The following is a 44,133-nucleotide window of genomic DNA, read 5'->3' on the forward strand; positions in this document are numbered from 1 at the left end:
CGGGTGCCGCCGGGGTCGGGGGGTGGGGGTGTACGGGGACCACTCCTCGGCGGTCGAAAGGGACGGTTTCCTCCCCCTCGGACCCCGGCCGGGGACGAAAAGTTCGCCCCCGGCCGGTGGTGCCTTCGTCCGGTCAGATACCGAACGGGGCGGCGTAGCGGATCGTGCCCGCGGGCGGGGTGTGCGACGGGTCCAGGGACAGGACCATGAGGGCCTCGTCGGGGACGTCGATGCTCAGCCCGATCCCGTAGGTGGAGGCGCGCTGGAAGCCGAACCTCGGGTAGTAGCCGGGGTGGCCCAGGACGGTGACGAAGCGTTCGCCCTTGGCGCGGGCGGCCTCCAGGACGGCGCGGATGGCGGCCGAGCCGGCGCCGGTGCGCTGGTACTCGGGCAGGACGGCGCACGGTGCCAGGCACAGGGCCTCGGCCCCGCCGATGTGGCAGCGGGTGATCAGGGCGTGCCCGACGACGGTGTCCTCGCCGGTGACGGTGACCATGGACAGGCCGTCGATCCAGGCCGGGTCGGTGCGCAGGGCGTCGACGAGGTCGGCCTCGGCCGGGGTGTCGAACGCGGCGGCGTTGAGGGCGTGGACGGCGGTGGTGTCGGCGTCGGTCTCGACGCGGGTGTTCCAGGTGGTGTTCACGGTGGACCTTTGCGTGAAGGGGGTCCGGCCCGGTTCCTCGCACGCCGTCGGCGGCGCGGTGCGCGCGGTCGGTGCCGCGGGCTCGGGACTGCTCAGGCGGGGACCCGGAAGGTGTGGACGTGGCGGGGACCGCGCATGGTGGCGGTGTGCACCCGGGTCATCAGCCCCACCTCCCTCGTCTGGTCGATACCGTCGCCTGGAACGCCGACCACGTTAACACGGGTCGCGGGGCGGTGGGCGATGGTGCGAGGGAGGTCACGGTGGTCGGAGGGGTCGGGCGGGGGGAGTTGCGGCCGGTGGACCTGGCCCGGGCGGTGGGGGTGTCGGCGCAGACGGTGCGCGACTGCGAGGCCTCGGGGGTGCTGCCGCCGGCGCGGCGGACCGGGTCGGGGCAGCGGCGGTTCACCTACCGCCACCTGGCGGCGCTGGTGGCCTACCGGGCGCTGGCCCCGGGCATGGGGGTGGCGGCCGCCGGGGAGGTGCTGCGCACCCTGCACGCCGCGGGGGCGGACGCGGCGCTGGAGCTGGTGGAGGCCGCTTTCGCCCGGGCGCACCGCGAACGGGGCGCCGTGCGCGAGGCCGCGCGGGCGCTGGCCGCGGTCGCCTCGGCCCCCGACGCGCGTGAGGTGCCCGCCGTGCTGGCCGGGGTGCGGGCGGCCGGCGGGGAGGGGCCGCTGCGGATCGGCCGGGTGGCACGCCTGGCGGGGGTGCGCGCCTCGGCGCTGCGGGTGTGGGAGCGGGCCGGCCTGGTGCGGCCGGTCCGTGATCCGCGCACGGGGTACCGGGTGTACGGGCCCGGGCAGGTGCGCGAGGTGCGGGTGGTGTCGGAGCTGCGGCGCGGCGGGTACGGGCTGGAGCAGATCGCCCCGGTGATGGAGGAGCTGCGCGCCTCCGGCGGCGGGGTCGCCCTGGAGGGGGCGCTGCGCCGCCGCGAGCAGGACCTGGCGGCGCGTACCCGCGCCCCGGCCGCGGGTGTGGCCCGTCTCCAGGACTACCTCGACCTGCTCGCGACCCCACAACCCTGACCGCTCCGAACGCCGCCCCCGGACCGGCCACGCGTGACGCCCTCGGCCGGATCGCCTGAGCCGATCGGGGCTTCCCACCGTGCGCGGCCGCCCCAGCGGTGACGTCCCCGGCCCAGCCCCGAACGAGGCGCGGCGGACCCGGAGTGGTCTCCTCTCCTGGTCGGCCGCCCGGGCGGCGACGGCGTTCCGCGGTGGGGCCGGGGTGGTCTCCTTTCTCGGTGGGGTGCGGCAGCGGTGAGGGCCGGGTGGGGTCAGGTGCGGGCGTCCAGGCGTTGCTCCAGGCGTTCGATGCGGGCGAGCAGGGGGGAGAGGCGGGCGTCGAGCGCGTCGGGTGGGGCGCCCGCCGCGGCTGGGGCGCTCTGCTGGTTGCGCAGGTGGACGTACCCGGCCAGGGAGGCGGTGACGGTGCGGCGGGCGAGCCGGGGCTCGGCGCCCAGGGAGCGCAGGGCGGCGCCGCCGGCGCCCTCCTCCTCGGCGACCAGGCCCAGCAGCAGGTGCTCGCAGCCCACGTAGTTGTGCCCCAGGGCGGTGGCCTCGCCCAGGGTGATCTCCAGGGCGCGGACGGCGGGGGCGCTGAACGCGGGCGGGGTGCTGGGCCCGGCCGCCTCGGCCGCCTCCTGTTCGGCCAGGGCGGCGGTGATGGCGGCGGGGGTGATCTCCATGGCGCCCAGTACCTGGAGGGCGAGGTTGCCGCCCTCCTGGACCAGGGCGGACACCAGGTCGGCGGTGGTGATGGGGGTGTCCGGCCCCGGGCGGGCGGCGGCCAGGCGCAGCACGGTGCGGGCGCGGGCGGTGAACTGGGGGAAGAGGGTGTCCAGGTCGTGTCCGGTGATGGGGCCGCGGACGGCCTCGCGGGCGGCGGCCAGGCGGCGCACCGCCTGTTCCAGGGCGCGCTGGCACACGGCGGAAACGGGGATGCCGCTCTCGCGGACCGCGTCGGCGAGGTCTTCGGGCAGGTAGACGTTGATCTTCGGCATCGAAGCGCCCTCCATGGGGGTATTCTGTAACCCCTTCCCTACCCCCACCGGGTCCGGTCCAACCCCCTTGCACCCCCGGTGGGGGTACTTTTTCCGCGGCGGGGCCGGGTTGTGGCAGATTGGCGGCCATGGACGACGAACTCGACCCGGTGCTGGCCGCGGTGGGCCCGCGGCTGCGCGATCTGCGCCGCGACCGCGGCATCACCCTGGCGCGCCTGTCGGAGACCACCGGGATCTCGGTGAGCACCCTGTCCCGTCTGGAGTCGGGGCGGCGCCGCCCCACCCTGGAGCTGCTGCTGCCGCTGGCCCGGGTGCACGGGGTGCCGCTGGACGAGCTGGTGGGCGCCGACACCGCCGACCCGCGGGTGCGGCTGCGGCCCTTCACCCGCGACGGGGTGGAGTACATGCCGCTCTCGCGCGTCCCCGGCGGCATCCAGGCCTTCCGCATCACCATCCCGCCGCCGCGCGGGCACGTCGAGGCCGACCAGCGCAGCCACGAGGGCCACGACTGGGTGTACGTGCTGGAGGGGCGGCTGCGGCTGCTGCTGGGGCCGCACGACATGGTCCTCAAGCAGGGGGAGGTCGCCGAGTTCGACACCCGTATCCCGCACGGGTTCTTCAACCCCGGGCCGGGGCCGGTGTCCTACCTGGGCCTGTTCGGGCCCCAGGGCGAGCGCGCCCATGTCCGGGTGCGCCCCACCGAGGGCCGCGGGGAAGGGGAGGGCGAACGGGAACCAGAGGGGCGGTGAGGGGCGTCTCATCCCTCAAGAGCCGTTCGCCGGAAGGAAATCCCGATGGATATCGTCGTCGTGGAGGCCGTCGTCCTGGGGGTGGTGGTCCTGTTGGCCGTCGCCGTCATCGCCTCCCGGGTCGTGGGATCGGTGCCCGAGCGCAAGCACTGCGAGCGGCTGGCCGCGTGGGCGCGCGAGCACGGGTGGAGCTATGACCGCGAGCGCCCGGAGCTGGTCGACCGGTTCGAGGGGTACCCCTTCGTGGAGCGCCGCTCCAACGCCCACACCCGCCATGTGCTGTGCGCCCGGCTGCGCGGGCGCCAGGTGATGGCTTATGAGTACTCCTACGCCACCTCCCACCACGACGGCCGCGACACCGCCACCACCGAGCACGTGCACACCGTCGTGGCGGTGGCGCTGCCCGGTCCGGTCCCGGTGCTGGAGGTGCGCGCCGAGGACACCGGCCACCTGCAGCTGGGGGTGGCGGGGGTGCGCGATGTGCGGGTGGGCGACGCCGCCTTCGACGGGACGTTCTATGTCGCCGCGGCCGATGAGGACTTCGCCCGCCGGGTGCTGGACGAGCGGGTGCGCGCCCACCTGCTGGAGGCCGGGCCTGGGGTGCCGGTGCCGTTCCGGTTCGCCGGGACGCACCTGCTGACCTGGCAGGACCGGGCGTTGGACCCCGACGTGGCGGCCGAGCGGGCCCAGGCCCTGGTGGAGGTGCTGGAGCGGGTGCCCCGGGCGGTCTGGGGCGAGCGCCACGACACCGTCGGCTGAACCCGTCGGCCGGGCCCGCCCCGCCCATGACCGGCCGGCACGGGGAGGAGCCCGGGTTGGACTCGCGGGCCGGGTATCCGCTGTCGCGGCCCGGGCACGCGGAGGAGGCGGCCGAGGCGGTGGCGTTCCTGGCCGGGCCGGGGGCGTCCTATGTGACGGGGGCGTCGCTGTTCGTGGACGGCGGACTGTCCCTGATGGGCCCGCAGGCCGCGGGTGCGCTGGAGGACGCCACCTGGCGGGCGGGCTGAGGCCGTCCCGGGCCCTGGGGTGTGTGAGGGATCGGGCCGGGCGGGTAGGCGGTCACCACGGTGCCGCGCGCAGTGGCCCGGTCCGAGGATCGAAGGGGGAGAGAACGATGGCGGATGTGCTCACCGGGCGACGGGTGGCGTTCCTGGCCGCGGACGGTGTCGAGCAGGTGGAGCTGGTGCGGCCCCGCAAGGCCCTGGAGGAGGCGGGGGCCCGGACCGAGCTGCTCTCGCTCAAGGACGGTCGGATCCAGGCGATGAACGGGGACATCGAGCCGGCCGACCGGTTCGGTGTGGACCGGCGGGTGGCCGAGGCGTCGGTGGAGGACTACGACGGCCTGGTGCTGCCCGGCGGCACCGTCAACCCCGACAACCTGCGCGCCGACGCCGACGCGGTGCGGTTCGTGCGCGAGTTCGCCGCGACGGGCAGGCCGATCGCGGCGATCTGCCACGGTCCGTGGATGCTGGTGGAGGCCGACCTGGTGCGCGGGCGCACGCTCACCTCCTACCCGAGCATCCGCACCGATGTGCGCAACGCCGGGGGGAACGTGGTGGAGGAGGAGGTGGTCACCGACGCGGGGATCACCACCAGCCGCAACCCGGACGACCTGCCCGCGTTCTGCGAGCGGATCGTGCGGGAGCTGTCCCGGGCCTGACGGTTCGGGTCAGGGCAGGGATGCGGCGACCTGGTCGGTGAGGAGGTCGCGGGCCCGGGCGGCGGTGACCTCGTCGATGAGCAGGGCGTCGCCCAGGTGCTCGGCCAGGCCCAGCAGGGTGCGGGCCCGCAGCGGCGCACGGTCGGGGTCGGCGCCGGCGTGGACGAGCAGGTCGGCGATGAGGGTGTGCAGCCCGGTGATGCCCTGGCGGTACTGGTCGCGCAGTTCAGGGATGCCGAGGGCGACGGTGAACAGGGCCTTGCCCGCCAGGGCGTCCACGCGGGCCTGTTCGGTGGCGGGCAGTGTCGCGTGCAGCAGCAGGGTGAGGGTCCGGCGGGGGTCCCCGGTGGGCGGGTCGGGGAGCAGGCGGGCGGTGACCCGGTCGCGCAGGCGGCGGCCGGTGTGCAGGAGCAGCTGTTCCTTGGAGCCGAAGTAGTGCTGGATGCGTCCGCGGGAGACGCCGGCCTCGGTGGCGACCTCGGTCATGGTGACCTCGCCCAGGCCGCGGTGGGCGGCGATGCGCAGGACGGCGTCGGTGATCTGGGCGCGGCGCTGGTCGTGGTCGACCTGTCGGGGCATGGGCGGGGTTCCCTGTTCTTCGCGGTGGCCTCGGCGGCCCGGAACCGTTACGGTATGAACGTACCGTAAAAGCGTGCCGAAGGGGTGGGTCCCGTGTCCGTCGAGTTCGCCGAACCCCGCATCGGCCGGGAGTGGAACGCCCGCGGCATCGGCTCCTTCCGCGACCGGGCCGGGTTCGAGGCGTTCGCCGCCGCCTACCGCGAGGCCATGGCCGAGATGGGTGGGCCCGACTGGTCGGGCACCGTGGAGACCGCCTTCGGGCGGGTGCGGGTGTACCGGTTCGACGGCGGCCCCGGAGAGCCCCTGCTGCTCCCGGGCCGCAACGCCTCCGCTCCCATGTGGGCCGCGAACCTGCCCCCGCTGCGGCGCGGCCGCACCGTCTACGCCCTCGACGGCCTGGGCGAGCCCGGGTGCAGCGCCCAGTCCGCGCCCATCGCCTCGGCGGCCGACCAGGCCGCCTGGCTCGACCAGACCCTGGAGGGCCTGGGCCTGGACGCGGTCCACCTGCTGGGGGTGTCCATCGGCGGCTGGCTGGGCGTGCAGATGCTCCTCCACCGCCCCCAACGCGTGCTGTCGCTGATGGCCCTGGATCCGGCGCGCACCTTCGGGGAGCTCACCCCGGCGGTGGTCCTGGTCTCGCTCGGCGCGGTGCTGCCCATGCCCGACCGGTGGCGGGGGAGGCTGGTGGGCCTGATCTCGGGCGGCATCGACCACTCCCAGGAGCTGGCGGTGGGCAGGCTGGTCGCGGCCGGGATGAAGCACTTCGACGTCCGCCTCCCGCCCCCGGTGATGCCCACCGGCGCCGAGCTGGCCGCGATCAGCACCCCGGTGCTGGTGGTCATCGCCGGGCGCAGCGTCATCCACCGCCCCGGGCGGGCCGCCGCACGCGCCCGCGCCCACCTGGGCGAGGAGGCCGTGGAGCTGTGGCCGGACGCCTCGCACGCGATCAGCGGCGAGTACCCGCGGGAGATCGCCGACCGCCTCGACCGGTTCGTCGCCGGGGCCGGTCGGCCCGGGGCATGAAAAAAAGGGGGGCGGGGCCCGGTGCGGGCCCCGCCCCCCCTTCTCGCGGGTCACTCCTCGTCGGGGACCTCGGGGTGGCGGCGCAGGTGGACGATGGCGGCGATCAGACCGCCCCACAACAGCGCCATGGAGATGACCATCATGGTGATCGCACTGGCCGACATCAGTGGCCCTCCCCCTTCTCCTGGACCTGCTCGGTCCCCTCGATGTGTTCGCGGTCGTGGGCGGCCATCTGGTCGGCGCGCTTCCAGGGCACCAGGGCGATGATGACGCCGATGACGATGGCGCCGATCGCCACGCCCCACCCGGCCGAGAGCAGGAACCCGGTCGGGTACCCGCCGTAGTTCTCCGCCAGCTCGCTGCGCAGACCGTCCCACATCATGAAGCCGAGCAGGACAGGGGTGACCACGGTCAGGGTGATCCGCCACCACAGGCCCAGGTGGATGGAGGAGACGCTGTTGGCGTGCTTCTGGAAGACCGGCAGGCGGCGCAGGACCCACCCGAACACGATGAGCACCACCAGGGCGGCCAGCGCGATGCCGTACTGGTTGATGAAGTGGTCGAACACGTCCAGGTAGTGCAGGCCCTGGTGGGTGGGGAAGATCAGGATCGACACCAGGGCGACGAGCCCGCCGACCATCAGGACCGCCTGGAGGCGGCCCAGGCCGATCCGGTCCTGGACCGCGGAGATGACGACCTCGACGATGCTGATCAGCGAGGTGAGACCGGCGATCACCAGCGACGCGAAGAACAGCACGCCGAACAGCGCCCCGCCGAACGGCAGGGTGGAGATGATCTGCGGGAACGCGATGAAGGCCAGACCGATGCCGGAGGTGGCGACCTCGTCCACGGCGGTGCCCGCGGCGGTGGCCATGAAGCCCAGGGCGGCGAACACGCCGACGCCTGCCAGCAGCTCGAAGGAGCTGTTGGCGAAGCCCGCCACCATGGCCGAGCCCGTCAGGTCGGCCTTGCGCTTGAGGTAGGAGGCGTAGGTGACCATGATGCCGAAGCCGATGGACAGGGAGAAGAAGATCTGCCCGTAAGCCGCCACCCACACGCTGCCGTTGGCCATGGCACTCCAGTCGGGAGTGAACAGCGCGTCCAGGCCCAGGGTGGCCCCGTCCAGGGTGAGCGCCTGCACGACCAGGATGAGGAACAGCACGACCAGCAGCGGGATGAAGATCTTGTTGGCCTTCTCGATGCCGTTGCGGATGCCCAGGGCCAGGATGGCCAGCACCACGACCCACACGGCGATGAGCGGCCAGGCCACGGCGGGCACGTAGCCGGTGATCCCGCCGGGGGTCTCGCTCACCTGGAGGTAGTCGCCGAAGAAGAACCCGTTGGGGTCCTCGCCCCAGGCCTCGGTGACGGAGAAGCCGACGTAGGAGATGCTCCAGGCGATGATCGCGCCGTAGTACACCGCGATGACGAAGCAGATCGCCACCTGCCACCAGCCGATGGCCTCGGCGGGCCGGGAGATCCGCCGGTAGGACAGCGGGGCCGAGGACCGGTACCTGTGGCCGATCGAGTACTCCAGGATCAGCAGCGGGATGCCCGCGGTGAGCAGGGCGACCAGGTAGGGCACCATGAACGCCCCGCCGCCGTTCTCGTAGGCGATGTAGGGGAATCGCCAGATGTTCCCGAGCCCGATGGCGGAACCGATCGCCGCCATCAGGAAGCCCGCGCGCGATCCCCATTGTTCGCGAGTCTGTTGGGCCATGTGCAGGTCTCCTCACCGTGCCTGTCGTTGCGCGTCCCGCACGCTAGCAGGATTTGGACGAAACGGCATGTTCCAGAACCCGTTGTCGGCTGTTCGTCTTGCCCGATGGAGGGTTGGCCGCTCAAACGTCCATACTTGGTTCGCCCGTGCCGTAAGAGATGAGTGCGCCTTACGGCCGGTGTTCAGTGGCACTCACGGAACAGCCCCGGTGGGGGCCGTCCCGCCCGGGTCAGGAGGGGCGGTGGCGCGGGCGGGGCCGCAGCCGGGCGTTGGGCAGCTCGGGGGCGGGCAGCGCCGCCCCGCCATCGCCCGCGACCTCGCCGAAGCGGGCCCGGTCGGGTCCGGTGCGCCCGGCCTCCCAGGCGTCGCGGGCGGCGACGATCTCGTCGTGGTCGCGGCCCACGAAGTTCCACCACATGAGGAGGTCCTCGGTGAACGGCTCCCCGCCCAGGAGCAGCAGGTGGGCGGGGGCGCCGGTATCGGGGACCGACAGCTCCACGCCGTCGCGGCCCCGGCCCAGGTAGAGCAGGGACCCGGCCTCCACCCGGTGGCCGAGCAGGGACACCGGCGCGTCCAGGGGCAGCACCCCGTGCTCGAAGCCCGCCTCCAGGGGCAGGCGCACCCGCGCCCCGGGGTCGATGACCACCTCGGCGCCGACCAGCGGGGTGTGGGCGGTGGCGGGGGAGCGGTGCCCGGCCACCTCGCCGACGATCACGGTGAGGCGGGCACCGGGCAGGTCGAGGGCGGGCAGGTCCGCGTGGTGCTCGAACGCGGGCTCCCCGTCCCGGGCGTCTTCGGGCAGGGCCACCCACAGCTGGGCGCCGTGCAGCAGGGCGGGCGCGCCTGCGGGGGTGCGCTCGGAGTGGGAGATGCCGTGCCCGGCGCTCATGAGGTTGAGCCGGCCGGGGCGTACCAGCCGGTCCGAGCCCAGGCTGTCGCGGTGGTGGACCGCGCCCTGGACCAGCCAGCTCACCGTCTGCAGGCCGATGTGCGGGTGCGGGGGCACCTGCATGCCCTCGCCCGCGGAGACGTCCTGGGGCCCGTAGACGTCGGCGAAGCACCAGGCGCCGACCATGCGCCGGTGCTTGCCGGGCAGGGCGCGCAGCACCGGCATGGCGCGGGGTCCGCCCAGGGGCACTTCGCGGGGCTCCAGGAGTTCGGTGTCGGGGTCGGGTGCGGCGGGTGGGGCCTCACCGCCGCAGACGCTCTCTTCGACGGGGTGGGTTTCGAGGTTGCTCACACCGCCGACGGTAGCCGGGCCGGCGGCGGTGCGCCCGGTGCCGCGGGGCGTGTCACCAGCGCATGTGGACGTGTTCGGCGAAGCCGGTGAGGCCGTCCACGGAGATCTCGGTGCCCTCGTCGGTGCGGACGGTGCCGGTGTAGTGGCCGAAGCACTGGCGGGTGTCGTTGACCAGCACCCCGGCGTCGATGCGGTCCAGGCGGCGGTGGAAGGGGGTGAACACCAGGTCGACCTGCCCGGAGGGGGTGCGGATCCACCAGGGCGAGGAGTCGTCGTCGGGGTCGTAGTCCCAGTGGAGCTCCTCGCCGATCTTGGTGAGGCGGCCGTCCACGCACAGGGCGTTCTCGGTCAGGCCGGTGCCCCGGGTCCACTTGCCGCCCAGTTGCAGGCCCACGGTGTGGGAGTCGGTGACCCCGGCGGCGGCGCCCCAGTTCCACAGGGTGTCGTAGGGCCAGATGCCGCGGCCGTGGTCGAGCACGCCCCAGCCGCCGGTGAAGTCCAGGGTGCGGTCGTCCAGGCGGACGGTGCCGCGGGCGGGGCGGGCGGTGTGCTTGGAGGTGTACTGGAAGCGGGACTCGCTCCAAGGGATGACCACGCTCATGGTCTCGTGCCCGGCGGGCAGGTCGACGGTGAGGTCGGCGTGCAGGCGGCCCTGGTCGGTGTCGCAGGCGAAGCGCAGCCGGGTGCCGTGGGGGCCGGGGGTGATGCGGGCGCGGATCGGGCCCAGGGCGGCGGCGGGTCCGGCGTCCAGGGTGTCGGGCAGGCGCACGCCGCGTCCCAGCGGGCCCAGGGTGCTGTGGCCGGTCTCCACGCCCCCGTATTCCAGCAGGTAGACGGAGGTCACCGATGCGTAGTCGAGGTCGGCGACGGTGAGGGCGACCAGGTGCGTGGGGGTCATGACGCACCAGTACTCCCACTTCTTGCGGCGTCCGCGGCCGCGGGGCAGGGCGGTGGTGTGCAGGGGGGTGCGCGACCAGCCCACGGCCCGGGGGTCGAGTCGGCCCTGGGGTGTGCACAGGTCGACCGGGGCGGTGATCTCCCGCTCGTGCGTTGGCATGACCGGCAGCATAAGGGGCGCGGGCGGTGCGGGGTAAGAGGCGCGGGCCTGGGGTCTTCCGTGGTCGCGGGGCGGGCGGCCGGTCAGTGCGGGGGCGGGGCCAGGAAGGTGCGGGCGCCGCGCAGCTCGGTACGCAGCACCTGCTGTGTGGCGGTGCAGTCCAGGCGGACGTCCAGCGGTCCGGGCGGGCCGGATGCGGCGCGGCTCCCGCGGGGCAGGCGGTCGGGGTCCAGGCCGTCGCGGCGGGCGATGAGCACGCCGAGTTCGTGGCGGCTGAGCGCGTCGGGCCCGGCGAGGTGGTGGACGCCGGTGCGGTCGGTGGCGGCCAGCTCCAGCAGGGCGTCGGCCAGGTCGCCGACGTGGACGGGGCAGCGGACGTCGTCGGTGAACAGGGCGCCGGTGGCGGCGCCCGAGGCCAACTCGTGGACGCGGCGTTCGTGGGCGGAGGCGCCGTTGCCGATGATGAGCGAGGTGCGGGCGATGACGGCGTCGGGGTGGACGGCCTTGATCGCGGTCTCGGCGGCGGCCTTGGCGGCCCCGTAGGTGTTGACGGGGTCGGGCGGGGCGGTCTCGGGGTAGGCGGGGAGGTGGCCGGAGAACACGGCGTCGCTGGAGACGTGGAGCAGGCGGGCGCCGGTCGCGGCGGCGGCCAGGGCCGCGTGGGCGGCGCCGTCGGCGGTGACGGCCCAGTCGCCGGGGTGGTAGGCGGTGTTGACGACGGTGTCCGGGCGCACCCGGTGCAGCAGGTCGGTGACGGCGGCGCGGTCGCGCAGGTCCAGGGCGTGCCAGGAGATGCCCGCGGCGGCGGGGGTGCCGGTGGTGGAGGTGGCGGCCACCCGGTGGCCGGCGGCCAGGGCCCGGCGGGCGACCTCGCCGCCCAGGTGTCCGCTGGCGCCCAGCACGAGAAGGGTGGTCATGGTCCGACACGGTAGCCGGTGGACGGGTGTGGGCGCGGGGGAATTGAGTACGGGTGCTCAACCCGGCTGAGTAGGAGTACCGATGCAGGGGGGAGGGCGGCTCCGTACCGTCGGGACATGACCTCCCTTCTCGTCCTCCTGGCCGGGCACGCGGCCGCGGCCCTGCATTTCGTGTTCTTCGCCTACGTGGTCCTGGGCGGTTTCACCGCCTGGTGGCGCCCCCGCCTGTTCTGGGCGCACCTGGGGGTGGCCGCCTACGCGCTGGGCATCGTCATCATCGACTGGCCGTGTTTTTTGACCGAGATCGAGAACTGGTCGCGGGCCGCGACCGGGCGGCCGGTGATGGAGTTCGGGTTCATCGACTTCTACCTGACCGGGAACCTGTACCCGCGCGAGCACCTGATGACGTCGCGGTACGTGATCGCGGCGGTCATCGCCTGCTCGTGGGCGGGCACCTGGTGGCTGTCGCGGCGGCGCCGCGCGGTGGGCGGCGGGGAGCGGCAGGCCCCGGGGGCCGCCCTCAGGTGAGGGCGGCGGGCCGGTCGGGGTCGGCCGGGCCGACGGGTGCGGCCGTGGGGGGTTCGGGGGTGCCCGGGACGGCGGTCTGGGCGATGAACGCGCCGGTGACGATGACGACGGCGCCCAGGATCTGGATCGGGGTGAGGGCCTCGCCCAGCAGGATCCAGGCCAGGCCGATGGCGGTGACGACCTCCAGGTAGGCGACGCCTCCGGCGATCTGCGGGGACAGGCGGCGCACGGCGGCGATGCCGGTGAAGTAGGCGATGACGGTGGAGACCAGGCCCAGCCACAGCGCCAGGGACCAGCCGGGCAGCGGCAGCGGGCCCAGGGCGGTGGTGGTGGCGAGCAGCTCCCAGTCCAGGTTCCAGGGGCGGGCCAGGGGCAGCAGCAGGACGGTGGCGGTGAGGGAGCCGAAGGCGATGACCGCGAGGGGGTCGGCGTCCTCGCCGGTGCGGTCCGACAGCAGGAAGTAGGCGGCCTGGGCGGCGGCCGCGCCCAGGGCGAGCCCGACGCCGACGGCGTCCAGGCGCATGCCGGCCCACACCTCCAGCAGCAGGACCAGGCCGGTGACGGCCAGGACGACGCCGACGACGGCGGCCGGGGAGACCTTGGTGCGGCGCACCAGGCGCAGCCAGAGAAGGACCAGGACGGGGCCGAGGAATTCGATGAGCAGGGCGATGCCCACGGGGATGCGGGCGATGGCGGCGAAGTACAGGGCCTGGACCCCGGCCATGGGGAACACGCCGTAGGCGAGGATGAGCAGGGGTCGGCGGCGCAGCAGGTCGCGGTGGCGCACGGCCACGGGCAGCAGCAGGAGCGCGGCCCCGGCCAGGCGCAGCCAGGTGACGTGGACCGGGTCCAGTCCGGCGTCGAGCAGGGGGCGGGCGAAGACGCCCGAGCCGCCGAAGGCCAGGGCCGAGGCGAGGGCGAAGGCCAGGCCGGTGGGGCGGTGGCGGGCGGGTGCTGCGGGCACGGACTCTCCCCGGGGGACGGCGCGGAAAAGGTGGGATCTTTCGAGGATAGGGGGCCCGGGTGGTTCCGGTCTCCTCGATTCTCGCGCCGGTTCGGGGCCCGGGGTCAGGTGGCCTGGGCGGTGAGGTCGAGTTCGGCCCAGGCGACGTCGTGCCAGGCGTCGTGCTTGTGGCCGACCTTGTGCATGACGCCGACGTCGGTGAAGCCCAGGGTGCGGTGCAGGCCCAGGCTGGCGTCGTTGGGCAGGGTCATGCAGGCGATGGCGCGGGTCATGCCGCGCCGGGCCAGGCGGGGCAGGAGCGCGGTGTAGAGGGCGCGTCCGGCGCCGGTGCGGCGCAGGCCGCGGCGGAGGTAGACGCTGACCTCGCAGCAGCGGTCGTAGGCGGCGCGGGTGCGGAAGGCGCCGCCGTAGGCGTAGCCCAGGACGGTGCCCTCGGCGTCCTGAAGGACGATCCAGGCGTGGTGGCGCTGGGCGGTGGCGATGCGGTCGGCCATCTCCTGGGCGGTGGGGGGCTCCAGTTCGAAGGTGATGGCGGTGTCGGTGACGTAGGGCGCGTAGATGTCGGCGCAGGCGGCGGCGTCGGCCGGGGTGGCGTCACGGACGGTGTGGAGGGCGGGCATCGCGTTCATAGTGAGGATGGTAAACGAACGTGTCCACTATGATGAACCCCATGAGCGATGACCTCTCTGTGGCCCTCGCCACCACCCTCCAGCGCCTGCGCACCGACCGGGGCATGACCGGCGCCGCGCTGGCCGACTCCTCCGGGGTCTCCCGGGCCATGATCAGCCGCATCGAGAACGGCGACGTCCAGCCCACCGCCTCCCTGCTGGGGCGGCTGTCGGCGGCGCTGGGCATCACCCTGTCGGAGCTGATCGCCGACGCCGAACGCAGCGAGCGGCGGCTGGTGCGGCGCGCCGACCAGCCGGTGTGGACCGACCCCGACACCGGCTACACCCGCCGGGCCGTCTCGCCCGCCTCCGGGGGGCGCCTGGAGCTGGTGGAGGTGCACCTGCCGCCGGGGGCGCGGGTGGCCTTCCCCGCCGAGGCCTACACCTTCACCCACCACCAGATCTGGGTCCTGGAGGGGGCTCTGGAGTTCGCGGAGGGGGAGACCGTGCACCGGCTGGGGGAGGGCGACTGCCTGCGGCTGGGCCCGGCCGCCCCGTGCGAGTTCCACAACCCCGGGCAGCGGGAGTGCCGCTACCTGGTGGCGGTCACCCGCCGCACCCCCTGACCCCGGTTCAGCCGGCGTCCCCGTCGCCCGCCTCCAGCGCGGCGGGGGCCTCCTTCCCCTTCGACAGCAGGCGCCCGCGCAGCTGTGCGAGCCGCTCGGCCCGCTCGGCGATGGAGGTCAGCCGCTCGTCGTAGGGGGCCAGGGCCACGGGCCTGCCCTGGAGTTCGGCGCTGTGGCGCACCAGGTCCCGGATGTCGGGGCGCACCGCCATGAACAGCGCCGCCCCGAACCCGCTGCCCACCTCGCCGGTGCGCCAGAACCGCCGCCCGTAGGTGATCTCGCAGGGCAGTGCCCCGAACCCGGCCTCGTCGGCGGCCTCGTCGAAGGCGTCCATCTCCTCCTTCCCGCTGTGGGACTCGATGGTGGAGACGGTGCTCAGGGCCAGGGCCAGCAGCACGTCCGCGGCCTTGTCGGCCAGCCAGGAGCGGCCGGGCAGCGGGGGCAGCGCCCCCGAGACCAGGTCGGTGACGCTCTCCACGCCGCTGGTGAGGAGGATGTCGGTGGTGCGGCGGGCGCGGATCTCCTTGACCTTGGCCCAGGGGACGGTCTCGCCGTTGAACCCGACGGTGTCGGGGCCGACCTCGATGGCGCCCAGGCGGTCGAGCAGGCGCAGCATCCGGCCCACGCCGCGCGGCACGGTCCAGGCGCGTTCGATGATCCCGCCCACGGACAGCCGGAACGGTTCGGTGAGCGGTGCGGCGGGCACCTCCCAGGAGTCGAGGGTGTCGGTGACCCAGGTGGACTCGCGCAGCGCCGCCTGGATCTGCTGTGCCTGGTCGCGGGCCCGGGCGGCCATCTCGGCGCTGCGGTCGGAGGCCGCCCGGGCGGCCGCGGAGCCCTGTTCGCCGGCCTTGCGGGCGGCGGCGGCCGCGCGTTCGGCCGCCTCGCCGGAGGTGACCGCGTCCAGTCCGCCCTTGGCGCCCTCGCCGACGTCGGACGCGGCCTTGCGTGCGGTGGTGGCGGCGTCGGAGAGGCGGTCCTTCCAACTCATCGTGGTGCTCCTCGGGGGATCGTCGGGGGTGTCGGTGGCGTGATGGGGGCGCCGTAGTGGGGGACGCTCAAGGCGGGGCGGTGGTTCGGGGTCTCTCAGTCGGTGGTCAGGGCGCGGACCAGGCGGGGGCGCTGATCGGCGAGCCAGTCGCGGCGCCGGTCCCAGCGCGCCCAGCCGCCCGACGCGGTGTGGGCGCGGACGAACGCGGCCTCGCCCGCGGCGACCCGGCCGGCCACGAACCTGCGGGCCACCGCCAGGTACTCCTCCACCGTCTGGGGCAGCAGCGCCCGGTCGGTGCCGGTCAGGCCGTAGGTGTCGGCGATCAGGCGCAGGCGGCGGGCGGTGTCCAGGTCCTCCCAGACCTTTCCGGCGGCGGCCTCGGGGGGCAGGGTCGGTCCCAGGTAGTAGGCCAGGGCGGCCACGTCCCACAGCGGTCGGCCGGGGGCGGCGAGGTCGAAGTCGATGAGGGCGGCGGCGCTGCCGTGGCGGAAGACGAGGTTCTCGGCGCACGGGTCGTTGTGGCACAGCAGTGTTCCGCCGCGGGGGTCGGCCAGGTCGGCGGGCCAGGGGGCGGTGGTGTCCACGGGGATGCGGGCGGCGGCGTCGTGGTAGCGGCGCAGCAGGCGGGCGGCCGAGGCCAGGGCGGTGTCGGCGGCGATCCAGTCGGGGAACGGGGGCAGTGCGACCTCGCCCTCGACGAAGCCCAGCTCCTCGCGGCCGTCGGGGTTCAGTGCCAGCGGCCGGGGGGCGCCGTCGAACCCGGCCGCGGGCAGGGCGCGCAGGTGGGGGTGCAGGGCGGCGGCGGTGGCGGGGGCGGTGCGCAGCACCCGGTCGCCGCGGCGGACGACGGTGTTCATCATGCCGCCGGGCAGGGGTGAGGGGTGGGGGTCGGCCATGGGCCCAGCCTGGCACGGTCCCGGCGGTGGTGGGACCGGTGGCGGCCCGGGCCGGAACCGGCGGCTGCCCGCCCTGCGCGCGGCCTACGGCGGGGGCCGGTCCCCGCCGCTGCTGGAGCGCATCCGCGCCGACACCCGGGCCGGGGCCGGGCGGGCTGCGTGGGCGCGTCCTGTTCTCAGACCGGGAGCGGGGTGCGGGCGATGAGGACGGTGGCCAGGGGGGTCCAGCCCAGGGAGGTGTACAGGTGGCGGCCCTGGGGGGAGGCGACCAGCAGGCCGTGGGTGGCGCCCGCGCGGCGGGCGTGTTCGGCCAGGGCGGACATCACGGCGCCGCCCAGGCCGCGGCGGCGGTGGTCGGGTTCGGTGACGATGGAGTCGGCGACGGCGTCGTCGTCGGCGATGCCCATGACGCCGCTGGCCGCCTCCTCCCCCTGGGCGGTGGAGACGCGCACCCGGATCACCGCGCGGGCGCGCCCGGCCGTGGCGTGGTAGGGGCGCGGCGGGTCCAGGACGGGGTGGTCGTCCAGGTCGATGGACATGAGGGTCTCGGTGCCCGGGTCGACGGCCAGGCCCGCTTCTTCGAGCAGCAGCGCGGTCTTGTCGGGTGCGGTGGTGGGGACGGTCAGCCAGTCGGTGTGCGGTGAGGCCGCGACGCGTCGGGCGGCGGCGCCGATGGTGTCGGGGGCGCCGTCGGCGTCCAGGAGCACGTATTCGTCGTGGCGGTGCTCGAACCCGAAGTGCACGCGCAGCGCCCCGTCCACCTCGGTCGGCTCGGGCAGGGAGCGGGCGGTCCCCCAGCCGCGCTGCCAGCGGCGGACCAGGTCGGGCAGGGGTGCGGTGGGCGGGTTCGGCATGGGGTGTCCTCGTGTGGGGTGCGGGGCGGGTGCGACCCCTGGGTCTGGTGTCTGTATTCGACCACACCCCGGCGACCTCCCCGGCCTGGTCGGCTGCCGGGGCACCCCGCCGGGCGCGGGCGGCTTGAGGGCGTGTGTAACGTCGATGCCACGCCACCGAGACAGCCACGACACCACCCTGCCGCGGCCGCGCCCCGCCCGGCGTCGGGGCCGCCGCCACCGAGAGGACCGCGTTGCGCATGTCCCACGTTCACGCCACCGGCCTGGCCGACCACCACCCCGCCGTGCGCGCCGCCTACGAGCGGGTGGTGCGCCGCGACCCGGACCAGGCGGAGTTCCGCCAGGCCGTGCTGGAGGTCCTGGAGACGCTCTCCCCGGTGCTGGTCCAGCACCCCGAGTACGTCGACGCCGGGATCCTGGAGCGGCTGTGCGAGCCCGAGCGGCAGATCGTGTTCCGGGTGCCCTGGCGCGACGACCGCGGCCGGGTGCACGTCAACCGGGGTTTCCGGGTGGAGTTCAACGGTGCGCTGGGGCCCTTCAAGGGGGGTCTGCGCTTCCACCCGAGTGTGGACCTGGGGGTGGTGAAGTTCCTCGGGTTCGAGCAGATCTTCAAGAACGCGCTGACCGGGATGAGCATCGGCGGCGGCAAGGGCGGCTCCGACTTCGACCCCAAGGGGCGCTCGGACGCCGAGGTGGAGCGGTTCTGCCAGTCGTTCATGACCGAGCTGTTCCGGCACCTGGGCGAGCACACCGACGTGCCCGCCGGGGACATCGGTGTGGGCGGCCGTGAGATCGGCTACCTGTTCGGCCAGTACCGGCGGCTGGCCAACCGCTGGGAGGCGGGGGTGCTCACCGGCAAGGGCCTGGAGTGGGGCGGTTCGCGGGTGCGCACCGAGGCCACCGGGTACGGGGCGGTGCTGTTCGCCCAGCGGATGCTGGAGCGCCGGGGCCGGTCCCTGGAGGGCGCCCGTGTGGTGGTGTCGGGGTCGGGAAACGTCGCCCTGTACGCGGTGGAGAAGGCGCAGCGGCTGGGGGCCGTGGTGGTGGCCTGCTCGGACTCGGGCGGTTATGTGATCGACGAGAAGGGCCTGGACCTGGACCTGCTCAAGCAGATCAAGGAGGTCGAGCGCGGCCGGGTCGCCGACTACCCGGCCCGGCGCGGGGGCGATGCCCGGTACGTGGCGGGCGGCAGCGTGTGGGACGTGGCGTGCGCGGTGGCGATCCCGTGCGCCACCCAGAACGAGCTGGACGCCGACGCCGCCCGCGCCCTGGTGCGGGGCGAGGTGGTGGCGGTCGTGGAGGGTGCGAACATGCCCACCACGCCGGAGGCGGTGCGGGTGCTGCGCGAGGCCGGGGTGCTGTTCGCGCCGGGCAAGGCGGCCAACGCGGGCGGGGTGGCCACCAGCGTGCTGGAGATGCGCCAGAACGCGCGCCGCGAGTCGTGGTCGTTCGAGCACACCGAGATGGAGCTGGCCCGGATCATGGCCGACGTCCACGACCGGTGCGAGGAGGCGGCCGAGCGCCACGGCGCCCCGGGCGACTACGTGCTGGGGGCCAACGCGGCCGGGTTCGAGCGGGTGGCCGACGCGATGCTCGCCCAGGGGCTCATCTAGCCGGGCGGGGCCGTGCGGGGGTGCGGGCCGCCGGGGACGGCCCGCGCCTGGACGGTTTGCGGTTGACGCAGCGTCAACCCCTAGCTTCGGGGCCATGACGATCAACGTTCTGGACACCCGTACCGGCATGGAGCGCGTGCTGCGCGCCCCGGCCGAGGACCGCCGCGGCCTGCTGGCGGAGATGCTCGAACCCGTGCGGGGCATGTACCGCTTCGCGCCCGTGGAGGTCGACCTCGTGGACGTGCACCTGGGCGGTATGGGGTTCCCCCTGGACCGCGACGGGGAGCGCTGCCTGGCGGGCCTGGAGGAGTTGGCGAAGGCCGACGCGTGGAACCGGGTCGGGGCCGCGATGGAGGGCGCCGCGGCCACCTTGGCGGAGGCCGTGCCGGGGCTGGAGGTGCACGATGTCACGGTGCTGCTCACTTTGGGCGACCCGGCCGACGCCCACTTCACGGACACCGTCCTGGGCGTGGTCGGCTTCGGCGGCATCTGGGGGTACGTCACCATCACCCTGTGGCCGTCCCCGGAGAACCTGGAGCGGTTGGAGACCACCGCCGTGCACGAGCTGCACCACAACCTGCGCTACGCCCCGGGCGGGGTGGTGTGGGACCCGGCGACCGTCACGGTCGGCGAGCACGTGGTGGGCGAGGGGCTGGCCGACGCCTTCGCCCGCGAGCTGTACGGTGACGAGCTGGGCCGCACCCGCATCGGTGTGCCGCACCTGCGCGACGACGCGGTGTTCGACAAGGTGGTGTCGGGGCTGGGGGTGACCGGCATGGAGAACTTCACGGCCTGGGTGCACGGCGACGAGAGCGCGCGGCGCTTCGGCACCGCCCCGGTGGGGCTGCCCCCGGGTGCGGGGTACGCGGCGGGGAACCGGCTGGTCGACGCCTACCTGGCGGCGACCGGGCGCACCGCGGCGCAGGCGCTGCACGACGACCATGCGCTGGTCATCGACACCGCGCTGGGCCGCCTGGGCCGGTGACGGGGGAAGGGGGACGGCGGTGGAGTGGACGATCGGTGAGCTGGCGGCCCGGGCGGGGGTGAGCAGCCGCACCCTGCGCCACTACGACCGGGTGGGGCTGCTGTCCCCCGCCCGGACGGGGCCGGGGGGTCTGCGCCACTACGGCCCCGGGCAGGTGGCCCGGCTCCAGCGGATCCTGCTGCTGCGCCGCACCGGGATGGGCCTGGCCGACATCGGCCGGGTGCTGTCGGAGGAGGTCGACGAGGCGGAGGGGCTGCGGGCGCACGTGGCGGCCCTGGAGCGGGAGCGCGAGCGGATCGACCAGCACATCCGGGCGGTGCGGCACACGCTGGCGGCGCGGGAGGCGGGGGTGGACCCCTCCCCGGATGTGATGCTCGACGGGTTCAACGACCGCTACAAGGACGAGGTCGTCGAACGCTGGGGCGAGGAGGCGTTCCGGGCGGGCAACGCGTGGTGGCACGGCAAGAGCCTGCGCGAGCAGCAGGAGTGGAAGCGCGGGGCCCAGGCGCTGGTCGCCGCCTGGGCGGCGGCCCGGAGGGAGGGTGCGGCCCCGGGCTCCGAGCGCGCCCGGGAGCTGGCGGTGCGGCACGTGGAGTGGCTGTCGATCCCGGGCACCCCGATCCACGCGGGCGACCGCGAGCGGTCGGTCGAGATGGTGGTGTGCCTGGCCGACGCCTATGTGCGGGATCCGGCCTACACCCGGATCTTCGACAGCGCGGAGGATGCGGAGTTCGTGCGCGAGGCGCTGCACCTGCACGCCCGCACCCGCATGTAGGGGCACCCGGGTATCGGCTGTGGGCGGCCCGGGGTCTCTGCTACAGTCATGACCACTTCAAGTGAAGTACTTTGAATGGAGTGGTTTCATGCGAGAGCTTGTCTACTACGCCGCCGTCTCCCTGGACGGGCGCATCGCCGGGCCCGGCGGGGAGTTCGACTTCTTCTTCGCCCCGCTCGCCGACCGGGAGCGCTCGGCCGCCTACAACGCCTGGGTCGACTCCCACTACCCCGAGGCCACGCCCACCGTCGGCCGCGAGGCCGCCGGGCTGGCCGAGACCCCCAACGCCCGCTTCGACACGGTGGTAATGGGGCTGGGCACCTACCGGGCCGCCTACGACCAGGGCATCGAGAGCCCGTACGCGCACCTGCGCCAGTACGTGGTGTCCACGACCCTGGGGCCGGTCCCCGCCCCGGAGGTGACCGTCGTGGACCGCGACCCGGTCCGCCTGGTCCGGGGGCTCAAGGGGGAGGACTCCGACCGGGACATCTGGCTGTGCGGCGGCGGGAGGCTGGCCGGGGCCCTGTCGGCGGAGATCGACCGCCTGGTGCTCAAGACCTATCCGGTGCTGGCCGGGGCGGGCGTCCCCCTGGTCGAGGGCGGGTTCGACCCGGGGGTGTTCACCGTCGTGGACCGCCAGGTGTTCGACAACGGGGTGGCGGTCACTGAATACGCCCGTGCCTGAGCCCCGACGCGGGCGTACTCGGTGACCGCGGCGACCACCAGGGGCAGGACGGCGGCGGCCAGCGCGGCTCCCAGCGCCGCACCCCCCAGCGGGGAGCCGGTCGCCGACCATAGCACCGCCGTCAGCGCCACCGACGGGGCGCCGAACAGCAGCGTCCAGGCCGCCGCTCGGCCGCGCACCTCGGCCCGCACCGCCCCGGGGGCGTTCGGCGTTCCACCCGGGGCGGTCCCGGGACGGGCGCAGGTGTCGACCGCGGCCATGCCGCCGAGCACCGCTGCCGCCGGACCCACCAGCGGCAGCGCCCACTCCCAGCCACCGCACGCGATGATCACCGTCATGAGCGGCGGTGCCATCCAGGCGCTGCGCGCCGCCGCCCCGCGCACCGGGTCGCGCGTCCAGGCGGCCGTCTCCCGAGCGATGACCGCCGCCACCGGCGGCGGGGCGAAGGGCACGGACCAGGCCGGGCCGTGGACCGCGGGGCGGTGCGGTCGTACCGGGCTCGGTGAGCGGTGCGGGGCCCGGGCCGTGGGGGCGGTCCACGCCAGGTGCAGCGTCGCGCCCAGGACGACCAGGGCGATGAACGCTATTGCGACGGCCGCGGCCCCGGCGGTCTCCCCCTCACCCGGCCGCGGCGGGGGCCACGCGGCGAGGGCCGTCCATCCGGTGAACGACAGCGCGAGCATCACCACGGTCCGCGCCGCGGCCGCCGCCGTCACCGACCGGGTCCGCAGCAGCCGGGCCACCGCCGCCGCCGTTCTGCCCGACCGGAGGAACAGGTACAGCCGGGCCGCGGCCACCGCGACCGAGATCACCGCCGTTGCGCCCGGGGCGGCCGACACCACCGGCGGCACCGGGCAGGCCGGGGTGACCGCCGTGCCCGGGCACCGGGCGGAGTCCGGGTCCCCGATGGCGGGCGTGGAGGGGGCGGACATCGCGGGAGGTCTTTCTTCTCGTGGGCACGGGAGCGGTCCTTCCAAGGGGTCGGAAGCGGGGTCCTGCCATGTCGAGAAGAGCCTGGTCGGAACCGATTCGGTGATCAACGGCGTTTTCGGTAACGTCGGATAACCCGACGCTTATGGATGGAAACCGAAGGCCGCATGGAGCTCCGCGACATCGACATCTTTCTGACCCTGTGCGAGGAGCTGCACTTCGGCCGCACCGCGGAGCGGCTGCACATCACCCAGGCCCGGGTCAGCCAGTCCATCAAGCAGCAGGAGCGCCGCATCGGCGCCCCGCTGTTCGAGCGCACCAGCCGCTCGGTGCGGATCACCCCCATCGGGGCGCGCCTGCGCGATGACCTGCGCAGCGCCCGCGCCCTGATCGACGGCGGCCTGGCCCGGGCGGTCGGCACCGCCCAGGGGGTGCGGGGCACCCTGCGGCTGGGGACGATGGGCGCGCTGGGCAACGAGCTGCGCCCGGTGGTGGAGGAGTTCGGCGCCCGCCACCCCGGGGCCGAGGTCGCCGTGGGCGAGTTCCACTTCAGCGACCCGTTCGCGGGGCTGCGCTCGGGGGAGTTCGACGCCCAGCTGATGTGGCTGCCGGTCCTGGAGGAGGACCTCACGGCGGGGCCGGTGCTGCGCACCGAGGGGCGGGTGCTCGCCGTGGCCGAGGGCTCCGAGGAGGCCCGGCGGGGGTCGGTGTCGGTGGAGGACCTGGCCGACCACCGCGTCCCCGACACCGGCCCCGACGCGCCAGGGTACTGGATCGCGTCCATGATCCCCGAGCGGACCCCGCAGGGGCGGCCCGTCCGGCGCGGGGAGCGGGCGCGCACCTTCCACGAGGTGCTCTCGCTGGTGGCCGCGGGGCGGGCGGTCTGCCCGCTCAACGCCCATGTGGCCCGGTACTACACCTTCCCCGGCATCACCTACGTGCCCGTGCACGACGCCCCGCTCACGGAGTGGGCGCTGGTGTGGCGCACCGGGGCCCAGACGCCGCTGGTGCGCGCGTTCGCCCGGGCGGGCCGGGACCTGGGGGTGCACCGGGTGGCCTGAGCGGCACCGAACTTCGATCCCGCTCGTACAATGACCGCATGGACACCGAGCGTATCCCCCGCCACCCCGACGTCGCGGCCCTGACCCTGCAACGGCTGCTGGAGGCGCTGGTGGACCCGGTGCGGCGCAGCGTCGTCGAGCAGCTCTACGACGCCCCGGCCGACGTCGCCTGCGGCGGCTTCGACCTGCCCGTCAGCAAGTCCACCGCCACACACCACTTCCGGATCCTGCGCGAGGCCGGGCTGATCCGCCAGTACTACGAGGGCACCTCGCGGATGAACACGCTGCGCCGCGCGGAGGTCGAGGCGGCCTTCCCCGGGCTTTTGGGCGCGGTGGTGGCCGCGGACCGGGCCGGGCGGTCCGCCTCCTAGGCCAGCGGGCCGCCGGGGCCCAGGGCCAGGTCGGCGAAGCGCTCGCCGATGCGGCGGTGCGCGGCGGTGTCCGGGTGCAGGGAGTCGGGCAGCGGCAGCTCGGCGGCGTCGGCCCGCCCGTACAGCTCCAGGCCGTCCAGGTGGTGCAGGTGCGGGTCGTGGGCGGCCCGTTCCTTGACGATGCGGGCCAGCTCCCGGCGGATGTCGGTGAGCGCCAGCCGTCCGGCGGCGCGTTCGGCCGCATCGCCCTGGGCCCGGTAGGACAGCCGCCCCTGGGCGAGGGCGGAGGCGTCCATCTGTGTGGGGCCGGGCACCTCCTCGTGGATGGCGCAGTGGATGGGGGAGACCACGAGCAGCGGCGTGTCGGGGTGGCCCTCGCGGACGGTGTCCAGGAATCCGTGGACGGCAGGGCCGAAGGCGCGCCTGCGCATGGCGTCCTGGTTGACGACGTTGATGCCGAGCTTGACGCTGATCGCGTCCGCGGGGATCCCGCGCAGGGTGCGTGCGGTGAAGGGGTCCACCACGGCGTTGCCGCTCAGCCCCAGGTTGACCAGGTCGACACCGGCCCGCAGGGCGGCGACCGCGGGCCAGGTCGCGGTGGGGCTCGCCGCGTCCGAGCCGTGGCTGATGGAGCTGCCGTGGTGCAGCCACACCCGCCGGCCGCGGTCGGGGGCGGGGGCCACGGGCGCGTCGGTGCGCAGGGCGACGGGTGTGGTGGCCTCGTTGTGCGGCAGCCAGATCTCGACGTCCTTGTCGCGGTCGGGCAGGCCGGTGAAGCGGACGGTGCCGACCGGTCCGGGCCGGCGTTCGACGGCCCCGGTGGCCAGGTCGATGACCAGGGTTTCGCCGCCGTCCACATGCCCCTGGGCGGTGAGGTGCCCGTCCACGAGCAGGTCGTAGACCCCGGCGGGGCGCGGCGGGGCGCCGGTGTAGGAGCGCTTGGTGGGCAGGGCGTCGAGTTCGACGACGGTGGCGCGGGTGCGCAGGGCCAGGCGGACGCCGGAGGTCTGGGCGGCGATGTCGGCCATCAGCGGGTCGGGGGCCTGGGCCAGGGCCCATCCGGGCAGGCGTCCGGGGCGCGGGCCGTGTTCGGTGGCCCGGATGTCGACGGCCCCGCGCAGCAGGTCGGCGGTGACCGGGGTGGTGGTGAGGTCCATGGCGGTGTTCCTAGGGGTGGTCGGGTGCGGGCCAGTTCCGCAGCAGGGAGTCCAGGGCGTCGATGGTGCGCGACCAGGTGGCCTGGGTGTCGGGGGCGCTGTGGTCGAAGCCGCCGCCCATCTCCAGGCTCACGTAGCCGTGCAGGGCGGCGCCCAGCAGCCGGACGGCGTGGGTCTCCTCGTCCTCGGGGAGGTCGTAGCCGCGCAGGACGGCGCGGGTCATCCGGGCGTGCCGGGGTCCGGCGCTCGCGGCGGCGGTGCCGGTGTCGAGGCGGAACCGGGTGGCGGCGTAGCGGCCGGGGTGTTCGCGGGCGTAGTCGCGGTAGACGTTCGCCAGTGCGGCCAGGGCGTCCCTGCCCGAGCGTCCGGCCAGGGCGTCGGCGGCCCGGTCGGCGAGCTCCTCCAGGGCCAGCAGGGTGATCCGGGTCTTGAGGTCGTGGGAGTTCTTCAGGTGCGAGTACAGGCTCGCGACCTTGACGTCGAACCGGCGGGCGACCTCGGAGAGGGTGACGTGCTCGAACCCGGCCTCGTCGGCGAGGTCGGCCCCCGCCCGGACCAGGAGTTCGGTGCTGAGCCCGGCACGTGCCATCATGTCCTCCCTCTTCTCGTACATCGATCCGATATAAACCTAAAGGCTTTAGGTCCGTGGTCGATTCCCTTAGGAGGTGGGGTGCCGGTCACACCGGGGTGCGGTTCAGGGGTCCTCGGCGGTGTCGGACCAGGTCACCAGCCCGTACCGGTAGGCGTACACGGCGGCCTGCACCCGGCCCGCCACCCCGAGCTTGGCCAGGATGCGGGCCACGTGCACCTTGGCGGTGCCCGGCGTGATGCCCAGCTCCCGGCCGATGCGCGCGTTGCCGTAGCCCCGCGCGACCAGCCGCAGGACCTCCCGCTCCCGGTCGGTGAGGTCCCTGGCCCGGGGCGGCGGGGTGCGCGGCGAGGTCCGCGCGAACCGGTCGACCAGCCGCGGCGTCACCCGCGGGTCGATCACCCCCTCGCCGCGGGCCGCCGCCCGCACCGCCTCCACGTACAGCTCCGGTTCGCTCTCCTTGAGCAGGAACCCCGCGGCCCCGGCCTGGAGCGCGCCGAACAGGTACTCGTCCAGGTCGAAGGTGGTCAGCACAACGGTGGGCGGCGGCGGGTCCAGCCGGGCCAGTTCGCGGGCGGCCGCCACCCCGTCCATCCCGGGCATGCGGATGTCGGTGAGGACCACGTCCGGGCGCAGCCGCCGCGCCATGGCGACCAGTTCGATGCCGTGCGCGGCGGCTCCCACGACGGTCACGTCCGGGGCCGCCCCGAAGAGCAGGCGCAGCCCCTCCCGGGCGGCGGGCTGGTCGTCGGCGACCAGGAGCCGGATCATGGGCGGGTGTCCTCTCCGTGGTCGGCGGGTGCCAGGGGGAGCAGGGCCCGTACCCGCCAGCCCTCGCCGGGTTCGGGCCCTGCCCGGGCGCGGCCGCCCAGCTCCCGGGCGCGTTCGCGCATGCCCCGCAGTCCCAGGCCGGGCGCGGCGGCGGCCCCGGGTGCGGTCAGGCCGTCGTCCACCACGTCCACCAGCAGCATGTCGGTGCCGTGGTGGGCCAGGCGCACCCGGGCCCGCCGGGCCGAGGAGTGGCGCAGCGCGTTGCCCAGCGCCTCCTGCACGATCCGGTAGACGCCCTCGGCGACGCGGGGGTGGACCCGTGCGTCCAGGTCGGCGGGCAGCGTCAGCTCCACGGGCAGGCCGACCCCCTCCACCGCCTGTGCCAGGTGCGGCAGGTCCGCGAGCCGCACCTGCGGCGGCGGGGGTTCCTCCCACCGTTCCTCGCGCAGGGGTTCCAGCAGTTCCCGCAGCTCGCCCACCGCCCGCCCGGCGGTGTCGGCGATCGCCGACAGCACCCGGTCGGGGTCGGCCCGCGGTCCGTGCAGGGATTCGCGGCCGCCCACGGCCAGCAGGCGGATCGCGCTCAGGTGGTGTCCGGCGATGTCGTGCACGTCCCGGGCGATCCGGGCCCGCTCCCGGGCGCGTTCGCGCTGGATGCGGGAACGCTCTGCGGTGCGCCGCTGCCCGGCGCGTTCGGCGCGCATGCGCAGGAGCAGGCCCACGAGCGCGGGCAGGGTCCCGGTCAGGGCGATCATCACGAGCTGGAGCGGGCTCTCCCACAGCAGGGCCGGGACCGGCTGCTCGCCGCCCAGGGTGAACAGGGCCAGGATCCACGGCACCGAGACCGCGCCCACCAGGGCGGCCGGGGCCCGGTGCAGGACCGCGGAGCCGGCGGCGAACGCGGCCACCGCCTCGGGCATCGGTGCGCCCACGTCCAGCAGGACCGCCGCGGCGAGCGTCGCGCTGCCGGTGGCCAGGGCCACCGCCAGCGGGTACCGGCGCCGCCACACCAGCGGCAGGCAGGCGCAGGCCACCGCCAGGGCCCAGTTCTCCCGAAGCTACGGCGAGCCGCAAAGTAACCCATGAGTAGCTTCGGGAGCGGCCTGAGGTCACGGATCAGGCGAACCCGCCGGTAACCCGCCCTCGGTCCGCGATCGTGTGCGCTGTCGACTACCGACCGTCACGATCTGGGAGCGCCTTCTCATGCGCCAGGACTGGACCCTCGAACAGCTCGTCGATGAGTGGACCCTGGAAGAAGGCGACCGCAAGCTACTCGGTAACAAGAGCGGCGCCACCAGGCTCGGCTTCGCACTGCTGCTGAAGTTCTTCCAGGTCGAGGGCCGCATCCCCACCTACGCCGAGGAGATCCCGGCGGCCGCAGTGGAATTCGTCGCCGACCAGGTGAACGTGGACAGGGCCCTGTTCACCAAGTACGCCTGGACCGGCCGGACGATCGAATACCACCGCCACCAGATCCGCGACAAGTACGGCACACACCCGGCGACCGAGGACGAAGAGGACCAGCTCGCCGACTGGCTCGCGGACCAGGTGTGCCCGGTGGAGGTCGACCGCGACGAGCTCGCCCAGGCCGTGGAGCGCCGGTGCCGCACCCTGAGGGTCGAACCTCCTTCACCTGGGCAGATCGAGCGGGTCGTCGCCTCGGGGGTGCGTCGGTTCGAGGAGGCCTTCACCACCAGCGTGATGACCCGCCTGGGTCCGGGCATCTGTGACCGGCTCCAGAGCCGGGTGCTGGGCACCGAGGGCGTGCTGTTGGCCGTGAAGTCCGACCCCGGACCGTTGGGTCTGGAAACCCTGCTCACCGAGATCGACAAGCTCAAGACCGTGCAGGCCCTGGGGCTCCCCGATGAGCCGTTCGGGGGTGTGTCGGAGAAGATCGTGGCCGCTTGGCGGTCTCGGGCTGCTCGGATGTATCCCTCCGACTTCGCCGAGTGCGCACCGGCGGTGCGCTACACCCTGCTGGCCGCGTTGTGCTGGACCCGGCAGGCCGAGTTGATCGACGGTCTGGTGGAGCTGTTGATTCGCCTCATCCACCGGATCAACGCCCGTGCGGAGAAGCGGGTGGAAAAAGAGCTGATCGGCCAGTTGACCGCGGTGCCGGGCAAGAAGGGCATCCTGCGTCGGATGGTGGACGCCTCCCTGGCCGAGCCCGGAGGGACGGTGTCGGAGGTGATCTTCGGCGCGGTCCCGGGTGGGGAGAGGACGCTGCGCAGGCTCGCGCGGGAGCTGATGGCCACGGAGAAGGCGATGGCCGAGCGGGTTCGCTACCAGTTGCGCGGCTCCTACTCCCACCACTACCGAAGGATGCTCTCCCCGCTGTTGGCCGCGCTGTCGTTCAGGTGCAACAACACCTCCTACCGTCCGGTGATGGAGGCGATCGAGCTGCTGGGCCGCTACACCGACGTCGACCGCACCGAGAAGTTCTACGGCACCGTCGAGCGCGTGCCGATCGAGGGCGTGGTGCCCAAGGCCTGGGCCGAGGCCGTCACCGACGCCGCCTCGGGGCGGGTGGAGCGCATCCCCTATGAGCTGTGCGTGCTCATCGCGCTGCGTGAGGCCCTGCGCCGGCGGGAGATCTACGTGGAGGGCGCAGGCAAGTGGCGTAACCCCGACACCGACCTGCCCGGTGACTTCGCCGACAACCGGGACGTGTACTACGCGGCGCTGAAGAAGCCGGTGGAGGCGAACGCGTTCGTGGACGGGGTACGTACCCGGATGCGTCAGGCCTTGGACCGGCTCGATACGGCGATGTCGGAGGGCACCACGGGCGGGGTGCGGGTGGTGACCCGCAAGGGTCAGCCTTGGATCAGCGTGCCGAAGCTGGAGCCTTTGCCCGAACCGCAGAACCTAGGGGCGCTCAAGGGCGAGGTACAGCGCCGGTGGGGCACCATCGATCTGCTCGACATCCTCAAGGACACCGCGCTGCTCACCGGGTTCTGTGAGGAGTTCGTCTCGGTGGCCACGCGCGAGGCCATCCCGAAGGCGACGTTGCACCGGCGTCTGCTGTTGTGTCTGTTCGCGCTCGGGACGAACATGGGCATCAAGCAGATGATCGCCACGGGCGAGCACGGCGAGGACGAGGGGGCGTTGCGCCGCACGAGGGCTTCGCACATCACCCGCGACAACCTGCGCCGCGCTATCGCGAGGGTGGTCAACGAGACCTTCGCCGCTCGGGACGCCACCTGGTGGGGGACGGCCACGACCACCGCGTCGGACTCCAAGCGGTTCGGGTCGTGGGAGTCGAACCTGATGACGGAGTTCCACGCTCGCTATGGCGGGCATGGGGTGATGATCTACTGGCACGTCGACAAGGGCCGGGCGTGTATCTACTCCCAGCTCAAGTCGTGCTCGTCCTCGGAGGTCGCGGCGATGATCGAGGGGGTGTTGCGGCACTGCACCGACGCCGAGGTCGAGGCGAACTACACCGACACCCACGGGGCGTCGATCGTAGGGTTCGCCTTCACCGAGCTGCTGGGGTTCAAGCTGCTGCCGCGGTTGAAGAACATCGGCGCGGTGCGCCTGTACAGCCCCGACGAGGGCCCGGCGACGTGGCCGCACCTGGAGCGGGTGGTCAAGAACCGGCCCATCGACTGGGCGCTGATCGGGCGTAACTACGACCAGATGGTCAAGTACGCCACCGCCCTGCGGTTGGGCACTGCCGACACCGAGCAGGTACTGCGCCGCTTCACCAAGGGCGGTGGCCCCAAGAACCCCGTCTACCAGGCCCTGGAGGAACTCGGTCGGGCGGTGCGCACCATCTTCGCCTGCGACTACCTGGCCGACGAGGCCCTGCGTCGGGAGATCCACGGCGGCCTGGAGGTGGTGGAGAACTGGAACGGCGCCAACGACAAGTTCTTCTACGGCAAGGAGGGCGTGCTCACCGGTGGCGACCGTGAGCACGCCGAGGTCTCCATGCTGTGCCTGCACCTGCTCCAGTCCTGCCTGGTCTACGTCAACACCCTGCTCCTGCAACGGGTGCTGGAAGACCCCGCATGGGCGGGGCGACTCACCCCCGAGGACCGGCGCGGGTTGAACCCGCTGTTCTGGACCCACATCAACCCCTACGGCCGCTTCAATCTGGACATGGACAAACGCCTGGACCTGGCCGTGTGAGACCCCCGATGAAAGGGACAGAGAAGATGCATCCCTGGCGCTACGCCGTGAACCTGGTCGCGACCGAGACCGAACGCAAGGAGGTGACCGCCCTGGTCAACGCCGGGTTCACCGGCAAGTGGATGCCCTTCACCGCACCCGAGCGGGTCAACGAGGTGTGGGCGGCCATCGTTGAGGCCACCGAGGCCGGCCGCCTGGGCTGGAAGGCCAAGGTCGCCACCGAGGACAAGCCCGGCAAGGACCGGCTGATCTGCGTCTACACCAAGGACTGGCGGGACCGACGCGACGTGGCCCGCGTCCTGGGCGAGCTGCGGGCGATGGGCATCGACCAGCGCCTGTCCTACAAGGAGGACGCCGCCACCCACGCCCTGCTCTACGGCAAGGGCGCCTCCTTGTACGTGGCCGGCCCTGGCAGGGACGGATTCAACCAGCGCCGGGACGCCTGCACTCCTGAGGATCAGCACCCGGTCTTCGGTGCCCCCGACGAGGGTCCCGAACGCACGTCGGAGGAGATCTTCGCGCGCACCGAGCCCTACGGCCCGTTCCCGAGCTGAAAGCGACCCCCATGTCATCCACCGAGGAAGGTGCGCGCCCGGTGGGCACGCTGCCACCCGAGGTCGCCGCGACCTGGCACGTCGAGCGCAACGCCGACAGCGGCCTGGATCCGATGACCGTGCCGCCCTCCAGCCCCATCGAGGTGTGGTGGAAGTGCGCCCAGGGCCATGAGTGGATCGACCGGATCTCCACTCGCACCTCCCTGCCCCAATGGAAGAACGGGGACGTGGGCGCCTGCCGTGAGTGCACCGGCTACCGGGTCCGTCACACCTATCCGGGGTGCGGGCACAGCGAGATGATCACCACCAATGCCGCGGGCAAGGGTCGCCAACGGTGCTGGCCTTGCCAGAATGCCTGGTGGAAGGCCAACGAGGGGCGTTTGAAGGCCGAACTCGGTGCTGCGGCGCGCGGGTTCGCCGGGCGGGCCCGCGAGATGCTCGACGGCATCGACGTCGAACAGGAGGCTCCGGCTCCGCTGGTGGCCGAGTGGCGGTGGTGGGCGGCCAAGCATCTCCAGGGAGCTCTGGCCGCTGAACAGGTCATGGACAAGACCGGCCGTGTGGACCAGGTGCTGGGCATGATCTCCGAGCGGGCTCAACACCTGGTGCCGACCAAGGCCGAGGTGGGCCGGGCCGCGGCCACCGACGGGGTCATCAACGTGGTGGGCCGGGGTCACTGGGCCCAGGGCTGGTTGCACCATCTCACCGGCCGGTCACCTCGGCCCGCGCCCACGGAGGAGGTCGACCAGGCCGCCGAACGGTTCCGTGCCTGGCTCACCGGCTGGGTCCGCGCCGCTGTGGCCGACCACGAGGTCGAGGACGGGGCCTTTTCCACCGCGCGGCTGACCAGAGCCCTGACCCGCCAGATCAGCGCGTGGGCCGAGGAGTTCTACCCCGCCGAACTGGGGCAGGCCCGTGTCTGGCGCGAGCTGGGACTGCCCGTCCTGCCGCCGGGAGCCCAACGCTACGGGCGCCTGGACGTGGTGCTGTGGCATCCGGTCTTCGTCACGGTCGTGGTCGAGATCGATTCCGCGCCCAACCGTTCCTCGGCCGCCAAGCTGGCCTTCGCCCGCGACGCCGGTGCCCTGCCCCTGTGGGTGCGCTTCGGCAAGGGATCGGTGGAAGGACCCGAAGGGGTGCCGGTGGTGGACCTACGCCAAGAGCTCGCGCCGATCCACCAGGGTCGATGAACTGGTCTCAGGTGGCCATGCGACCGGAGGAGCGCAGCACGAACGCCAGCGCGGCCAGCATTCGGGTGAACAGGTAGTCGACGAACTCGCTGCTGGGAAGTTCGTGCGATTTGAAGCGCCCGAAGTGGCGGATCCGGAAGTCGTTCCCGATATCTCTCAGAGCCAAGAACTCGTCGTCCAAGAGCTGGAAGAGCTTCTCCGAGCCGCCAGCGACTTGACGGAGCAACTTGGTCGCCGAGTCCTTCTTGTCTTTGCCCTCCGGGTGGAGCGTCATGGTCCACTCGTAGGCGTCCCACAGCTTCTCCAATGCCCAGATCCTCTCCTGAAAATCTGGTGACAGGAAGAGGGTCGTCGCCAAGGTGAACAGTTCGTCCAGGGCCTGGTCACCGGTCTGGGGGTGAAAATTCGAGAGCTGGGCGCGTGCTTCGTATGGTCCGCGCCGACTCACCTTCATTTGACGGTCCAGAGTGAACGCCAGACCCTGACGTCGAAAGATCCTCTCGACAGCCTGACGGTACTCCTCCTGCCCGGGAGCCAGCCGGGGCTGTTCGCCGGGGAACAGGCCGTTGGGATCCTGAGGGGTGAACTCGGCGAACGTGTAGTGAACGTCGATCATCCCGTCCCAGTAGCAGCTACGGTCCTCGCCGTCAGGGCTGTGGATGTGGGGGCCGATGAACTCGATCATGTCCAAGGCGGTTGAGGTGTCCGGTACCTGATCGGCATCGAGACGGTAGGCCTTGTGTGCGTCCGGCACCAAGGGCAGGCGGAGGATCTCCCCGCGCATGGCCCGGAACAGCTTCGGGCGGTCAACCCCTGTGGTGGGTCCATCCCCGGCCCTGTGGTGCTTGTGGCAGTCACGGAGGGGGAAGGCGCGTGCCAGTGACCCGTTGTCCAGGGCTTGGTCCACGAGGGAGACGAGTGCGCCCCAGGCCTCAGGCGTGATCGTCTCCTTGTCTTGGGGGGTCGGGGGGTCATTGCGGTCGGAGTAATAGAAGTCGGTCACGGCCTCATCCTTGCAGTCCGAGCCCCGGCGCGCAGGGCCATCATCGACCGGGTCATGCGTCCGAGAAACGATCGTTTGTTGGACAGGTGCCCGGAGCGCTGCCGGAGGGCGTCGAACCGGGCCTGAGGGTGTCGGAAAAACGTGTTGAGAACTTGTGATGTTCATATATTCCAACGACACCCTTTTTCGTACACTTAGGGGATGGACACCGCCCCCGCTCTTGCCCTGCCGGATGATCCGCTCGCCCCCGAACCCGCCCACGGCGGCGGGGCCCTGGTCGGCTACGCCCGCGTCTCCACCCAGGGCCAAAAGCTCGACCGTCAGCTCGCCGCCCTCGAAACCGCCGGGTGCTCCAAGATCTTCGCCGACAAGAAGTCCGGGAAGAACGCCCAGCGCCCCGACCTCAAGGCATGTCTGGCCTACCTGCGCCCCGGCGACACCCTGGTCGTGGCCTCCCTGGACCGGCTCGCCCGCTCCCTGGCCGACCTGATCACCCTGGTCTCCGACCTGCGCCGCGCCGGGATCGGCTTTCGCTCCCTGCACGAGGCTCTGGACACCACCACCCCCGGGGGCAGGCTCGTGTTCCACGTCTTCGCCGCGCTGGCCGAGTTCATCCGCGAACTCATCGTCCAGGGCACCAAGGAGGGTCTGGACGCCGCCCGCGCCGCCGGGAAACGCCTGGGCCGCCCGCCGGCGATGTCTCCAGAGCAGATCCGCCACGCCCGCGACCTGCTCACCCGCCCCGACAACAGCGTGGCCTCCATCGCCCGCCTGCTGGGCGTGTCCCGCTCGACCCTGTACAAGCACGTGCCGGAACTGTCCGGCGGCCGCCGCACCGAACTCCAGGAGAAGTGAGTATTCTTCCGCCCCTCCCCCGGTCGGGCCCTGCGGATGGCCTCACCCCCGCCTAGCAACGCCCCGTTGCGCACACGTCCCACGGCGAGGGCCAGCACCCTCCCGGGTACCGGCCCTCAACTCCCGGAAAGCCGCGCGCACATCTGTTCCCTGGTGGGGAACCCATCGGCCCTCAGGCGTAGGAGTGCAGGCCGCTGAACATGTAGTTCACCGCGAAGAAATTGAACAGGACGGTGGCGAAACCGAGCACGTTGATCCACGTCGCCTTGGGTCCGCGCCAGCCGCCCGTGGCCCGGGCGTGCAGGTAAGCCGCGTAGATCATCCAGGAGATGAACGACCAGACCTCCTTGGGGTCCCACCCCCAGAAGCGACCCCAGGCCTCATCCGCCCAGATCGACCCGGCGATGATGCCGAAAGTCCACAGCGGGAACGCGAACAGGATGAACCGGTGGGAGATGCGGTCCAGCAGCTCGGGGCTGGGCAAGCGGCCCGAGATCCCGGCGACTTCCTCCCCCCGGGCGCGCTTGGCCTCGGTGCGGTGAGAGATGAGGTAGGTGACTCCGGCCGCACCCGAGACCATGGAGGCGCCGCCCGCAACGTTGATGGCGAGGACGTGGATCGGCACCCAGTAGGACTGCAGCGCCGGGATCAGCGGACCCGGATCGACGTACAGCCAGCGCACCCCGATGCCCAGCAGGATCAGGACCGGGACCAGCACGAACACGCCGAGGAAACGAGCGCGGTACCTCCAAGAGGCATAGAGGAGCCCTCCGACAGCCACCAGGCACAGGGTGACGACGAACTCGAACATGTTGCCCCAGGGCCAGCGGCCAGCGGCGAGTCCCCTGGTGACCACCTGTGCCAGGCTGAGTAGAAAGCCCACTCCAGTGACAGCGAGGGCCAAGTGCCCCAGCGCGTTCCTGGGAGCGGTGGTCTTTTGGCCAGCGCGTTCGACTGTGATCACCCCTGAGGGGAGGCTTTCCTCTTCTGAACGGCGCGCTCTGCGTTTCCAGGACCGGCTTCCTGCGATTTCTGTGCGTCGGCCGAAGGCCGCCTCCAGAGTGAAGAGGAGCAGGGCGACGGCGTAGGTCACCACCATGGCGATGATCAGGTTGTCGCTGGCCGAGGCCATCTGTGCGACCTGATCGGGGATTTCGCTGTTCACATCTATTTCCTTTGCGGTGATTACGAGCGCGGCACAAACGGCAAGGGAGAAGACTCCAGACTGGGCGTGCGCCCCCGAAACCGTGGGAGCAGAGCTAGTCGAGGACATGCCTGACACGCCGCTGGTGCTAGCGACCGGTGACGGTCATACCGGGAGGGTGGTCGCGGGCGACAGAGCCGCCCCGAGGCCGTCAGCGGAACGGGGAAAGGGCGCGTTCGTGCAGTGGAAGGGGCACAAAGACTCCGCACAAGGCTCAGAGGGCCGCATCCGATGGACCCGGAGAGAGGGCTGGTTCAGGAACCGTGCCGGTTTTCCTGGGCCATGAGGAAGGGGCGGAGGATTTCTTCGACCCGCGCCGAGGCGTCCTCCAGGGAGGTACCGGACTCGATCATGCGCGAAGCCCTGTGCACCACGGCGTTGACCAGTTCCGCCGTGCCCTGCGGATCCTGGACCCCCAGTGCCTCCAGCGCCTCGGACAGAGGGGCCGCGAGCTGGTCGTGCATCACACGGCTGCGCTCGGCGAAGTCCGCTCCGGGCGAGGCCGCGGCCAGCGCCCCAGCCACCACATGCTCGCCGTTAGCCACCAACCGCAGGTTCGCATCGGCGTAGGCGAGCACACGCAAGGCCGGGGACGGCTCCCCGGCCATCGCGCCGGTCACCAGCTGAGACCAGCGGGGGAACAGGTCCTCGACCAGTGCGTCGAGCAGGTCCTGGCGGGAGTCGAAGTACTGGTAAAGGCTGGAGCGAGCCAGGCCCACCCGGGCGGCTACCCTGCTCAGGGACAGGGCGTCGCCGCCGACCTCGGCCAGGATCTCCCGGGCCGCGTCGAGCACGGCGCGGCGCTGGTTGGCCTGGTGGTCGGCGAGGGTGGCCGCTGCGATCCGAGGCAAGATCCCCTCCATGCTCATTCCGATAGGCGACCGTCCCTCATCTGCACGGTCCGGTCGCAATACTTCAGGACGTCATGGTCGTGGGTGACCATCATCGTAGCCACATCGGACCGTTTGGTCTCCTGCGCGAGCAACCGGACGATCTCGTGGCTGCGGGCACGGTCCAGCGCCGCCGTGGGCTCGTCCACGAGCAGGACCGAGGGCCCGCCCACCAGGGCCCGGGCGATCCCGACCCGCTGGCGCTCCCCGCCGGAGAGCTGGTGCGGCCGCCGGTTCGCCTTGTCGCCCATGCCGACCTCTTCCAGGAGCCGCTGGGCGTCCTGCCGTGCGCCCCCACGTCCGAGATGGCTCATCATGCGCAGCTGATCGGTAGCGGTGAGGGAGCCGAGCAGGTTGCCCGACTGGAACACGAAGCCGATGTGGTCCCGGCGAAAGCGCGCCCGGGCCCGCTTGGACAGGGCGGTGATGTCCTGGCCGTCAGCGCGGACGGTGCCGGAGTCGGGGACGGTGAGAGCCCCGGCGACGGCGAGCAGACTGGACTTACCCGCTCCCGAGGGTCCCACCACCGCGACCAGCTCTCCGGGGCGGATCGCGATGGACACCTCGTCCAGGGCAGTGACAGTGGTATCTCCGTCGCCCAGGCGCAGGGTCACGCCTTCGAGAAGAAGTCCCTCGGCGTTCTTGTCTTTGGGTGCTGCGTGGGATGCGGTCGTGACGGTCATCGCTGCCCTCCCAGGGCGGTCAGTGGATCGATCGAGGAGATGCGGACGATGGCGGTCATCGCGCCGAACAACCCGAGAGCAATCAGCAGGACCACCGCAGTGGCGACCGCGGCCCCTTCCAGGAGGAAGGGCACTCCTGATCCGGTGATCAGGGAGCCCGTTCCCACGCCCACGCCGAGCCCGATGGCGCAGAACACGACCAGGATGACGAAGGCTTGCCCGAGACCGTCACGCACGAGGTAGCCGGTAGAGGCTCCCATCGCACGCAGCACGGCCAGCTCGTGCTTGCGCTGGATCGTCCAGACCGTGAAGAAGGCACCGATGACCAGCGCTGAAATGGCGTAAAGGAAGCCCTTGATCAAGTCCAGTGTCGACGTCTCCGCGCTGTATCCGGGAGAGGCGTCGAAGGTCTCCTCCAGAGTCAGGGTCATCGTCCCGGCGGCGCTGTCGCCAGCGGCGTGGTCGATCTCCGCATCCGGTTCGGCCTTGAGGGCCACAGCGGTCGCCTCGGTGTAGACGGCGGGATCGGTCTCCTGTTCGGGAGTGACACCGGCGTAGATCTCCTGCCAGGTCTTCAGCGGCAGGTAGGCGACGTCGACGTGGCCGTAGGTGTGCTTGTCCTCCAAGGCTCCGACGACTTCCAGTTCGGTGCCCAACCGCTCCACGGTCAGGATGTCGCCGATGGCGATCCCCTCGTCGATCGCGCTTTGGGAGACGACCAGACCGTCGTGCTGTGCCAGGTTCTGGCCTTCGTGGGCCTGGGGGGCGAGGAAGGAGTCCTCCTCCACACCGAACAAGGCCAGGTCGATGGGCACGTCGTTGTCGCTGCGGGCGTTGACGAGCAGGTTGCCGAAGAGAGCTGCCTCAGCGACATCGGGCTGGTCACGCCATTCCTGGAGCTGCTCCTCATCCACACGGCTGCGGGAGAAGGAAGAGCTGACCTCTGTTTCTTCGTCGAAAGCGAAGCTGTGGACGGGCAGGCGCTGCAGGCCCGACACCCCATCTTCGACAAGGCCCGAGGAGAGCCCCGACAACAGCACCATCAGCACCGCGATCAGGGCGACGACTGCCCCCATCAGTCCGAAGCGGGAACGCGCGAACCACAGTTCGCGCATGGCTAGGAACATGTCCGACCTCTCTGCGTGCATGCGAGAGCGTCACTTGCCGACGCTACGTCGGTAAATATACCGACGGGTTGTCGGTAAGGATTTCGGGGGTGCCGCAGGACCCGCTCGGTGGGCCGAGCACGCGGGGATGAGGGCTCCCCTCCTCACGGCTGGTCCGGCGACCGCGCCGAAGGAGTCCTTCCCACCGGCCACCGGCTCATGATCAGCGTCTGACACCCCCCGCCCCCTGAACGAAGGAGAATCGACGTGTTCGCCGAGACCGCCACCGCTCTCGGCCGCCCTCCAACAGCTGGCCGAGGCCGAACTGGTCCGCTCCAGGCCGAGTGCGCCCTGCAAGCCTCCTACCTCCACGAGAACTCGACCGTGCGCGAGCGTCGCTGCCTGACCTGCCAAACCACTACCCCTGCCCGGCCGGGCGCGAACTGGGGCTGGGAGAGGGGTTCTGACCACCCGCGAAGCTACTCAGTGGTTACTTTGCGGCTCGCCGTAGTTTCGGGAGAAGCGGGCCGCCAGGGGCAGCGCCCACCAGGGTGCGCCGGTGGCGCCGGGGATCTCCCACCAGGCGAACACCACGGCCCAGCCCGCGGCGATCAACGCGTCCCGGGCGGGGGCGGGGAGCCGGAGGCGGTGCGGTGCCCCGGCACGGGGGGCGTCCGTGGGGGTCCGGGTCGTCTCCATCCCCTCATGGTGGGCCATGGCGGTGTGCCCGTCGTCCGCCGAACGGCATAAGGGGCCGTGTCTGCCGTGCGGCGGACGCGCCGTCGGGGGTGGGGTGCGCAGGCTGGCGGGCATGGACACCGAATCCGGGGCCCCACGGGCCCGCCCCCGAGACCGCGCCGAGGACCGTGCACACGACCGCCCCGAAGAGCACAGGGGAGAGCGCACCGGGGACCGGCCCGCGCCCCCGCCCCGGCTGCCTCTCCTGGACGTGCTGCGGGGGGTCGCCATCCTGGGCACCCTCGCCGCCAACATCTGGGTCTTCCTGCCCGGGGTCGCCGAACCCGCGGGTGCTTTCCGGGCGGTGCTGGACCCGCTGGTCAACGGCAAGTTCTACGCCATGCTCGCGATGCTGTTCGGCGTCGGCCTGGCGGTGCAGTACCGGGCGGCGGCCGCGCACGGCCGGCGCTGGCCCGGCCGCCACGGGTGGCGCCAGGTCCTGCTGCTGGTCGAGGGGGCGCTGCACACCGTGCTGCTGTTCGCCTGGGACGTCCTGATGGGGTACGCGGTCACCGCGCTGGTGGTCGCGTGGCTGCTGGGGCGTTCGGAGAGGGTGCGGTCGGTGGTGATGTGGGCGGCGCTGGGGGTGAACCTCGCCCTCATGGGCGCGTTCACCCTGCTGTTCTTCCTGTTCTCGGCCGATGACCCCGACCCCGTGGAGGTCGGCGAGTGGGAGCTGCTGATGATCGAGGGCTCCTATGCCGCGCAGGTGGCCGACCGGTGGTCGCATTTCTGGGGCACCCGCGCCGAGATCGCGGTGGCCTTCCCGATGGTCCTGTTCCTGTTCCTGCTGGGGGTGCGGCTCTACCGGGCGGGCGCCTTCGACGACACCGCGGGCGGGCGGCGCATCCGCGGACGGCTGCTGGTGTGGGGGCTGGGCCTGGGTCTGCCGCTGTGCGTCCTGGGTTCGGCGGTGCCCGAACTCGGTGTGGCCCACCGGTACGCCTTCTCCGGCCCGCTGATGCTGGGGTACGTGGGCCTGACCGGGTGGCTGCTGGACCGGGCGCGCGGGAACGGGCAGGTGGTCCGGTCCCTGAGCGCGGTGGGCCGTACCGCCCTGAGCTGCTACGTTCTCCAGAACCTGCTGGGGTCGGTGGTGTTCTTCGGCTGGGGGCTGGGCCTGGCGGGAGTGCTGTGGGGGGCCGGGCCGCTGGTGATCGGGGCGTCGGTCGCCGCCGTCTACTGCGCGATGGCCCTGGTCCTGGCCGTCGCCGCCCGGTGGTGGTCGAGCCGGTTCGACCGGGGGCCGTTGGAGTCCGTCTCCGCCCGGCTGCTCGCGCTGGTCCCGCGGCGGCGCTAGGTGTCCGGGCCGCTGGTGTCCGGTCGGCTAGGTGTCCAGGCCGCGTTCGACGCGGTACTGCTCCTCCAGGTAGGGGTACTCGTCGAGCGGTACCTCCACCAGGCGGGCCGGCCGGCCCAGGGCGGCGCCGATGCGGTCGGCGGCCTCGCGGGCCGCGGCGGCGGTGGCGTAGACGCCCGCGACCACGGTGTGGCCGGTGCCAACGGGGTCGGGCTCCTCCTCTTCCAGGCGCGAGCCCAGGCTCCAGGGGATCGGGCAGGGGCCCTCGTGCCCGGGTTCGGGGCACAGCAGGCGGGCCACGGTGTCCGCCTGCTCCATGGCCTCGGTGTCGGTGGCGAAGCCGGGGAGGAGGATCTCGAAGGTGCGGGGCGGCTCGGCGTTCATACGGTCCTTTCCCGGGGTGCGGTTGTGGGGTGCGACCCGTCGACCATAGCCCCGCGGCGGCGGGCCCGCACCCGGTTCTCGCAGGTCAGGCGTTGCGGGTGCGGGCGGCCAGCACGGCGGCGCCCGCGCAGGGGACCAGCAGCAGGGCGAAGGCCGCGGCGTACCCGGCCGGGGCGGCCGCGCCCAGGGCCAGGGACAGGTTGGACACCGCCGCGGCGGCGCCCAGCACCATGACCTGGCCCAGGTTCTGGTTGATCTGCATGGCGCTGCTGGCGTACCCCTGCCGTCCGGGGCTGTGCGCCAGGGACAGCACCGTGAGGGAGGGGGCGAGCATCCCCATGCCCGCGGCGGCGATGAGCATGGACGATCCGGCCACCGGCGCGGGGGCCGCCGGGAGCGCGCCGATCACGGCGACGGCGACCGCGGCGACCATCACCACCGCCCCGGCCGCCACCAGCCGGTGCCGGGGGACCTGCTCCAGCAGGCGGCCCTGCACCCAGGAGGCCACCGCCCACAGGATCGCCGCGCCGGTGAAGAGCAGGCCGATCAGCACCGGGGCGGCGTCGCGTTCGGCCACCAGCATCAGCGGCACCAGGGCCTCCAGGGTGAAGAACGTCCCCGACCCCGCCCCGCACAGCAGCACCGTGGCCGGGAGTCCGCGCACCGCCCGCCAGGTGCCCGGGGGCAGCAGGCGGGGCGCGAACACCACCAGCAGGGCGATCCCGGCGACCGCGAACACCAGGTGGCGGGTGTCCCACGCCGAGATGCCGTACTGGCCGGCTGCGGCGCCCGCGCTGACGGCGGCGGCGATGAGCAGCGGGGGGCGGCGGGTGCCGTCCCCGGCCCGGAGGGTGCCGGCCGGGGGGCGGGTGCGCAGCAGGAACGCCACCGCCAGGGCGGGGACCAGGGTGAGTGCGGCCAGGCCCAGGAACACGGCCCGCCAGGTCCACAGTTCGGTCACCACACCCGCCAGGGGCGGGCCGACCAGGGAGGGGACGACCCAGCAGGCGCTCATCAGCGCCAGGGCGCGCGGGCGCAGGCGTTCGGGGAAGGACTGGCCGATGGCGGTGTTGACCGACACCGCGACCATGCCGCCGGCCAGGCCGTCCAGGAAGCGGCCCGCGGCCAGCCACCAGATGGATTCGGCGGTGCCCGAGACCAGCAGGGTGACCACGGCGAGGAGCATGCCGGTGGCCAGCGGTCGGTGTGCTCCGGCGCGGTCGGCCCAGTGGCCGCCCACCACCCCGCCGAGCAGGCTCGCCGAGACGAAGCAGCCGGCCACCAGCGGGTAGAGGGGGACCCCGCCCAGGTCGCGGGCGGCGGTGGGCAGGGTGGGGACCACCGCCAGGGCGGCCAGCCCGGTCAGGAACATCACCACCGCGAACCCGGTGGTGGCACCCGCGTGGGGGCGGGAGAAGAGTCCTTCGGCGGTGGCGGGGGAGCGCTGGGTGTCGGTCACGTGCGCTCACGCTAGTGCGCGGGGTCGGGCGGCGGCCACCGTTTTTCCGGCGCCCGCCGGGGAGCGGGGTCAGTGGTCGACGGTCACCACCACCTTGCCGAACCGTGCGCCGGACTCCAGGTGGTGGTGGGCCCGGGCCATGTCCGCGAGGTCGAAGACCCGGTCCACGTCCGGGACCAGCGCCCCCGAGGCGAGCCCGGACTCGATGAAGGCGCGGGCGCGCCGGAACCGGTCGGGGTGGTCGGTGATGTGGTCGACGGCGAACCCGTGGATGTTCAGCGGCCAGTTCATCGGCAGCGGGGCGGGGCCCGCCAGCCACCCGTAGACGACCAGGGTGCCGCCCGGGGCCACCGTCCGCGCCGTCTCGGCCAGGGCGGGGCTGGCGACGGGGTCCAGGACGACCGCGGCCCCGCGCCCGCCGGTGAGCTCCAGGACCCGGTCGGCCGCGCCGCCTTCGTCGGTGGCGACCACCTCGGCGGCGCCCGCGGCGCGCAGGCGTTCGGCCGTGGCCCCGGTGCGGGTCAGGGCGATGGGGATCGCGCCCAGGCGGCGGGCGGTCCGGACGGCGGCGAGCCCCACGGGGCTGGACGCCGCGGTGATGACCGCGTGGTCGCCGGGGGCGAGCCGCCCCACCTCGGCCAGGGCGCCGTAGGCGGTGAGGTGGGCGGTCCACACCGCCGCCCCGGTGACGGCGTCCACGCCCCGGGGGCGGTGCAGGAGTTCGTCGGCGGGCACGTCGGCCAGGTCGGCGTGGACGCCGCCGCGGGACATGTGCCCGCGGGTCAGGAGCCGTCGCCGGTGAAGTAGTGGGAGATGTCGTCCCAGGTGAAGGGGTCGCGCCAGGCGGGGGCGCCGGTGAGCCGGCCCGTCATGGCGGTGACGATCCCGGGGGAGGACCCGGAGAAGGCGCGGTGGTGCTCGGTGGGGCCGCCGTCGCGGTATTCGAGCTGGTAGCCGCCCTGGGGGTAGCGCCACACCTGGACGTAGTGGTCGTCGTCGCGCTCGATGATCAGGAAGTGGTTGCCGGCCTTCAGGCCGGTCACCATCGTGTCCACGTCGTGCGGGGTGGGGTCGTGGACCGTCCGCCCGTTCTCGTCCCATGCCTTGGTCGCCATGGGGGCGAGTATGGGCCACGGGTGCGACATCCGTGGTCGTGGCTCCCCATCATTCCCTTTGACTCTCCCATTTAGGGAAGTTTAGTGTACTTCAACGAGCTCCGATGGGGAGTGATGCAGGAAGAAGGGGAGTCCGATGAGTACCATCTACCGGTCCGCGGCCGGGGAGCGGGAGGCCCTGCTGCGCTACCGGGCGGCACTGGAGGCCTGGCCCGTGCCCGCCGAACACGTGCGGGTGCCCACCCGGGAGGGCGAGACGTTCGTCCTGGTCAGCGGCCCCGAGGACGCGCCGCCCGTGGTGGCGCTGCACGGCTCGGGCGCCAACTCCTCGGTATGGGCGGGCGACGTGGCCGCCTGGTCGCGGCACCTGCGGGTGCACGCCGTGGACCTGGTCGGCGAACCCGGGCTGAGCGCTCCCTCCCGCCCGGCCCTGGACTCCGACGCCGTCGCCCGGTGGCTGGACGACGTCATGGCCGGGCTCGGCCTGTCCCGGGCGGCCTTCGTCGGCATGTCCCTGGGCGGGTGGACCGCCCTGGACCACGCCGTCCGCCGGCCCGACCGGGTCGAGCGGCTGGCGCTGGTGTGCCCCGGCGGCATCGGCCGCCAGACCCCGCTGCGGCTGGCCCGCGCCCTGGTCTGGACTCCGTTCGGGCGGTGGGGCAGGCACCGCTCGGTGCGCGCCGTCCTGGGGCTGCACGATGCCGGGCACGCGCCGCTGGTGGAGGAGGTGGCCGCGACCTTCGGGGGGTTCCGGCCGCGCACCGAGACCCTGCCCGTGTTCTCCGACACCGACCTGCGGTCCCTGGCCGTGCCGGTGATGGCCGTCATGGGCGACAAGGACCTGATGATCGACTCCGCGGACACCGCGCGGCGGTTGCGCGCGCACGTCCCGCACGCCGAGGTCACCGTGCTGCCCGGCGTCGGGCACGCCGTCCTCGGCCAGGGTCCCGCGGTGCTGGACTTCCTGCGGGCGGGGTGAGACGGGCGCGGCCCCGCCGGAGTGCTCCGACGGGGCCGCGCGGTGTACCGGTCAGCCGCAGTTGGTGGCGTTCCGCTGGATGGCCTGGCTGTTGATGACGCCCCGCCAGTCCATGCAGGAGCCCCGGCCGTACACGTACACCGGGCCCGCGTACTGGTTGTACTGGCCCGAGTCCGACTTGTGGGTGCTCTCGTCGCCCGCGCGGCGCAGCCCCGCGTGCATGTGCAGGGGGAACCCGGGGTCGTTGCGGACCGTCACCACGCAGTTGTAGCCGTTGGAGCTGTTGTAGGTCAGGAACACGGTGCCCAGCCCGTGCGCGACCTGCGCGGAGTTGACCACCGCGTAGCCCGAGCCGCAGGCGCCGTTGTAGGAGGCGGCACTGGCCGGGGCGGCGGCCACCGCGCCCAGGGCCACGAACAGCAGGGTGGCGGCGGCGGTGGCCAGGGTCTTCTTGAGCGCTCTCATGGAGGAAGCGTCCGTTCCGGGAAGGTGAGGGCCCGCGGCCCCCGTGACCGCACGAAAGCTACACGGGTCCCGCACACGCCGGG

General features: G+C 73.0%; 48 protein-coding genes. 20 read left to right on the plus strand and 28 right to left on the minus strand.

Translation table 11 applies throughout. The annotated features are described in order from the left end of the window. Window positions 1-133: 133 nt before the first annotated feature. Window positions 134-643 carry a GNAT family N-acetyltransferase gene (locus tag ACJOT3_RS05010; protein ID WP_406969261.1) on the minus strand — a complete coding sequence of 170 codons (510 nt, stop codon included), beginning with the start codon at window positions 641-643 and terminating at the stop codon, window positions 134-136. A gap of 260 nt (window positions 644-903) precedes the next feature. Between ACJOT3_RS05010 and ACJOT3_RS05015 the strand changes: the two genes are divergently transcribed. Next, window positions 904-1,668: a MerR family transcriptional regulator gene (locus ACJOT3_RS05015; protein WP_406969263.1), complete on the plus strand. Its 765-nt coding sequence runs from the start codon at window positions 904-906 to the stop codon at window positions 1,666-1,668. Window positions 1,669-1,919: 251 nt separating this feature from the next. Here ACJOT3_RS05015 and ACJOT3_RS05020 read toward each other — a convergent pair whose 3' ends face one another. Then, window positions 1,920-2,645, minus strand: coding sequence for a type II toxin-antitoxin system CcdA family antitoxin (locus ACJOT3_RS05020; protein ID WP_406969265.1), 726 nt, complete (start codon window positions 2,643-2,645; stop codon window positions 1,920-1,922). Between the two features lie 128 nt (window positions 2,646-2,773). Here ACJOT3_RS05020 and ACJOT3_RS05025 point away from each other — a divergent pair, with 128 nt between their 5' ends. The 4 genes from ACJOT3_RS05025 to ACJOT3_RS05040 all read left to right on the plus strand — a co-directional run bounded on the left by ACJOT3_RS05025 (window position 2,774) and on the right by ACJOT3_RS05040 (window position 5,054). Further along, window positions 2,774-3,394 carry a helix-turn-helix domain-containing protein gene (locus tag ACJOT3_RS05025; RefSeq protein ID WP_406969267.1) on the plus strand — a complete coding sequence of 207 codons (621 nt, stop codon included), beginning with the start codon at window positions 2,774-2,776 and terminating at the stop codon, window positions 3,392-3,394. A gap of 45 nt (window positions 3,395-3,439) precedes the next feature. Next, window positions 3,440-4,153, plus strand: coding sequence for a type III secretion system chaperone family protein (locus tag ACJOT3_RS05030; RefSeq protein ID WP_406969269.1), 714 nt, complete (start codon window positions 3,440-3,442; stop codon window positions 4,151-4,153). Window positions 4,154-4,209: 56 nt separating this feature from the next. Continuing rightward, window positions 4,210-4,401 (plus strand): SDR family oxidoreductase, encoded by a 192-nt coding sequence (locus ACJOT3_RS05035; protein WP_406969271.1) that lies wholly within the window; start codon window positions 4,210-4,212, stop codon window positions 4,399-4,401. A 107-nt stretch (window positions 4,402-4,508) separates the two neighbouring features. After that, a complete protein-coding gene (locus ACJOT3_RS05040; RefSeq protein ID WP_406969273.1) occupies window positions 4,509-5,054 on the plus strand; it encodes a type 1 glutamine amidotransferase domain-containing protein in 546 nt (181 codons plus the stop codon). 9 nt (window positions 5,055-5,063) lie between these two features. Here ACJOT3_RS05040 and ACJOT3_RS05045 read toward each other — a convergent pair whose 3' ends face one another. Further along, a complete protein-coding gene (locus tag ACJOT3_RS05045; protein ID WP_406969275.1) occupies window positions 5,064-5,633 on the minus strand; it encodes a TetR/AcrR family transcriptional regulator in 570 nt (189 codons plus the stop codon). A 93-nt stretch (window positions 5,634-5,726) separates the two neighbouring features. Between ACJOT3_RS05045 and ACJOT3_RS05050 the strand changes: the two genes are divergently transcribed. Continuing rightward, complete coding sequence (locus ACJOT3_RS05050; protein ID WP_406969277.1) at window positions 5,727-6,656, plus strand: alpha/beta fold hydrolase; 930 nt, start codon at window positions 5,727-5,729, stop codon at window positions 6,654-6,656. A gap of 50 nt (window positions 6,657-6,706) precedes the next feature. Here ACJOT3_RS05050 and ACJOT3_RS05055 read toward each other — a convergent pair whose 3' ends face one another. The 5 genes from ACJOT3_RS05055 to ACJOT3_RS05075 all read right to left on the minus strand — a co-directional run bounded on the left by ACJOT3_RS05055 (window position 6,707) and on the right by ACJOT3_RS05075 (window position 11,590). Further along, window positions 6,707-6,820 (minus strand): methionine/alanine import family NSS transporter small subunit, encoded by a 114-nt coding sequence (locus ACJOT3_RS05055; RefSeq protein ID WP_406969279.1) that lies wholly within the window; start codon window positions 6,818-6,820, stop codon window positions 6,707-6,709. Next, a complete protein-coding gene (locus tag ACJOT3_RS05060) occupies window positions 6,820-8,376 on the minus strand; it encodes a sodium-dependent transporter (RefSeq protein ID WP_406969281.1) in 1,557 nt (518 codons plus the stop codon). The genes ACJOT3_RS05055 and ACJOT3_RS05060 overlap by 1 nt, the downstream gene beginning before the upstream one ends. 229 nt (window positions 8,377-8,605) lie before the next feature. Beyond that, entirely contained in the window at window positions 8,606-9,616 is a 1,011-nt protein-coding gene (locus ACJOT3_RS05065) for a pirin family protein (protein ID WP_406969283.1), read from the minus strand. 52 nt (window positions 9,617-9,668) lie between these two features. Continuing rightward, the gene (locus tag ACJOT3_RS05070; protein ID WP_406969285.1) at window positions 9,669-10,673 is read right to left on the minus strand and encodes a DUF2804 domain-containing protein; all 1,005 of its coding nucleotides are present in this window, start codon (window positions 10,671-10,673) and stop codon (window positions 9,669-9,671) included. Window positions 10,674-10,756: 83 nt separating this feature from the next. After that, complete coding sequence (locus ACJOT3_RS05075; protein WP_406969287.1) at window positions 10,757-11,590, minus strand: sugar nucleotide-binding protein; 834 nt, start codon at window positions 11,588-11,590, stop codon at window positions 10,757-10,759. A gap of 117 nt (window positions 11,591-11,707) precedes the next feature. Between ACJOT3_RS05075 and ACJOT3_RS05080 the strand changes: the two genes are divergently transcribed. Next, complete coding sequence (locus ACJOT3_RS05080; protein WP_406969289.1) at window positions 11,708-12,118, plus strand: DUF2784 domain-containing protein; 411 nt, start codon at window positions 11,708-11,710, stop codon at window positions 12,116-12,118. Here ACJOT3_RS05080 and ACJOT3_RS05085 read toward each other — a convergent pair. Continuing rightward, window positions 12,111-13,082 carry an EamA family transporter gene (locus ACJOT3_RS05085; protein ID WP_406969291.1) on the minus strand — a complete coding sequence of 324 codons (972 nt, stop codon included), beginning with the start codon at window positions 13,080-13,082 and terminating at the stop codon, window positions 12,111-12,113. The two genes, ACJOT3_RS05080 and ACJOT3_RS05085, sit on opposite strands and share 8 nt — an antisense overlap. A gap of 104 nt (window positions 13,083-13,186) precedes the next feature. Next, window positions 13,187-13,711 (minus strand): GNAT family N-acetyltransferase, encoded by a 525-nt coding sequence (locus ACJOT3_RS05090; protein ID WP_406969293.1) that lies wholly within the window; start codon window positions 13,709-13,711, stop codon window positions 13,187-13,189. Between the two features lie 41 nt (window positions 13,712-13,752). Between ACJOT3_RS05090 and ACJOT3_RS05095 the strand changes: the two genes are divergently transcribed. Further along, window positions 13,753-14,316, plus strand: coding sequence for a helix-turn-helix domain-containing protein (locus tag ACJOT3_RS05095; RefSeq protein WP_406969295.1), 564 nt, complete (start codon window positions 13,753-13,755; stop codon window positions 14,314-14,316). Window positions 14,317-14,323: 7 nt separating this feature from the next. Here the strand turns inward: ACJOT3_RS05095 and ACJOT3_RS05100 are convergent, their stop codons facing one another. From ACJOT3_RS05100 to ACJOT3_RS05110, 3 genes are all read right to left on the minus strand, one after another. Continuing rightward, a complete protein-coding gene (locus ACJOT3_RS05100; protein ID WP_406969297.1) occupies window positions 14,324-15,307 on the minus strand; it encodes a hypothetical protein in 984 nt (327 codons plus the stop codon). Window positions 15,308-15,402: 95 nt separating this feature from the next. Continuing rightward, window positions 15,403-16,203 carry a phosphotransferase gene (locus ACJOT3_RS05105; RefSeq protein ID WP_406969299.1) on the minus strand — a complete coding sequence of 267 codons (801 nt, stop codon included), beginning with the start codon at window positions 16,201-16,203 and terminating at the stop codon, window positions 15,403-15,405. Window positions 16,204-16,379: 176 nt separating this feature from the next. Beyond that, a complete protein-coding gene (locus ACJOT3_RS05110; protein ID WP_406969301.1) occupies window positions 16,380-17,057 on the minus strand; it encodes a GNAT family N-acetyltransferase in 678 nt (225 codons plus the stop codon). 239 nt (window positions 17,058-17,296) lie between these two features. Here ACJOT3_RS05110 and gdhA point away from each other — a divergent pair, with 239 nt between their 5' ends. The 6 genes from gdhA (at window position 17,297) to ACJOT3_RS05140 (ending at window position 23,477) form a co-directional block, all read left to right on the plus strand. Further along, window positions 17,297-18,670 carry an NADP-specific glutamate dehydrogenase gene (gdhA, locus tag ACJOT3_RS05115; protein ID WP_406969303.1) on the plus strand — a complete coding sequence of 458 codons (1,374 nt, stop codon included), beginning with the start codon at window positions 17,297-17,299 and terminating at the stop codon, window positions 18,668-18,670. Between the two features lie 94 nt (window positions 18,671-18,764). Continuing rightward, window positions 18,765-19,655, plus strand: a complete 891-nt coding sequence (locus tag ACJOT3_RS05120) for a DUF2268 domain-containing putative Zn-dependent protease (RefSeq protein ID WP_406969305.1) — start codon at window positions 18,765-18,767, stop codon at window positions 19,653-19,655. A gap of 19 nt (window positions 19,656-19,674) precedes the next feature. Continuing rightward, entirely contained in the window at window positions 19,675-20,430 is a 756-nt protein-coding gene (locus ACJOT3_RS05125; RefSeq protein WP_406969307.1) for a MerR family transcriptional regulator, read from the plus strand. A gap of 88 nt (window positions 20,431-20,518) precedes the next feature. Continuing rightward, the gene (locus ACJOT3_RS05130) at window positions 20,519-21,115 is read left to right on the plus strand and encodes a dihydrofolate reductase family protein (RefSeq protein WP_406969309.1); all 597 of its coding nucleotides are present in this window, start codon (window positions 20,519-20,521) and stop codon (window positions 21,113-21,115) included. A 1,079-nt stretch (window positions 21,116-22,194) separates the two neighbouring features. Beyond that, window positions 22,195-23,106 carry a LysR family transcriptional regulator gene (locus ACJOT3_RS05135; protein WP_406969311.1) on the plus strand — a complete coding sequence of 304 codons (912 nt, stop codon included), beginning with the start codon at window positions 22,195-22,197 and terminating at the stop codon, window positions 23,104-23,106. A gap of 38 nt (window positions 23,107-23,144) precedes the next feature. Then, entirely contained in the window at window positions 23,145-23,477 is a 333-nt protein-coding gene (locus ACJOT3_RS05140; protein ID WP_406969313.1) for an ArsR/SmtB family transcription factor, read from the plus strand. On the opposite strand, the gene ACJOT3_RS05145 is transcribed toward ACJOT3_RS05140, so the two are convergent. From ACJOT3_RS05145 to ACJOT3_RS05160, 4 genes are all read right to left on the minus strand, one after another. Next, window positions 23,474-24,634 (minus strand): GDSL-type esterase/lipase family protein, encoded by a 1,161-nt coding sequence (locus tag ACJOT3_RS05145; RefSeq protein WP_406969315.1) that lies wholly within the window; start codon window positions 24,632-24,634, stop codon window positions 23,474-23,476. The two genes, ACJOT3_RS05140 and ACJOT3_RS05145, sit on opposite strands and share 4 nt — an antisense overlap. Before the next feature lie 10 nt (window positions 24,635-24,644). Next, window positions 24,645-25,223 carry a TetR/AcrR family transcriptional regulator gene (locus tag ACJOT3_RS05150; protein ID WP_406969354.1) on the minus strand — a complete coding sequence of 193 codons (579 nt, stop codon included), beginning with the start codon at window positions 25,221-25,223 and terminating at the stop codon, window positions 24,645-24,647. 105 nt (window positions 25,224-25,328) lie between these two features. Beyond that, window positions 25,329-25,994 carry a response regulator gene (locus ACJOT3_RS05155; RefSeq protein WP_406969317.1) on the minus strand — a complete coding sequence of 222 codons (666 nt, stop codon included), beginning with the start codon at window positions 25,992-25,994 and terminating at the stop codon, window positions 25,329-25,331. Then, window positions 25,991-27,028, minus strand: coding sequence for a sensor histidine kinase (locus tag ACJOT3_RS05160; protein ID WP_406969319.1), 1,038 nt, complete (start codon window positions 27,026-27,028; stop codon window positions 25,991-25,993). The genes ACJOT3_RS05155 and ACJOT3_RS05160 overlap by 4 nt, the downstream gene beginning before the upstream one ends. A 169-nt stretch (window positions 27,029-27,197) precedes the next feature. On the opposite strand from ACJOT3_RS05160, the gene ACJOT3_RS05165 reads away from it, so the two are divergent. The 3 genes from ACJOT3_RS05165 to ACJOT3_RS05175 are packed head-to-tail and all read left to right on the plus strand — an operon-like array spanning window position 27,198 to window position 31,869. Continuing rightward, the gene (locus ACJOT3_RS05165; RefSeq protein ID WP_406969321.1) at window positions 27,198-30,125 is read left to right on the plus strand and encodes a Tn3 family transposase; all 2,928 of its coding nucleotides are present in this window, start codon (window positions 27,198-27,200) and stop codon (window positions 30,123-30,125) included. A 26-nt stretch (window positions 30,126-30,151) separates the two neighbouring features. After that, on the plus strand, window positions 30,152-30,679 hold the full coding sequence (locus ACJOT3_RS05170; RefSeq protein ID WP_406969323.1) for a putative phosphothreonine lyase domain-containing protein: 528 nt from the start codon (window positions 30,152-30,154) through the stop codon (window positions 30,677-30,679). 41 nt (window positions 30,680-30,720) lie between these two features. After that, window positions 30,721-31,869 carry a zinc-ribbon domain-containing protein gene (locus tag ACJOT3_RS05175; RefSeq protein WP_406969326.1) on the plus strand — a complete coding sequence of 383 codons (1,149 nt, stop codon included), beginning with the start codon at window positions 30,721-30,723 and terminating at the stop codon, window positions 31,867-31,869. Window positions 31,870-31,876: 7 nt separating this feature from the next. Here the strand turns inward: ACJOT3_RS05175 and ACJOT3_RS05180 are convergent, their stop codons facing one another. Then, the gene (locus ACJOT3_RS05180) at window positions 31,877-32,872 is read right to left on the minus strand and encodes a hypothetical protein (protein ID WP_406969328.1); all 996 of its coding nucleotides are present in this window, start codon (window positions 32,870-32,872) and stop codon (window positions 31,877-31,879) included. 201 nt (window positions 32,873-33,073) lie between these two features. On the opposite strand from ACJOT3_RS05180, the gene ACJOT3_RS05185 reads away from it, so the two are divergent. After that, on the plus strand, window positions 33,074-33,727 hold the full coding sequence (locus tag ACJOT3_RS05185) for a recombinase family protein (protein ID WP_406969330.1): 654 nt from the start codon (window positions 33,074-33,076) through the stop codon (window positions 33,725-33,727). Window positions 33,728-33,899: 172 nt separating this feature from the next. On the opposite strand, the gene ccsB is transcribed toward ACJOT3_RS05185, so the two are convergent. The 5 genes from ccsB to ACJOT3_RS05210 all read right to left on the minus strand — a co-directional run bounded on the left by ccsB (window position 33,900) and on the right by ACJOT3_RS05210 (window position 38,309). Further along, entirely contained in the window at window positions 33,900-34,859 is a 960-nt protein-coding gene (gene ccsB, locus ACJOT3_RS05190; protein WP_406969356.1) for a c-type cytochrome biogenesis protein CcsB, read from the minus strand. 326 nt (window positions 34,860-35,185) lie between these two features. Beyond that, the gene (locus ACJOT3_RS05195) at window positions 35,186-35,782 is read right to left on the minus strand and encodes a TetR/AcrR family transcriptional regulator (protein WP_406969332.1); all 597 of its coding nucleotides are present in this window, start codon (window positions 35,780-35,782) and stop codon (window positions 35,186-35,188) included. Window positions 35,783-35,796: 14 nt separating this feature from the next. Then, window positions 35,797-36,504, minus strand: a complete 708-nt coding sequence (locus tag ACJOT3_RS05200; protein WP_406969334.1) for an ABC transporter ATP-binding protein — start codon at window positions 36,502-36,504, stop codon at window positions 35,797-35,799. Then, window positions 36,501-37,619: an ABC transporter permease gene (locus tag ACJOT3_RS05205; RefSeq protein ID WP_406969336.1), complete on the minus strand. Its 1,119-nt coding sequence runs from the start codon at window positions 37,617-37,619 to the stop codon at window positions 36,501-36,503. The genes ACJOT3_RS05200 and ACJOT3_RS05205 overlap by 4 nt, the downstream gene beginning before the upstream one ends. 474 nt (window positions 37,620-38,093) lie before the next feature. Beyond that, window positions 38,094-38,309 carry a hypothetical protein gene (locus ACJOT3_RS05210; RefSeq protein ID WP_406969338.1) on the minus strand — a complete coding sequence of 72 codons (216 nt, stop codon included), beginning with the start codon at window positions 38,307-38,309 and terminating at the stop codon, window positions 38,094-38,096. A gap of 112 nt (window positions 38,310-38,421) precedes the next feature. Here ACJOT3_RS05210 and ACJOT3_RS05215 point away from each other — a divergent pair, with 112 nt between their 5' ends. Then, entirely contained in the window at window positions 38,422-39,648 is a 1,227-nt protein-coding gene (locus tag ACJOT3_RS05215; RefSeq protein ID WP_406969340.1) for a DUF418 domain-containing protein, read from the plus strand. 27 nt (window positions 39,649-39,675) lie between these two features. On the opposite strand, the gene ACJOT3_RS05220 is transcribed toward ACJOT3_RS05215, so the two are convergent. The 4 genes from ACJOT3_RS05220 to ACJOT3_RS05235 all read right to left on the minus strand — a co-directional run bounded on the left by ACJOT3_RS05220 (window position 39,676) and on the right by ACJOT3_RS05235 (window position 42,606). After that, window positions 39,676-40,032 (minus strand): hypothetical protein, encoded by a 357-nt coding sequence (locus ACJOT3_RS05220; RefSeq protein ID WP_406969342.1) that lies wholly within the window; start codon window positions 40,030-40,032, stop codon window positions 39,676-39,678. A gap of 85 nt (window positions 40,033-40,117) precedes the next feature. Then, window positions 40,118-41,491, minus strand: coding sequence for an MFS transporter (locus ACJOT3_RS05225; RefSeq protein ID WP_406969344.1), 1,374 nt, complete (start codon window positions 41,489-41,491; stop codon window positions 40,118-40,120). A gap of 69 nt (window positions 41,492-41,560) precedes the next feature. Then, window positions 41,561-42,262 carry a zinc-binding dehydrogenase gene (locus tag ACJOT3_RS05230; RefSeq protein WP_406969346.1) on the minus strand — a complete coding sequence of 234 codons (702 nt, stop codon included), beginning with the start codon at window positions 42,260-42,262 and terminating at the stop codon, window positions 41,561-41,563. Between the two features lie 11 nt (window positions 42,263-42,273). Next, the gene (locus ACJOT3_RS05235; RefSeq protein ID WP_406969348.1) at window positions 42,274-42,606 is read right to left on the minus strand and encodes a hypothetical protein; all 333 of its coding nucleotides are present in this window, start codon (window positions 42,604-42,606) and stop codon (window positions 42,274-42,276) included. A 136-nt stretch (window positions 42,607-42,742) separates the two neighbouring features. On the opposite strand from ACJOT3_RS05235, the gene ACJOT3_RS05240 reads away from it, so the two are divergent. Next, entirely contained in the window at window positions 42,743-43,585 is an 843-nt protein-coding gene (locus ACJOT3_RS05240; protein ID WP_406969350.1) for an alpha/beta fold hydrolase, read from the plus strand. Window positions 43,586-43,636: 51 nt separating this feature from the next. On the opposite strand, the gene ACJOT3_RS05245 is transcribed toward ACJOT3_RS05240, so the two are convergent. After that, entirely contained in the window at window positions 43,637-44,050 is a 414-nt protein-coding gene (locus tag ACJOT3_RS05245; protein WP_406969352.1) for a spore-associated protein A, read from the minus strand. Between the last annotated feature and the right edge of the window lie 83 nt (window positions 44,051-44,133).

Source organism: Nocardiopsis protaetiae, assembly GCF_045446735.1.
Lineage (GTDB): Bacteria > Actinomycetota > Actinomycetes > Streptosporangiales > Streptosporangiaceae > Nocardiopsis > Nocardiopsis protaetiae.

Coding starts and splice junctions, on each gene's coding strand:
- ACJOT3_RS05235 (WP_406969348.1), bottom strand. CDS start 42,606: ATGGCGACCAAGGCATGGGACGAGAACGGGCGGACGGTCCACGACCCC.
- ACJOT3_RS05245 (WP_406969352.1), bottom strand. CDS start 44,050: ATGAGAGCGCTCAAGAAGACCCTGGCCACCGCCGCCGCCACCCTGCTG.
- ACJOT3_RS05020 (WP_406969265.1), bottom strand. CDS start 2,645: ATGCCGAAGATCAACGTCTACCTGCCCGAAGACCTCGCCGACGCGGTC.
- ACJOT3_RS05155 (WP_406969317.1), bottom strand. CDS start 25,994: ATGATCCGGCTCCTGGTCGCCGACGACCAGCCCGCCGCCCGGGAGGGG.
- ACJOT3_RS05075 (WP_406969287.1), bottom strand. CDS start 11,590: ATGACCACCCTTCTCGTGCTGGGCGCCAGCGGACACCTGGGCGGCGAG.
- ACJOT3_RS05150 (WP_406969354.1), bottom strand. CDS start 25,223: ATGGCACGTGCCGGGCTCAGCACCGAACTCCTGGTCCGGGCGGGGGCC.
- ACJOT3_RS05055 (WP_406969279.1), bottom strand. CDS start 6,820: ATGTCGGCCAGTGCGATCACCATGATGGTCATCTCCATGGCGCTGTTG.
- ACJOT3_RS05040 (WP_406969273.1), top strand. CDS start 4,509: ATGGCGGATGTGCTCACCGGGCGACGGGTGGCGTTCCTGGCCGCGGAC.
- gdhA (WP_406969303.1), top strand. CDS start 17,297: ATGTCCCACGTTCACGCCACCGGCCTGGCCGACCACCACCCCGCCGTG.
- ACJOT3_RS05185 (WP_406969330.1), top strand. CDS start 33,074: ATGGACACCGCCCCCGCTCTTGCCCTGCCGGATGATCCGCTCGCCCCC.
- ACJOT3_RS05070 (WP_406969285.1), bottom strand. CDS start 10,673: ATGCCAACGCACGAGCGGGAGATCACCGCCCCGGTCGACCTGTGCACA.
- ACJOT3_RS05025 (WP_406969267.1), top strand. CDS start 2,774: ATGGACGACGAACTCGACCCGGTGCTGGCCGCGGTGGGCCCGCGGCTG.
- ACJOT3_RS05145 (WP_406969315.1), bottom strand. CDS start 24,634: ATGGACCTCACCACCACCCCGGTCACCGCCGACCTGCTGCGCGGGGCC.
- ACJOT3_RS05060 (WP_406969281.1), bottom strand. CDS start 8,376: ATGGCCCAACAGACTCGCGAACAATGGGGATCGCGCGCGGGCTTCCTG.
- ACJOT3_RS05140 (WP_406969313.1), top strand. CDS start 23,145: ATGGACACCGAGCGTATCCCCCGCCACCCCGACGTCGCGGCCCTGACC.
- ACJOT3_RS05105 (WP_406969299.1), bottom strand. CDS start 16,203: ATGGCCGACCCCCACCCCTCACCCCTGCCCGGCGGCATGATGAACACC.
- ACJOT3_RS05215 (WP_406969340.1), top strand. CDS start 38,422: ATGGACACCGAATCCGGGGCCCCACGGGCCCGCCCCCGAGACCGCGCC.
- ACJOT3_RS05080 (WP_406969289.1), top strand. CDS start 11,708: ATGACCTCCCTTCTCGTCCTCCTGGCCGGGCACGCGGCCGCGGCCCTG.
- ACJOT3_RS05090 (WP_406969293.1), bottom strand. CDS start 13,711: ATGAACGCGATGCCCGCCCTCCACACCGTCCGTGACGCCACCCCGGCC.
- ACJOT3_RS05170 (WP_406969323.1), top strand. CDS start 30,152: ATGCATCCCTGGCGCTACGCCGTGAACCTGGTCGCGACCGAGACCGAA.
- ACJOT3_RS05200 (WP_406969334.1), bottom strand. CDS start 36,504: ATGACCGTCACGACCGCATCCCACGCAGCACCCAAAGACAAGAACGCC.
- ccsB (WP_406969356.1), bottom strand. CDS start 34,859: ATGGCCTCGGCCAGCGACAACCTGATCATCGCCATGGTGGTGACCTAC.
- ACJOT3_RS05230 (WP_406969346.1), bottom strand. CDS start 42,262: ATGTCCCGCGGCGGCGTCCACGCCGACCTGGCCGACGTGCCCGCCGAC.
- ACJOT3_RS05045 (WP_406969275.1), bottom strand. CDS start 5,633: ATGCCCCGACAGGTCGACCACGACCAGCGCCGCGCCCAGATCACCGAC.
- ACJOT3_RS05110 (WP_406969301.1), bottom strand. CDS start 17,057: ATGCCGAACCCGCCCACCGCACCCCTGCCCGACCTGGTCCGCCGCTGG.
- ACJOT3_RS05095 (WP_406969295.1), top strand. CDS start 13,753: ATGAGCGATGACCTCTCTGTGGCCCTCGCCACCACCCTCCAGCGCCTG.
- ACJOT3_RS05165 (WP_406969321.1), top strand. CDS start 27,198: ATGCGCCAGGACTGGACCCTCGAACAGCTCGTCGATGAGTGGACCCTG.
- ACJOT3_RS05135 (WP_406969311.1), top strand. CDS start 22,195: ATGGAAACCGAAGGCCGCATGGAGCTCCGCGACATCGACATCTTTCTG.
- ACJOT3_RS05205 (WP_406969336.1), bottom strand. CDS start 37,619: ATGCGCGAACTGTGGTTCGCGCGTTCCCGCTTCGGACTGATGGGGGCA.
- ACJOT3_RS05030 (WP_406969269.1), top strand. CDS start 3,440: ATGGATATCGTCGTCGTGGAGGCCGTCGTCCTGGGGGTGGTGGTCCTG.
- ACJOT3_RS05100 (WP_406969297.1), bottom strand. CDS start 15,307: ATGAGTTGGAAGGACCGCCTCTCCGACGCCGCCACCACCGCACGCAAG.
- ACJOT3_RS05210 (WP_406969338.1), bottom strand. CDS start 38,309: ATGGAGACGACCCGGACCCCCACGGACGCCCCCCGTGCCGGGGCACCG.
- ACJOT3_RS05240 (WP_406969350.1), top strand. CDS start 42,743: ATGAGTACCATCTACCGGTCCGCGGCCGGGGAGCGGGAGGCCCTGCTG.
- ACJOT3_RS05130 (WP_406969309.1), top strand. CDS start 20,519: ATGCGAGAGCTTGTCTACTACGCCGCCGTCTCCCTGGACGGGCGCATC.
- ACJOT3_RS05220 (WP_406969342.1), bottom strand. CDS start 40,032: ATGAACGCCGAGCCGCCCCGCACCTTCGAGATCCTCCTCCCCGGCTTC.
- ACJOT3_RS05120 (WP_406969305.1), top strand. CDS start 18,765: ATGACGATCAACGTTCTGGACACCCGTACCGGCATGGAGCGCGTGCTG.